Annotated in this window: 51 protein-coding genes and 1 pseudogene (2 of these 52 running past the window's edge); 27 read left to right on the top strand and 25 right to left on the bottom strand. The window is 65.1% G+C overall.

The genetic code is table 11. The annotated features are described in order from the left end of the window. The 4 genes in view from F9Z44_RS20380 to F9Z44_RS20365 are tightly spaced (at most 46 nt apart) and all read right to left on the bottom strand, a layout consistent with a single transcriptional unit that may run on beyond the window. Nucleotides 1-45, bottom strand: the start of a protein-coding gene (locus F9Z44_RS20380; RefSeq protein ID WP_159608496.1) for a 1-phosphofructokinase family hexose kinase. 912 nt of this gene lie to the left of the window's left edge; 45 of the gene's 957 nt are visible here — the first part of the coding sequence; it begins with the start codon at nt 43-45; its stop codon lies beyond the left edge, outside the window. A 29-nt stretch (nt 46-74) separates the two neighbouring features. Next, entirely contained in the window at nt 75-650 is a 576-nt protein-coding gene (locus F9Z44_RS20375) for an MOSC domain-containing protein (protein WP_159608495.1), read from the bottom strand. A 4-nt stretch (nt 651-654) separates the two neighbouring features. Then, complete coding sequence (locus tag F9Z44_RS20370) at nt 655-2,052, bottom strand: aminopeptidase P N-terminal domain-containing protein (protein ID WP_159608494.1); 1,398 nt, start codon at nt 2,050-2,052, stop codon at nt 655-657. A 46-nt stretch (nt 2,053-2,098) separates the two neighbouring features. Then, nucleotides 2,099-2,854 (bottom strand): nucleotidyltransferase family protein, encoded by a 756-nt coding sequence (locus tag F9Z44_RS20365; RefSeq protein WP_236574210.1) that lies wholly within the window; start codon nt 2,852-2,854, stop codon nt 2,099-2,101. A gap of 183 nt (nt 2,855-3,037) precedes the next feature. On the opposite strand from F9Z44_RS20365, the gene tkt reads away from it, so the two are divergent. The 4 genes from tkt (at nt 3,038) to F9Z44_RS20345 (ending at nt 7,787) form a co-directional block, all read left to right on the top strand. Continuing rightward, entirely contained in the window at nt 3,038-5,110 is a 2,073-nt protein-coding gene (tkt, locus tag F9Z44_RS20360) for a transketolase (protein WP_159608493.1), read from the top strand. 42 nt (nt 5,111-5,152) lie between these two features. Continuing rightward, the gene (gene gap / locus F9Z44_RS20355; RefSeq protein ID WP_159608492.1) at nt 5,153-6,151 is read left to right on the top strand and encodes a type I glyceraldehyde-3-phosphate dehydrogenase; all 999 of its coding nucleotides are present in this window, start codon (nt 5,153-5,155) and stop codon (nt 6,149-6,151) included. A gap of 116 nt (nt 6,152-6,267) precedes the next feature. Continuing rightward, complete coding sequence (locus F9Z44_RS20350) at nt 6,268-6,879, top strand: TetR/AcrR family transcriptional regulator (RefSeq protein ID WP_159608491.1); 612 nt, start codon at nt 6,268-6,270, stop codon at nt 6,877-6,879. Continuing rightward, the gene (locus tag F9Z44_RS20345) at nt 6,876-7,787 is read left to right on the top strand and encodes an alpha/beta hydrolase family protein (RefSeq protein ID WP_159608490.1); all 912 of its coding nucleotides are present in this window, start codon (nt 6,876-6,878) and stop codon (nt 7,785-7,787) included. The genes F9Z44_RS20350 and F9Z44_RS20345 overlap by 4 nt, the downstream gene beginning before the upstream one ends. Before the next feature lie 8 nt (nt 7,788-7,795). Here the strand turns inward: F9Z44_RS20345 and F9Z44_RS20340 are convergent, their stop codons facing one another. From F9Z44_RS20340 to F9Z44_RS20330, 3 genes are read right to left on the bottom strand one after another with little or no spacing between them, the layout of a single operon-like run. Next, nucleotides 7,796-8,557, bottom strand: coding sequence for an SPOR domain-containing protein (locus tag F9Z44_RS20340; RefSeq protein ID WP_236574209.1), 762 nt, complete (start codon nt 8,555-8,557; stop codon nt 7,796-7,798). Further along, a complete protein-coding gene (locus F9Z44_RS20335; protein ID WP_159608488.1) occupies nt 8,551-9,354 on the bottom strand; it encodes a biotin--[acetyl-CoA-carboxylase] ligase in 804 nt (267 codons plus the stop codon). The genes F9Z44_RS20340 and F9Z44_RS20335 overlap by 7 nt, the downstream gene beginning before the upstream one ends. A 7-nt stretch (nt 9,355-9,361) precedes the next feature. Further along, complete coding sequence (locus F9Z44_RS20330) at nt 9,362-9,901, bottom strand: SET domain-containing protein (protein ID WP_236574208.1); 540 nt, start codon at nt 9,899-9,901, stop codon at nt 9,362-9,364. Nucleotides 9,902-9,998: 97 nt separating this feature from the next. Here F9Z44_RS20330 and F9Z44_RS20325 point away from each other — a divergent pair, with 97 nt between their 5' ends. Together F9Z44_RS20325 and F9Z44_RS20320 are read left to right on the top strand one after the other, a co-directional pair. Continuing rightward, entirely contained in the window at nt 9,999-12,977 is a 2,979-nt protein-coding gene (locus tag F9Z44_RS20325) for a DNA topoisomerase III (protein WP_159608487.1), read from the top strand. A gap of 19 nt (nt 12,978-12,996) precedes the next feature. Next, nucleotides 12,997-13,644: a glutathione S-transferase family protein gene (locus tag F9Z44_RS20320; protein WP_159608486.1), complete on the top strand. Its 648-nt coding sequence runs from the start codon at nt 12,997-12,999 to the stop codon at nt 13,642-13,644. A gap of 21 nt (nt 13,645-13,665) precedes the next feature. Here the strand turns inward: F9Z44_RS20320 and F9Z44_RS20315 are convergent, their stop codons facing one another. The 3 genes from F9Z44_RS20315 to F9Z44_RS20305 all read right to left on the bottom strand — a co-directional run bounded on the left by F9Z44_RS20315 (nt 13,666) and on the right by F9Z44_RS20305 (nt 16,469). Beyond that, complete coding sequence (locus F9Z44_RS20315) at nt 13,666-15,054, bottom strand: sensor histidine kinase (RefSeq protein ID WP_159608827.1); 1,389 nt, start codon at nt 15,052-15,054, stop codon at nt 13,666-13,668. 112 nt (nt 15,055-15,166) lie between these two features. Then, complete coding sequence (locus tag F9Z44_RS20310) at nt 15,167-15,841, bottom strand: response regulator (protein WP_159608485.1); 675 nt, start codon at nt 15,839-15,841, stop codon at nt 15,167-15,169. Nucleotides 15,842-15,968: 127 nt separating this feature from the next. Then, entirely contained in the window at nt 15,969-16,469 is a 501-nt protein-coding gene (locus F9Z44_RS20305) for a MarR family winged helix-turn-helix transcriptional regulator (RefSeq protein WP_159608484.1), read from the bottom strand. A gap of 162 nt (nt 16,470-16,631) precedes the next feature. Here F9Z44_RS20305 and recA point away from each other — a divergent pair, with 162 nt between their 5' ends. Beyond that, a complete protein-coding gene (gene recA, locus F9Z44_RS20300) occupies nt 16,632-17,744 on the top strand; it encodes a recombinase RecA (RefSeq protein ID WP_159608483.1) in 1,113 nt (370 codons plus the stop codon). Nucleotides 17,745-17,780: 36 nt separating this feature from the next. Further along, nucleotides 17,781-18,239, top strand: coding sequence for a recombination regulator RecX (gene recX, locus F9Z44_RS20295; protein ID WP_159608482.1), 459 nt, complete (start codon nt 17,781-17,783; stop codon nt 18,237-18,239). Here the strand turns inward: recX and argC are convergent. Continuing rightward, nucleotides 18,236-19,147 carry an N-acetyl-gamma-glutamyl-phosphate reductase gene (gene argC, locus F9Z44_RS20290; RefSeq protein ID WP_159608481.1) on the bottom strand — a complete coding sequence of 304 codons (912 nt, stop codon included), beginning with the start codon at nt 19,145-19,147 and terminating at the stop codon, nt 18,236-18,238. The genes recX and argC overlap by 4 nt on opposite strands. A 190-nt stretch (nt 19,148-19,337) precedes the next feature. Between argC and sucC the strand changes: the two genes are divergently transcribed. The 10 genes from sucC (at nt 19,338) to tfpZ (ending at nt 31,802) form a co-directional block, all read left to right on the top strand. Next, on the top strand, nt 19,338-20,504 hold the full coding sequence (gene sucC / locus F9Z44_RS20285) for an ADP-forming succinate--CoA ligase subunit beta (RefSeq protein WP_159608480.1): 1,167 nt from the start codon (nt 19,338-19,340) through the stop codon (nt 20,502-20,504). 37 nt (nt 20,505-20,541) lie between these two features. Next, complete coding sequence (gene sucD / locus F9Z44_RS20280; RefSeq protein ID WP_159608479.1) at nt 20,542-21,435, top strand: succinate--CoA ligase subunit alpha; 894 nt, start codon at nt 20,542-20,544, stop codon at nt 21,433-21,435. Between the two features lie 229 nt (nt 21,436-21,664). Then, the gene (locus tag F9Z44_RS20275; protein ID WP_236574207.1) at nt 21,665-24,355 is read left to right on the top strand and encodes a CHASE2 domain-containing serine/threonine-protein kinase; all 2,691 of its coding nucleotides are present in this window, start codon (nt 21,665-21,667) and stop codon (nt 24,353-24,355) included. 37 nt (nt 24,356-24,392) lie between these two features. Beyond that, nucleotides 24,393-25,178 (top strand): Stp1/IreP family PP2C-type Ser/Thr phosphatase, encoded by a 786-nt coding sequence (locus F9Z44_RS20270; protein ID WP_159608478.1) that lies wholly within the window; start codon nt 24,393-24,395, stop codon nt 25,176-25,178. A gap of 45 nt (nt 25,179-25,223) precedes the next feature. Next, nucleotides 25,224-25,853, top strand: a complete 630-nt coding sequence (locus tag F9Z44_RS20265; RefSeq protein ID WP_159608477.1) for an FHA domain-containing protein — start codon at nt 25,224-25,226, stop codon at nt 25,851-25,853. Between the two features lie 155 nt (nt 25,854-26,008). Further along, a complete protein-coding gene (locus F9Z44_RS20260) occupies nt 26,009-27,679 on the top strand; it encodes a CHASE2 domain-containing protein (protein ID WP_238407287.1) in 1,671 nt (556 codons plus the stop codon). After that, entirely contained in the window at nt 27,676-28,479 is an 804-nt protein-coding gene (locus F9Z44_RS20255) for an MBL fold metallo-hydrolase (protein ID WP_159608475.1), read from the top strand. The genes F9Z44_RS20260 and F9Z44_RS20255 overlap by 4 nt, the downstream gene beginning before the upstream one ends. Nucleotides 28,480-28,671: 192 nt before the next feature. Then, entirely contained in the window at nt 28,672-29,169 is a 498-nt protein-coding gene (locus tag F9Z44_RS20250) for a pilin (protein WP_159608474.1), read from the top strand. A 132-nt stretch (nt 29,170-29,301) separates the two neighbouring features. Further along, nucleotides 29,302-30,969 (top strand): PglL family O-oligosaccharyltransferase, encoded by a 1,668-nt coding sequence (locus tag F9Z44_RS20245; protein WP_159608473.1) that lies wholly within the window; start codon nt 29,302-29,304, stop codon nt 30,967-30,969. 137 nt (nt 30,970-31,106) lie between these two features. Beyond that, nucleotides 31,107-31,802 carry a TfpX/TfpZ family type IV pilin accessory protein gene (gene tfpZ, locus F9Z44_RS20240; RefSeq protein WP_442907228.1) on the top strand — a complete coding sequence of 232 codons (696 nt, stop codon included), beginning with the start codon at nt 31,107-31,109 and terminating at the stop codon, nt 31,800-31,802. A gap of 71 nt (nt 31,803-31,873) precedes the next feature. Here tfpZ and moaC read toward each other — a convergent pair whose 3' ends face one another. Continuing rightward, entirely contained in the window at nt 31,874-32,374 is a 501-nt protein-coding gene (gene moaC / locus F9Z44_RS20235) for a cyclic pyranopterin monophosphate synthase MoaC (protein ID WP_159608471.1), read from the bottom strand. Nucleotides 32,375-32,618: 244 nt separating this feature from the next. Between moaC and F9Z44_RS20230 the strand changes: the two genes are divergently transcribed. Further along, a complete protein-coding gene (locus tag F9Z44_RS20230; protein WP_236574205.1) occupies nt 32,619-34,139 on the top strand; it encodes a M48 family metalloprotease in 1,521 nt (506 codons plus the stop codon). Nucleotides 34,140-34,153: 14 nt separating this feature from the next. Here the strand turns inward: F9Z44_RS20230 and F9Z44_RS20225 are convergent, their stop codons facing one another. Both F9Z44_RS20225 and F9Z44_RS20220 read right to left on the bottom strand, forming a co-directional pair. Beyond that, the gene (locus F9Z44_RS20225) at nt 34,154-34,498 is read right to left on the bottom strand and encodes a phage holin family protein (protein ID WP_159608469.1); all 345 of its coding nucleotides are present in this window, start codon (nt 34,496-34,498) and stop codon (nt 34,154-34,156) included. A 39-nt stretch (nt 34,499-34,537) separates the two neighbouring features. Continuing rightward, complete coding sequence (locus F9Z44_RS20220; protein ID WP_159608468.1) at nt 34,538-35,263, bottom strand: TerC family protein; 726 nt, start codon at nt 35,261-35,263, stop codon at nt 34,538-34,540. A 409-nt stretch (nt 35,264-35,672) separates the two neighbouring features. On the opposite strand from F9Z44_RS20220, the gene F9Z44_RS20215 reads away from it, so the two are divergent. Continuing rightward, a complete protein-coding gene (locus tag F9Z44_RS20215) occupies nt 35,673-36,074 on the top strand; it encodes a DUF3717 domain-containing protein (protein WP_159608467.1) in 402 nt (133 codons plus the stop codon). A gap of 10 nt (nt 36,075-36,084) precedes the next feature. On the opposite strand, the gene purB is transcribed toward F9Z44_RS20215, so the two are convergent. Next, the gene (gene purB, locus F9Z44_RS20210; RefSeq protein WP_159608466.1) at nt 36,085-37,521 is read right to left on the bottom strand and encodes an adenylosuccinate lyase; all 1,437 of its coding nucleotides are present in this window, start codon (nt 37,519-37,521) and stop codon (nt 36,085-36,087) included. Between the two features lie 111 nt (nt 37,522-37,632). Here purB and F9Z44_RS20205 point away from each other — a divergent pair, with 111 nt between their 5' ends. Beyond that, a complete protein-coding gene (locus F9Z44_RS20205) occupies nt 37,633-38,247 on the top strand; it encodes a glutathione S-transferase N-terminal domain-containing protein (protein WP_159608465.1) in 615 nt (204 codons plus the stop codon). 86 nt (nt 38,248-38,333) lie between these two features. On the opposite strand, the gene F9Z44_RS20200 is transcribed toward F9Z44_RS20205, so the two are convergent. From F9Z44_RS20200 to F9Z44_RS20160, 9 genes are all read right to left on the bottom strand, one after another. Continuing rightward, nucleotides 38,334-38,774, bottom strand: coding sequence for a nuclear transport factor 2 family protein (locus tag F9Z44_RS20200; protein WP_159608464.1), 441 nt, complete (start codon nt 38,772-38,774; stop codon nt 38,334-38,336). Beyond that, nucleotides 38,771-39,550, bottom strand: coding sequence for an SDR family NAD(P)-dependent oxidoreductase (locus tag F9Z44_RS20195; RefSeq protein WP_201450089.1), 780 nt, complete (start codon nt 39,548-39,550; stop codon nt 38,771-38,773). Before F9Z44_RS20195 ends, F9Z44_RS20200 begins: the two co-directional genes overlap by 4 nt. A 148-nt stretch (nt 39,551-39,698) precedes the next feature. Further along, entirely contained in the window at nt 39,699-40,238 is a 540-nt protein-coding gene (locus F9Z44_RS20190; protein ID WP_159608462.1) for a DUF3833 domain-containing protein, read from the bottom strand. Between the two features lie 9 nt (nt 40,239-40,247). Then, the gene (locus tag F9Z44_RS20185) at nt 40,248-41,543 is read right to left on the bottom strand and encodes an MFS transporter (protein ID WP_159608825.1); all 1,296 of its coding nucleotides are present in this window, start codon (nt 41,541-41,543) and stop codon (nt 40,248-40,250) included. 41 nt (nt 41,544-41,584) lie between these two features. Then, nucleotides 41,585-42,160: a chalcone isomerase family protein gene (locus F9Z44_RS20180; RefSeq protein WP_236574204.1), complete on the bottom strand. Its 576-nt coding sequence runs from the start codon at nt 42,158-42,160 to the stop codon at nt 41,585-41,587. Nucleotides 42,161-42,170: 10 nt separating this feature from the next. Next, nucleotides 42,171-43,400, bottom strand: coding sequence for an SAM-dependent methyltransferase (locus F9Z44_RS20175; RefSeq protein ID WP_159608461.1), 1,230 nt, complete (start codon nt 43,398-43,400; stop codon nt 42,171-42,173). Then, entirely contained in the window at nt 43,397-44,233 is an 837-nt protein-coding gene (locus tag F9Z44_RS20170; protein WP_159608460.1) for a DUF1365 domain-containing protein, read from the bottom strand. Before F9Z44_RS20170 ends, F9Z44_RS20175 begins: the two co-directional genes overlap by 4 nt. Continuing rightward, a complete protein-coding gene (locus F9Z44_RS20165) occupies nt 44,230-45,651 on the bottom strand; it encodes an NAD(P)/FAD-dependent oxidoreductase (protein ID WP_159608459.1) in 1,422 nt (473 codons plus the stop codon). The genes F9Z44_RS20170 and F9Z44_RS20165 overlap by 4 nt, the downstream gene beginning before the upstream one ends. Before the next feature lie 315 nt (nt 45,652-45,966). Beyond that, entirely contained in the window at nt 45,967-46,587 is a 621-nt protein-coding gene (locus tag F9Z44_RS20160) for a glutathione peroxidase (RefSeq protein WP_159608458.1), read from the bottom strand. 43 nt (nt 46,588-46,630) lie between these two features. Between F9Z44_RS20160 and F9Z44_RS20155 the strand changes: the two genes are divergently transcribed. From F9Z44_RS20155 to F9Z44_RS20135, 5 genes and pseudogenes are all read left to right on the top strand, one after another. Next, nucleotides 46,631-47,635, top strand: coding sequence for a MerR family transcriptional regulator (locus F9Z44_RS20155; RefSeq protein WP_159608457.1), 1,005 nt, complete (start codon nt 46,631-46,633; stop codon nt 47,633-47,635). Beyond that, nucleotides 47,632-47,790: a DUF2256 domain-containing protein gene (locus F9Z44_RS20150; RefSeq protein WP_159608456.1), complete on the top strand. Its 159-nt coding sequence runs from the start codon at nt 47,632-47,634 to the stop codon at nt 47,788-47,790. The genes F9Z44_RS20155 and F9Z44_RS20150 overlap by 4 nt, the downstream gene beginning before the upstream one ends. Beyond that, nucleotides 47,787-49,364 (top strand): cryptochrome/photolyase family protein, encoded by a 1,578-nt coding sequence (locus F9Z44_RS20145; RefSeq protein WP_159608455.1) that lies wholly within the window; start codon nt 47,787-47,789, stop codon nt 49,362-49,364. The genes F9Z44_RS20150 and F9Z44_RS20145 overlap by 4 nt, the downstream gene beginning before the upstream one ends. Nucleotides 49,365-49,414: 50 nt before the next feature. Further along, a complete protein-coding gene (locus F9Z44_RS20140) occupies nt 49,415-50,260 on the top strand; it encodes a ferritin-like domain-containing protein (protein WP_159608454.1) in 846 nt (281 codons plus the stop codon). Nucleotides 50,261-50,345: 85 nt separating this feature from the next. Further along, a pseudogene (locus F9Z44_RS20135) lies at nt 50,346-51,706 on the top strand (IS3 family transposase). Between the two features lie 69 nt (nt 51,707-51,775). On the opposite strand, the gene glnE reads toward F9Z44_RS20135, so the two are convergent. Further along, nucleotides 51,776-54,595, bottom strand: coding sequence for a bifunctional [glutamate--ammonia ligase]-adenylyl-L-tyrosine phosphorylase/[glutamate--ammonia-ligase] adenylyltransferase (gene glnE, locus F9Z44_RS20130; RefSeq protein ID WP_159608453.1), 2,820 nt, complete (start codon nt 54,593-54,595; stop codon nt 51,776-51,778). 92 nt (nt 54,596-54,687) lie between these two features. Here glnE and F9Z44_RS20125 point away from each other — a divergent pair, with 92 nt between their 5' ends. Continuing rightward, nucleotides 54,688-56,459, top strand: the 5' portion of a protein-coding gene (locus tag F9Z44_RS20125; RefSeq protein ID WP_236574202.1) for a YhdP family protein. It continues 2,356 nt past the right edge of the window; the window shows 1,772 of its 4,128 coding nt (coding positions 1-1,772); it begins with the start codon at nt 54,688-54,690; the stop codon falls past the right edge of the window.

Below are 56,459 nucleotides of genomic sequence, written 5' to 3'. Positions count from 1 at the left end.
AGGGTTCATGGTGAGGCACAGCACAGTGCCCGCAAGGGAGCTCATGCCTGCGTTGTACTCCATGCGCGCGGGTTTCAGCGCAGGTGTTTGCCGCGTTTGGCCGCGAAGGCTTCACTCACGCGCAGGCCGCGCGTGCCAGGCTCCAGTGTGAAGGTCTGGCCCGCCTCGATGGCGCCGGGCCGCGCCACCGCCAGATAGAAGCCCGGGCAGAGATGCTCCATCATGATGCGACCCGCATCGCGCAGGCCCATCACAGCGTTGAACTTGTAGCAGGGCTCGCGCGGAGCGGTCACGCGCAGGCTGCACCCGGGAAAATGCAGCAGGTCGCCGATCCACACCTCGGTCTCCAGCAGGCCTTCGATGGTGAGGTTCTCGCCCAGGTAACCCGGTGGCAACGGGTCGTCGAACAAATGCGCACCACTCTGGCGGCGTTGCTTGTCCCAATACGCGTAGTGCTCCAGCGGGTAGGCATAGACCGCCTTGTCCAGTCCGCCATGCACGCTGGGGTCGGCCTGCTCGTCGCCTTGCAGACCCAGCGGCATCACCGCCACCAGACCATTGATGGTCGCCTTGCCGATGCCGGAGAGCACATGGCGCGAGCCGATGCGCAGGTCGCGCACCGTGCCCGTGTTGACGCTGACGACGCGCACGGCCTCAGCCGCGCATCAGCGCTTCGATCTCGCTGGCCTCGACCGGCACGCCGCGCGAGATCAGCTCGCACCCGGTTTCGGTGACGATGGCGTCGTCCTCGATGCGGATGCCAATGTTCCAGAACTTCTCGGGCACACCGTCGGCCGGGCGCACATACAGGCCGGGCTCGATGGTGAGCACCATGCCCGGGCGCAGGATGCGGCTCGGGCGGTCCTTGATGATCTCGCCGCTCAGCGGGTCCTTGCGCTCTTGCGCGGTGCCGAGCTCGGACGGCTCCACGTAGCTGCCGCAGTCGTGCACGTCCATGCCCAGCCAGTGGCCGGTGCGGTGCATGTAAAACTGGAAATACGCGCGGTTGGCGATCACGTCCTGTGCGTTGCCCACCTTGTTCTTGTCGAGCAGGCCCACATCAAGCAAACCTTGCGCGAGCACCGCCACGGTGGCCTCGTGCGGATCGACGAAACGCGCACCCGCCCGGGTGGCCTTGACCGCCGCGATCTGGCTGGCCAGCACCAGGTCGTACAGGTCGCGCTGCGGGCCGGTGAAAGTGCCGTTGGCCGGGAAGGTGCGCGTGATGTCGCTTGCATAGCCGTCGAGCTCACAGCCGGCGTCGATCAGCACCAGCTCGCCGCTGCGAATGGGCGCTGCGTCGGCGCGGTAGTGCAGCACGCAGGCGTTGGCACCGGCGGCCACGATGCTGCCGTAGGCCGGGTACTGCGAGCCGTGCTCGCGAAAAGTGTGCAGCAGCTCGGCGTCCAGATGGTACTCGCGCACGTCTTGCCCCGCTCGCAGCATGGCCGCACTGCGCTGCATGGCACGGATGTGGGCCTTGGCGCTGATCTGCGCGGCGCGGCGCATGGTGTCCTGCTCGAACGCGTCCTTGACCAGCCGCAATTCGTCGAGCACGCCGCACAGGTCGCGCTGCGACTCGGGGCACAGCGCACCAAAGCGCACGCGGGCACGCACCGGCTGCAACCAGCCGTTGACCCGGCTCTCCAGCCCCTCGTGCGTGGCAAACGGGTACCACACGGTGTGGCGGTTCTCCAGCAGCTTGGGCAGGCGCTTGTCAAGCTCGGCAACGGAAAACGCGTCGCTCACACCCAGGTGCTCGGGCGCGGCCTCGGGGCCCAGGCGGATGCCGTCCCAGATCTCGCGCTCCACGTCCTTGGGTTGGCAGAACACCGTGGTGCTGCCCTCGGCCGTGATCACCAGCCAGGCGTTGGGCTCGGTGAAGCCGGTGAGGTAATAGAAGTAGCTGTCGTGCCGGTACAGAAAGTCGGTGTCGCGGTTGCGCGGCCGCTCCAGAGCAGTGGGCACGATTGCGATGCCGCCGGGACCGAGCGAGGCGGCCACGCGGGCGCGGCGATCGGCGTACAGGTGGGTGTGGGTGGTGACGTCCATGCGCGCCATTGTCAGCGTTTTGGCGCTTTCTGACCGCGCAGGGGAATCAGCCGGCTCCGTTCAGCTCGTCCAGTCGGGCCGGTGTGCCCACATCGACCCACTGCCCCGTGTAGATCTCCGCGCTCACCTGGCCCGCCTCCATGGCCCGGCGCAACAGCGGCGCCAGCGGCTCGGCCGTGCCTTGCGGGTTGCCGGGGACGACCTCACACCACGGCAGCTCGAAGAGTTCGCGTCGGTACAGGCCGATGGTGCTGAAGGTGTAGGCCTCCTCCGACCGGCTGATCGCCAGGCCGTCGGCGCCCAGGCCGAAATCGCCGCGCGGGTTGTGGGGCGGGTTGGGCACCAGCCAGATGTGGGCGAGCAGGCCACTGGCCTCGAACCTGTCGACGCTGGCCTGGCTGAAGGCAAAGCCGGGCACGAACACGTCGCCTGCCAGCACCCAGAAAACGTCGGCCAGCAGCGGCAGCGCCCGGGCAATGCCACCAGCCGTTTCCAGGGCGTAGCCGAAGTCGGCGCCCTCGCGCGACATGACCACGTCGCAGCCTGGCAGGTCGCGGCTCCAGGCCGCGCAGTGCTCGTCGATCTGCTCGCCAAGCCAGGCGGTGTTCACCACGAAGCGCTGGAAGCCGCCCGCCAGCAGGGCCTCCATGGGCCATTGCATCAAGGGCTTGCCCTGCACGACCAGCAGGGGTTTGGGCGTGACGTCCGTGAGTGGGCGCATCCGCATGCCGCGTCCGGCGGCGAGCACCATGGCCGAGGCTCGGGGTGGGGTGAGAGGGGGGGCGGTGGCGAGTCGGTTCATGGGGAGCGGGTGGTGCGCGTGCCGGGCGCACAAGGCCACACGCGTTGAAGAATTATGGGCCGGCGCGCCTGTCCAATGCGGTGGCACGCCGCCGCCGATGGGCTGGCCGATAAAATCCGTTGTTTTGCGCCATCGCGCAGAGTCCGCGCTCCACCCCCACCCCCAGCACTTTCCAGCACCCCCATGTCAGACACCGCCAGCACCCCCACCCCCATCGCTTCTGCCGTGTCGCCCCAGACCCAGGCCAACGCCATCCGAGCGCTGGCCATGGACGCGGTGCAGGCCGCCAACTCGGGCCACCCCGGCGCGCCCATGGGCATGGCCGACATGGCCGTGGCCCTGTGGGGCCGCCACCTGCGCCACAACCCGACGAACCCGCAGTGGGCCAACCGCGACCGCTTCGTGCTGTCCAACGGCCACGGCTCCATGCTCATCTATGCGCTGCTGCACCTCACCGGCTACAAGCTGCCGATCGGCGAGCTCAAGAACTTCCGCCAGCTGCACAGCAAGACCGCCGGCCACCCCGAAGTCGGCCACACCCCTGGCGTGGAAACCACCACCGGCCCGCTGGGCCAGGGCATCACCAACGCCGTGGGCATGGCGCTGGCCGAGAAGCTGCTGGCGTCCGAGTTCAACCGCGAAGGCCACACGGTCGTTGACCACCACACCTATGTGTTCATGGGCGACGGCTGCCTGATGGAGGGCATCAGCCACGAGGCCGTGGCCCTGGCCGGTGCCTGGAAGCTCAACAAGCTGGTCGCGCTGTACGACGACAACGGCATTTCCATCGACGGCCAGGTCACGCCCTGGTTCATCGACAACACCGCGCTGCGTTTCGCCGCCTGCGGCTGGAACGTGATCGGCCCGATCGACGGCCATGACGCCGACGCCGTGGACCGTGCGATCAGCGACGCGAAGAACAAGGCCGACGCTCCCACGATCATCATTTGCAAGACCCACATCGGCAAGGGCAGCCCGAACCGCGCCAACACCGCCAAGGCCCACGGCGAGCCGCTGGGCGCAGAAGAAATCAAGCTCACCCGCGAAGCCCTGGGCTGGACGCACGCACCCTTCGCCATCCCGAAAGACGTGTACGCCGCGTGGGACGCCAAGGACGCCGGCAAGGCCTCGGAAGCCGCGTGGAACGCCACCTTCGCCGCCTACAAGGCCGCCTTCCCCGAACTCGCCAAGGAGTTCGTGCGCCGCATGAAGGGCGAGCTGCCGAAGAACTTTGCCCAGGTGGCGGTGGACGCGGCCGTGGCCGCCCACACCAAGGCCGAAACCGTGGCCAGCCGCAAGGCCAGCCAGCTCGCGCTGGAAACCTTCACCGCCGCGCTGCCCGAGCTGCTGGGCGGCAGCGCCGACCTCACCGGCTCCAACCTCACCAACACCAAGTCCACCCCCAGCCTGCGCTTCAACCTGGCGGGTGACGTGGTGAAGAACGAGCAAGGCCAGGGCGGTCGCCACATCAACTACGGCGTGCGCGAATTCGGCATGGCCGCGATCATGAACGGCGTGGCGCTGCACGGCGGCTTCATTCCCTACGGCGGCACCTTCCTCACGTTCTCCGACTACAGCCGCAACGCGATCCGCATGGCCGCGCTGATGAAGCAGCGCGTGATCCACGTGTTCACGCACGACTCCATCGGCCTGGGCGAAGACGGCCCCACCCACCAGTCGGTGGAACACGCCGCCAGCCTGCGCCTGATCCCCAACCTGGATGTCTGGCGTCCGGGCGACACGGCAGAAACCGCCGTGGCCTGGGCCGTGGCGCTGGAAAACGCCAACCGCCCCACCGCGCTGCTGCTCAGCCGCCAGAACCTGCCCTACGCTCCCAAGAGCGACCTGGGTGACATCAGCAAGGGCGCCTATGTGCTGGCCGAGCCGAGCGAGGTGGGTCTGAAGAAAAAGGCGCAGGCGGTGATCATCGCCACCGGCTCCGAAGTGCAGCTCGCCCTCAAGGCGCAGGAGCTGCTGGCCAGGGAACACAAGATCGCGGTGCGCGTGGTTTCCATGCCCAGCACCACCACGTTTGACCGCCAGAGCGCCGCCTTCAAGGCCTCGGTGCTGCCCGCCGGCGTGCCGCGCGTGGCGGTGGAGATGGGCTCCACCGACGGCTGGTGGAAATACGGCGTGGCCGCGGTCGTGGGTCTGGACACCTACGGCGAGTCCGCCCCGGCGCCGGTGCTGTTCGAGCACTTCGGCTTCACGCCCGCCAATGTGGCCGACACGGTGCGTGCCGTGCTGGCGAAATGAGTTTGTTCATCCTTTTTTGAAACTTTCCAGGAGAGACGAGACATGACGATCAAGATTGGCATCAACGGCTTTGGCCGCATCGGCCGCAATGTGTTGCGCAGCGCCATCCAGAACTTCGCCGACATCGAAGTCGTGGCCATCAACGACCTGCTCGAACCCGACTACCTTGCCTACATGCTGCAGTACGACAGCGTGCACGGCCGCTTCAAGGGCACGGTCTCGGTGGAAGGCAACACCCTGATCGTCAACGGCAAGAAGATCCGCCTGACCCAGGAGCGCGATCCCTCGAACCTGAAATGGGCCGAGGTCGGTGCCGACGTGGTCATCGAATCCACCGGCCTGTTTCTTGACAAGGTCACGGCCCAGAAGCACCTGGACGCCGGAGCGAAGAAGGTCATCCTGTCCGCGCCTTCCAAGGACGACACCCCCATGTTTGTCTTCGGCGTCAACGACAAGACCTACAAGGGCGAGGCCATCATCTCCAACGCTTCGTGCACCACCAACTGCCTGGCGCCCATTGCCAAGGTGCTCAACGACAAGTGGGGCATCAAGCGTGGCCTGATGACCACGGTGCACGCGGCCACCGCCACGCAGAAGACCGTGGACGGCCCGAGCAACAAGGACTGGCGCGGCGGCCGCGGCATCCTGGAAAACATCATCCCCAGCAGCACGGGTGCGGCCAAGGCCGTGGGCGTGGTGATCCCCGAGCTCAACAAGAAGCTCACCGGCATGAGCTTCCGTGTGCCGACCAGCGACGTGTCGGTGGTCGACCTCACGGTTGAACTGAGCAAGGAAGCCACCTACGCCGAGATCTGCGCCGAGATGAAGGCGCAGAGCGAAGGCGCGCTCAAGGGCGTGCTGGGCTACACCACCGACAAAGTCGTGGCCACCGACTTCCGCGGTGACACCCGCACCTCGATCTTCGACGCCGACGCGGGCATCGCGCTGGACAGCACCTTCGTCAAGGTGGTGAGTTGGTACGACAACGAGTGGGGCTACTCGAACAAATGTCTGGAAATGGTTCGCGTGGTCGCCAAGTAAGCGCCCGCTTGCACCCAACAAAAAAAAGCGCCTTCGGGCGCTTTTTTGTTGCCTGGAGAACCTGCGCGACACCCCATGGCTTGACACTAGACCGACCGGTCTATAGATTGCACGCCATGACCAACACACCCACCCCCGGCACCCGCGAACGCCTGATCGCCGCCATGACCGACGCGCTGCGCCGGCGCGGCCTGCACGGCATCGGTCTGACCGAGCTGCTCGCCCAGGCTGGTGCCCCCAAGGGCGTGCTCTACCACCACTTTCCCGGTGGCAAGACCGAGCTGGCCGTGGCCGCGATCGGCGATGTGGTGGCCCGCATGCTGCGCGGGCTCGACGCGCTGCTGGCCGACACGCCAGACCCGATCGAGGCCACGCGCCGCTGGATGGCGGGCGCCACCGCGCGCCTGAGCGACACCGGCTTCGAGTCGGGCTGCCCGCTGGCCACCGTGGCGCTGGAAACCACGCCCGACGACTCGGTGCTGCGCGAAGCCCTGGCCCGCGCCTTTGCCACCTTGCGCGAGCGCATGGCCTTGGCCCTGGAGCAGCACGGCGAGTCGCGTGCGCGAGCCCAAGGCCTCGCTGCGCTGATCGTCGCCACCTACGAGGGCGGGCTGCTGCAGGCCAGGGTGGCGCAGAGCAGCGAACCGATCCACCAGGCCACGCAGACCCTGCTGATGCTGCTGGCCGCGCGCGGCTCAACGGCAGCCCGAACCGGAGAACCTTCATGAACACCTTCCCACCCACCGACGCACGCAACCAGGCCGTGCGCACCGAGCGACTCACCCTGACCGCCGCCGACGGCTACCCGCTGGTGGCGCACCGCTACCGCAGCCCCACGCCTGCACACGCCCACCTGGTAGTGGGCGGCGCCACCGCCGTGCCGCAGGGTTTTTACAAGCGTTTTGCCGAACACGCCGCGCGGCGGGGCTTCGACGTGCTCACGCTGGATTACCGCGGCATCGGGCAGTCGGCCCCCAGCACACTCAAGGGCTTCCGCATGAACTACCTCGACTGGGGACGGCTGGACCTCGCCGCGGCCGTGGAAGCCATGCGGCAGCCAGGCGTGCCGCTCTACCTGGTGGGCCATTCCTACGGCGGCCACGCGCTGGGCCTGCTGCCCGACCCGGACGCGGTGGACGGCGCCTGGACCTTTGCCACCGGCGCCGGCTGGCACGGCTGGATGCCACCCCTGGAGCGCCTGCGCGTGCTCTTTCTCTGGCGCGTGCTCGGACCCGTGTGGACGCGCATGAACGGCTACCTGCCCTGGAGCCGACTGGGCATGGGCGAAGACCTGCCCATCGACGTGTACCGCCAATGGCGTCAGTGGTGCCGCTTCCCGCGCTACTTCTTCGACGACCCCGACATGAAGTCCACCACCGAGCGTTTCGGTGAAGTGCGCTTTCCCATCGTGGCGCTCAACGCGCTGGACGACGCCTGGGCGCCGCCCGCCTCGCGCGACGCCTTCATGGCCGGTTACCGCAATGCCGAGGTGCGCAGCGTCACGCTCGACTCCCGCCGCGCGGGCTTGGGCGCCATGGGCCACATGGGCTACTTCCGGCCCAAGTCTCAGCCGCTGTGGAATGAAGCGCTGGACTGGTTCACCGGTCTCACGCAGCAGCGCGCAGCGGGGGCCTGAGCTCGCTGCTAACCGCAGCGTTGCAGGCGTTTGCCCACCATCGCGTCGCCCAGGGCGTCGATGGCGGCGCGTTGCGCGTCGGTGATCGACGGCAGACGCAGGTTGGTGCTCACCCCCTCTGCGCGCTCCTGCGCCACCTTGGCGGTGCGGATGCCGTCGCGCTCGGCCTTCTGCAGTGCCTGCTGGGCGGCAGCTTCGGTGGAGTACGTCCCGAGCGCCAGACCCGGGGCCAGCCCGGCCGCCGTGATCTCGCGGTAGGCCACGCCCAGCTCGCGCAGCTCACCCTTCTTGCGATCGAGCTGCTGCTGGTTGTCGTAGCGCCCCATGTAGACGATCCAGCGACCGCCGCTGCGCACCTCCGTGAAGGAAAAGCCGGCGGCGGGCAGACCGAGCAAGGTCAGTTCGGCGCGCAGCAGTTCGGCCTGGGCGTCGGTGAATCCGCCCGCCTGCCAGCAGGCGCGTGGGCCGTTGCTGGTCGCCGCCGGCACGACGGGCGCGACGGCGGGTAAGGGCGCCGACGCTGCTGGTGCGGGCGTCGCCTCGGGTGCCGTGACCACCGCGTCCACCACCGGTGCGGCCAGTGCAGGCGGCGCGGACTCTGCCTTGGGGCCGTTGAGCAGGCGCAGTGCTTCGGGCTTCACCTGCTGTGTCAGGCGTTGAGGCTCGCGCTGTTCGGCGGGCCTCAGACCCAGCGCGTCCAGGTAACCCTGAGACCATGCGAAGTAGCCCGCGTTGGCCAGCACCAGCAGCCAGATGACCCACCTCAGCACGGGCGCACACTCACTTCGGCGCTGGTCACGGTCTGCATGCCGCGCTCGGTGAGCACCTGCAGTGCACCGTCGTCGTTCACGCCGCATGCTGTGCCGCGTGTGCCGTCAGACAACTGCACTGCCTGGCCCTGCAAGGCGTCCAGCTGCGCAAAACGCTGGGCAAATGCCGCAAACCCCTGCGAGGCAAAGGCCTGGACGTCGCGCACCAGCGCCGGTGCCACGCGCTCCAGCACTTCGCCCGGCGTGATGCCCACCAGCACCTCGGCCAGACCGGCTGGCGCCATGGCCGTGACCGCAGAGCCATCCGGCACCAGCGCGGCCACCGCCGACACCTCGGGCCGCGCCACGTTGATGCCCACGCCGATCACCACCATGCGCTGGCCCTGACCGGCCTCACCCGTGCTGGCCGTCTCCACCAGAATGCCGCCGATCTTGCGCTGGTGCAGCCAGAGGTCGTTGGGCCATTTCAGGCGAACGTCAGCGTGCAGGCTGTGCGCCAGGCTCACGCCCACCGCCAGCGACAGGCCCGACCAGCTGGCGGGTGCCAGGGGCATCGCCAGAGAAAACGTGAGCGATTGACCGACCTTGCTGTGCCAGCCCTTGCCCAGTCTTCCGCGACCCGCAGTCTGGTCCTCGGCGGCCAGCAGCACCGGCTCCATCAGGCCGCTGCGCGCGCGGCGCATGAGCTCGCTGCTGGTGGAGTCGATGCTGGGCAGCACCTCGACCGTGAAGCCGGGCAGTGTCGGCTCAACCGCCTGCCAGACGGCTTCTGCGTGGCGGATCAAGGTGTCGGCCATGGGCCGTTCAGCCGAGTTTCGACGCTTTGCCCGCGCGCTTGGGCGCGAGCAAGGTGCCGCGGCACTTCTTCGCGCCGCACCAGCAGGGGTACTCGGCCTTGAGCTTGGGCGTGTAAGGCTCATCGATCACCAGGCCGTAGTCGTAGAACAGCTCTTCGCCAGCTTTGATGTTGCGCTGCGCCCGGATGAAAACGCGGCCTTCCTCCACCTCGGCTTCGCAGTTGGGCGCGCAGCTGTGGTTGATCCAGCGCGCCGAATTGCCGCCGTGTTTGGCGTCGATCACATGCTCTTCGTCGATGTGGAAGTAGAAGGTGTGGTTCGGGTCGGTCGGGTCGTGCGGGTGGCGGCGCAGGGCCTCGTCCCAGGTGATCACCTCGCCCACATATTCAATGAGGGTTTCGCCCTCGGCCAGATCCACCACGGCATAGACACCGCGGCCGTGCACGCCGGACTTGCGGGTCTGGATGCGCCGGCCAGCACCGTTCGGCTGGGCGGCCACGGCGGGTTTTTCGGCGGGCGCAGTCGACTTTTTGGGGCTTTTCGTCACGGCCGGAATATTTGGTAAGGTTGTTTCATGCAGGTGCGCGCGAGTGTGCGCGTGCCCATGTGCGCGTGCACACGCGCGTGGAAAGTTGATTGTAGAGATGAAAAACGAAGGTTCAGCCAAAACGCTGGTCATTGCCGAGAAGCCGTCCGTGGCCCAGGACATCGTGCGTGCGCTCACCCCGGTGGCGGGCAAGTTCGAGAAGCACGACGACCACTTCGAGAACGACCAGTACGTGGTCACTTCCGCCGTGGGCCACCTGGTGGAGATCGCCGCGCCGGAAGAATTCGACGTCAAGCGCGGCAAGTGGAGCTTTGCCCACCTGCCGGTGCTGCCGCCCTACTTTGAACTCAAGCCGATCGACAAGACCAAGTCGCGCCTGTCCGCGGTGGTGAAGCTGGCCAAGCGCAAGGACGTGGCCCGCCTCATCAACGCCTGCGACGCGGGCCGCGAGGGTGAGCTGATCTTTCGCCTGATCGAGCAGTACGCCGGTGGCTTGAAGGGTGGCAGTTACCAGACGCTGGGCAAGCCGGTGCAGCGCCTGTGGCTGCAGTCCATGACGCCCGCGGCCATCCGCGACGGCTTCGAGCACCTGCGCACCAACGAGCAGATGCAGGGCCTGGCCGACGCCGCGCGCAGCCGCTCCGAAGCCGACTGGATGGTCGGCATCAACGGCACGCGTGCCATGACGGCATTCAACTCGCGCGACGGCGGCTTTTTCCTGACCACGGTCGGTCGGGTGCAGACGCCCACGCTGTCCATCGTGGTCGAGCGCGAAGAAAAGATCCGCGCCCACCGCAGCCGCGACTATTGGGAGATTCACGCGAGCTTCCTGGCCGAGGCCGGCGAGTACCCCGGCAAGTGGTTCGACCCCGCGTTCAAGAAACCCACAGGCGACGACGCCGATCTGGAACAGCGCGCCGACCGCGTGTGGAACCAGCGCGAAGCCCTGGCCATTGCCGATGCGGTGCGCGGCAAGGCCGCCAGCGTCAAGGAAGAAAGCAAGCCCACCACGCAAGCCAGTGGCCTGCTGTACGACCTGACCAGCCTGCAACGCGAGGCCAACGGCCGCTTCGGCTTCTCGGCCAAGACCACGCTGCAGCTCGCGCAAAGCCTCTACGAGCGCCACAAGGCCCTGACCTACCCGCGTACCGATTCGCGCGCCCTGCCCGAGGACTACCTGCCCACGGTGAAGGAAACCTTCGAGATGCTGGCCGACAGCGGCATGAAGCACCTGGCGCCGCACGCGCTCACCGCGCTCAACAACGGCTACATCCGCCCGAGCAAGCGCATCTTCGACAACAGCAAGGTGTCGGACCACTTCGCCATCATCCCCACGCTGCAGGCGCCCAGCGGCCTGAGCGACGCCGAGCAGAAGCTGTACGACCTGGTGGTGCGCCGCTTCCTCGCGGTGTTCTTTCCCAGCGCCGAGTTCATGGTCACCACACGCATCACCTCGTCGGTCGGCCACCACTTCAAGACCGAAGGCAAGGTGCTGGTCAAGCCGGGCTGGATGGCCGTGTACGGCAAGGAAGCCGCGGAAGACGTGACCGATGCGAAAGAGGGCGACAAAGGCCAGAACCTGGTGCCGGTGCGCGAAGGCGAGACCGTGCGCACCGAGTCGGTGGAGACCAAGGGCCTGAAGACCAAGCCGCCCGCGCGCTACTCGGAAGCCACGCTGCTGGGCGCCATGGAAGGCGCGGGCAAGCTGGTGGACGATGACGAACTGCGCGAGGCCATGCAGGAAAAGGGCCTGGGCACACCAGCCACGCGCGCGGCCGTGATCGAAGGCTTGCTCACCGAGAAGTACATGTTCCGCGAAGGCCGCGAGATCATTCCCACGGCCAAGGCCTTCCAGCTCATGACGCTGTTGCGCGGCCTGGGTGTGGAAGAACTCTCCAAGGCCGAACTCACGGGCGAGTGGGAATACAAGCTCGCGCAGATGGAGCACGGCCAGCTCAGCCGCGCCGCGTTCATGGCCGAGATCGCCGCCATGACCGAGCGCATGGTGAAGAAGGCCAAGGAATACGACCGCGACACCATCCCCGGCAACTACGCCACGCTGGCCACGCCCTGCCCCAACTGCGGCGGCGTGGTGAAGGAAAACTACCGCCGCTACGGCTGCACCGGCGCCGACGGCAACAGCGAAGGCTGTGGCTTCTCGTTCGGCAAGTCGCCCGCGGGGCGCACCTTCGAGCCCGACGAGTCCGAACAGCTGCTGCGTGACAAGAAGATCGGCCCCCTCGACGGCTTTCGCTCCAAGGCGGGCTGGCCCTTCGTGGCCGAGATCGTGCTCAAGTACAGCGAAGACGACAAGAACTGGAAGCTGGAGTTCGACTTCGGCGACGACAAGAAGGGCGAAGAAAGCGGTGAGCTGGTGGACTTCAGCGCCAGCGAAGCGCTGGGCGTCTGCCCCAAGTGCGGTGGCGCGGTGCACGAGCACGGCGCCAACTACGTGTGCATCCGCTCGGTGCCCACCGAGCAGCAGCCCACGCCCACCTGCGACTTCAAGAGCGGCAAGATCATCCTGCAGCAGCCGGTGGCGCGTGAGCAGATGAGCAAGCTGCTGGAGACCGGCAAGACGGACCTGCTCGACAAATTCGTTTCCATGCGCACGCGCCGCGCGTTCAAGGCCTTCCTGGCCTGGGACAAGGAAGCGGGCAAGGTGAACTTCGAGTTCGCGCCGTCCAAGTTCCCGCCGCGCAAGACGGCGGCTGGCGCGCCGGCGAAAGGTGCGCCAGCGAAGAAAGCCGCTGCGAAAGTGGCTGCCAAAGCCGCGCCCGCCAAGAAGGCCGCCGCGAAGAAAACGCCCGCCGTCAAGGCGGTCAAGGCCCCGCGCAAGACCACCGCCGCCACCGGCAAACAACCCAGCGCCGCGCTGGCCGCCGTGATCGGCGAAGGCGCGGTGTCGCGCCCCGAGGTGGTGAAGAAGCTGTGGGATTACATCAAGGCCAACGGCCTGCAGGACGCGGCCGACAAACGCCGTGTGAATGCCGACGCCAAGCTCGCGCTGGTGTTCGGCAAGCCGCAGGTCACCATGTTCGAGATCGCTGGCATCGTGGGCCAGCACCTGAGTTGAATTTCAAAAGGTTTTTCACATGAGTCTGAAACTGTTCTTCGCTCCCGGCGCCTGCTCCTTCGTGCCGCACGCCATGCTCGAACTCGCCGAAGTGGCCTTCGAGCCATCGATCGTGAAATTGCACAAGGGCGAGCAACGTTCGCCCGACTACCTGGCACTCAACCCGCGCGGCCAGGTGCCGGTGCTGGTGGACGGCGACGAGGTGGTCACCCAGATCGTGGCGATCCTGTTGTACCTCGACGAAAAACTGCCCATGGTCGGCATCCTGCCGCCGGCGGGCCTGGAGCGTGCGCGTGCCTTGCAGGTGCTGGCCTGGATGAACAACACGGTGCACCCCACGTTCACCCATGTGTTCATGCCGCACAAGTTCACCGACGACGAGGCGGCGCAAAAGGCGATTCGAGACTTCGGCGCGGCGCGCTACCGCGAGCTGCTGGGCGAAATCGAAGCCATTGCCGCCCAAGCCGCGCCCTGGATGGTGGGCGCTCGTCCCGGTGCGCTGGACGCATATGCGCTCACGCTGCTGCGCTGGGGCGGTTACGCCGGCATCAACCCGACCGACTTCCCCGCCACCTGGGATCTGGTTCAGCGCTTCGCCGAACTGCCCGGCGTGGCCCGTGCAATCGAGCGCGAGAAGCTGCAACTCAACGTGTACAAGCCGGCCTGAGCCGGCCACCCGGCACCGCGACTACTCCTGCACCACCTGCGGCTTGGTCGGTGTGAAACGCACCGACACCCGCAGACCGCGTCTGCCTCGCTCGGGGTGGGCGTCCTCCATGGACACCGTGGCGCCGTGTTGCTGCGCGATTTCCAGCACGATGGCCAGGCCCAGGCCCGAGCCGTCGACGTTGGTGCCCAGCGCACGGTAGAACGGCTGCATCACGAACTCGCGCTCGTTCTCCGGAATGCCCGGACCGTCGTCTTCCACTTGCAGGATCTGCACGCCGCTGAAGCGGTCCAGCAGCACGCGCACCGTGACCACACCGCCCTGCCCGGTGTAGTGGATCGCGTTGTCCACCAGATTGCGCACCATCTCCTGCAGCAGCGTCGGGTTGCCGTCCATCAGGCAGTCGTCGGGCGTGTCCTCCGGACCTTCGAATCCGAGATCGATACCAGCCTCCAGCGCCCTCGGCACCGAGTCCTGCACCACGTCGGGCACCAGGCGGGCGAGGTCGATGCGCGCGCTGGGCAGGGTGCGGCCGGTGGTCTCGGCGCGGGCCAGGGCCAGCAGCTGGTTCACCGTGTGCGTGGCGCGCGCGCTGGAGCGGGCGATGTGCTGCAGCGAGCCGCGAATCTCCACCGGATCGGTCTCGCGCTGCGCGAGTTCGGCCTGCATCCGCAGACCCGCCAATGGCGTCTTGAGCTGGTGCGCGGCGTCGGCCAGAAAACGTTTCTGCGTGGTGAGCGAGGCCTTGAGCCGCGTCAGCAGGTCGTTGATCGACGACACCAGCGGCGCGACCTCCTGCGGGATGAACGACTCCTCGATCGGGCTGAGGTCGTCCGGCTTGCGCGCCCGGATGCGCTGCTCCAGTTCGTTGAGCGGGCGGATGGCGCGCACCAGTGCCAGCCACACCAGCAGCACCGCCAGCGGCAGGATCACGAACTGCGGGACCATCACGCCCTTGATGATCTCGGTGGCCAGCGTCGAGCGTTTGCCCTTGGTCTCGGCCACCTGCATCAGCACCAGGCGCTGCGGATCGCTGCGCGCCAGCCAGGTGTAGGCCACCCGCACCTCGTCGCCGCGCACGGTGTCGTCGCGCAGCAGCACGCGCCCGGGCTCGGGCTCGGGCGCTTCGTTGTCGCGCGGTGGTGGAAAGTCGAGTTCGCCACTGATGAGGGCGCCACGCGGATCGAGCACCTGGTAGTAAACGAGATCGCTGTCGTCGGCGCGCAGCAGATCGCGCGCTTGCGCGTTGAGCTTGAAGGTGATCTGGTCGTTTTCGAGCACCACGAACTGGGTGAGGGCTTGCAGGTTGAATTCGAGGGCGCGATCGAACGGTTTGCTGGCGATGCCCTGCGCCACGAACCAGGTGAGTGCCAGCGACAACGGCCACAGCAGCAAGAGCGGCGTGAGCATCCAGTCCAGGATCTCGCCGAACAGGCTGCGTTGTTCGCGCTGAAACAGGCCGAATCCCTTCGGCGCCAGCCGGCCGTCCGCCGGGGGCAGCGGCTCGCTGAAAGTCCGACCGTCAGCTGGCGATTTTTTCAAGGCAGTAGCCCAGCCCGCGCACCGTGGCGATGCGGATCGGGCCTTTTTCGATCTTCTTGCGCAGGCGGTGGATGTAGACCTCGATGGCGTTGTTGCTCACCTCTTCGCCCCACTCGCACAGCCGCTCGACCAGCTGGTCCTTGCTGACCAGGCGCCCGGCGCGTTGCAGCAACACCTCCAGCAGGCCGAGTTCGCGCGCCGAGAGTTCGACCATCTTGCCGTCGATGGTGGCCACGCGGCCGGCCTGGTCGTATTCGAGGGGGCCGTGGCGGATGGTGTTGGTGCTGCCGCCCATGCCACGGCGCGCCAGTGCGCGCACGCGCGCCTCAAGCTCCTGCAACGAGAACGGCTTGGCCATGTAGTCGTCGGCCCCGTAGTCCAGGCCCTTTACGCGTTCCTCGATGCTGTCGGCGGCGGTGAGCACCAGCACCGGCATCGAGGAACCGCGCGAGCGCAACCGCTTGAGCACCTCCAGGCCATGCAGTCTGGGCAAGCCGAGGTCCAGAATCAACAGGTCGAACTCGTTGTTGGTCATCAGGGCGGCGTCGGCTTCGCTGCCGCTGGACACGTGGTCCACCGCGGCGCCCGCCGCGCGCAGGCTGCGCAACAGGCCGTCGGCCAGAACCTGGTCGTCTTCTGCAATCAGGATGCGCATGGGGGGAGTCTCCTGTGCTGATCGGGCAGCGTTGTTATGGTGCCGCGTCGCGGGTGCGCGTGACAGTCAAGGCAGGTGCATTTTAGGTCGCATACCCCACGCCGTAGCCTGTCCGGGCCGAGGGCTTTCACCGGGAGGGCACGGCCGCGCGCGCCCCCGGTGCTTCCGATCCATAGGCCTCCAGGCCCAGGGCCACCACCGTAGCCACCGCGTCGCCCACCTGCGAGCGGAACTCGGCCTCGGCCTGCGCCACCGCCGTGCGAAACGCGTCCAGCCACAAAAGGCCGGTGTCGGTGAAGACAATGCGCCGCGCCCGGGCATCGCGCGGGTCGGGCTCGCGCCGCACCAGGCCCCAGGCCTCGCACTGCGTCACCAGGTCGCCCATGGCCTGTTTGCTCATGCCGGCCTGGTGCGCCAGCTCGGTCAGGCGCGAGCCGTGCAAGCCGAGGTGACGCGTGATGTGGATGTGGGCCGCGCCCACCTGCGCACGCGCCGCGAGGTGAGAGAGTGCCAGCGGCACGTTGGCGTCGTGTGCCATCAGGCTGAGCACGCGCTCGTCGAAGCGCCGCAGCGCCAGGCCCATCAGCCGGCCGAGGTGGCCGCCGCGCCAGCGGTCGTCGGGTTCCATGGGCGTTTCAGGGAGGCTTTCCGTCATGCGCAAATAGTAAGGCAAACTGACAAAAAAATGAAGAATCGTGATTCAATCAGCTTGTAAACTGCTGTTCAAGCATCCAGCCTGTACACAACCACACAGGCCTTGCCAACCCTTCCAACCAGCCCAGGAGCCCCCATGGACGCAGCCGTCAAGCCCAACCCCCTCAACAGCGAAAAAGCCAAGGCCCTGCAGGTCGCGCTGGCCCAGATCGAGAAGCAATTCGGCAAGGGCACCATCATGCGGCTGGGCGAAGGCGAGGTGATCGAAGACATTCAGGTGGTGTCCACCGGATCGCTCGGCCTGGACATCGCGCTGGGCGTTGGCGGCCTGCCTCGCGGTCGTGTGGTCGAGATCTACGGCCCGGAATCCTCGGGCAAGACCACGCTCACGCTGCAGGTGATCGCCGAGATGCAGAAGCTCGGTGGCCAGTGCGCGTTTGTCGACGCCGAACACGCGCTGGACATCCAGTACGCACAGAAACTCGGCGTGAACCTGCAGGACCTGCTGATCAGCCAGCCCGACACCGGCGAACAAGCCCTCGAAATCGTGGACAGCCTGGTGCGCTCCGGCGCGGTCGACCTGATCGTGGTGGACTCGGTGGCCGCGCTCACGCCCAAGGCCGAACTCGAAGGCGAAATGGGCGATTCGCTGCCCGGCCTGCAGGCCCGCCTGATGAGCCAGGCGCTGCGCAAGCTCACCGCGCACATCAAGAAGACCAACTGCATGGTGATCTTCATCAACCAGATCCGCATGAAGATCGGCGTCATGTTCGGCAGCCCCGAAACCACCACCGGCGGCAATGCGCTCAAGTTCTACGCATCGGTCCGCCTGGACATCCGCCGCACCGGCACCATCAAGAAGGGCGAAGAGGCGATCGGCAACGAAACCAAGGTCAAGGTGGTCAAGAACAAAGTGGCGCCACCCTTCAAGACGGCCGAGTTCGACATCCTGTTCGGTGAAGGCATCAGCCGCGAGGGTGAGATCCTCGACCTCGGCGTGGTGCACCGGGTGGTGGAGAAGTCGGGCGCCTGGTACGCCTACAACGGCGAGAAGATCGGCCAGGGCCGCGACAATTCGCGCGAATTCCTGCGCGAGAACCCCGAACTGCGCGTCGAGATCGAGAACAAGGTTCGCACCGAACTGGGCGTGCCGCTGCTGCCGGTGGAAGAAGCACCGGCACCCGCCAAAGGCGGCAAGGCAGCAAAAGCCGCCAAGGCCGAAGCCGGCACTGCGCCGCTGGCCGAGTGAGGGTCGCGTTCACGGCTTGGGCCGTGAGCGTTTCACATGGGCTTTGACCAGATTTCCCTCAAGGGCCGGGCGCTGCGCCTGCTCTCGGGGCGGGAACACTCGCGCACCGAGTTGCAGCGCAAGCTCCGCGCGCATGAAACGGAGCCGGGCGAACTGGCCCGGGCGCTGGACGAACTGGAGGCCAAGGGCTTCATCAGCGAACAGCGCGTGATCGAGTCGGTGGTGCACCGGCGCTCGGCAAAGCTGGGCGCCTCGCGGGTGCGCCAGGAGCTGCAAGCCAAGGGCCTGGACCCGCAGGCCGTGGCCGAGGCGGTGGCCGCACTGCAGGGCTCCGAGGTGGCGCGTGCGCGCGAGGTGTGGCGCAAGAAGTTCGGCCAGCCGCCCGCGGACGCCGCCGAGCGGAGCAAACAGATGCGGTTTCTGGCTTCGCGCGGCTTTGGCGGTGAAGCGATCCGGCGCGTGGTGCAGGGCGCCGATGACGACAGCGGGCTTTAAAGGCCCAGCATCAGTTTCAGGTTTTGCACCGCCGCGCCACTGGCACCTTTGCCCAGGTTGTCCAGCCGCGCCACCACCACGGCGTGCTGCGCTGGCGCATTGCCAAACACGCGGATTTCCAGCCGGTTGGTGTCGTTGAGCGCCAGCGCATCGAGCTTGCCGCTCTCGGTCGCGGGCTCGGCGCTCACCCACTCACTGCCGGCGTAGTGCTTGGCGTACACCGCATGCAGGTCGGCAAGCGTCGGTTGCCCGGGCAAGGTGTCCAGGTGCAGCGGCAATTCCACCAGCATGCCTTGAGCGAAGTTGCCCACCGCCGGAATGAAGATGGGGCGGCGCGTGAGGCCGGTGTAGGCCATGATTTCCGGAATGTGCTTGTGCTGCAGGCCCAGCGCGTAAAGCTCGTAGGCCGGTGCATCGCCCTTCTCGTAAGCTTCGATCATGGTGCGACCGCCGCCCGAGTACCCGCTCACGGCCGGCAGGCAAACCGGGTGATCGGGCGGCAACACGCCGGCGTCGATCAAGGGACGCAGCAGGGCAATGGCGCCGCTGGCGTAGCAGCCAGGGTTGGCCACGCGCTCGGCTTGGACCACCGCGTTGCGCTGGTCTGCGGCGAGTTCGGGAAAGCCGAACACCCAGCCCGGCGCAGTGCGGTGCGCCGTGGAGGCATCGATGATCTTGGGCCGGTGTCCGACCATCGCATCGATCATCGCCACCGACTCGCGTGCCGCGTCGTCGTGCAGGCACAAGATCACCAGGTCGACCTGGGCCATCAATTCGCGTTTGGCGGTCGGATCTTTGCGGCGCTCCGGGGCAATGCTCACCACTTCGATGGCGGGCATGAGTTCAAGCCGCTCGCGAATTTGAAGTCCGGTGGTGCCGGCTTCGCCGTCGATGAAAACCTTGGCCATGGCCGGTCCGCCTTGTCAGTGAGGATTCAGTAGAGCGTCCAACAATCGGCGTGCAATGCGTGTTTGCGGCGCTCGATTTTGGTGCGATGCACCATGATACAGTCCTCGGTTGCTGATTTTCAGTGCCCGCTTTTCGACCCCCCGCCGCGGTCGGTCGACGATTCCTCTACCCATTCCTGAGAGAGCCCTCATGAAGATCCACGAATACCAAGGCAAGGAAGTCTTGCGCCAGTTTGGTGTGCCGGTGCCCCGCGGCATCCCGGCTTTCACGGTGCAGGAGGCGGTCGAAGCCGCCCAGAAACTGGGCGGTCCCGTGTGGGTCGTCAAGGCCCAGATCCACGCCGGTGGACGTGGCAAGGGCGGCGGCGTGAAAGTGGCCAAGACCATTGAAGACCTCAAGCGCATCGCGGGCGAGATTCTGGGCATGCAGCTCAAGACCCACCAGACCGGCCCAGAGGGCCAGAAGGTGCGTCGCCTCTACATCGAAGACGGCGCCGACATCAAGAATGAGTTGTATGTGTCACTTGTCACCGACCGCGCGACCCAGAAGGTGGCGCTGATCGCATCGAGCGAAGGTGGCATGGACATCGAGGAAGTGGCCCACTCCACGCCCGAGAAGATCATCACCGAGATGATCGATCCGCTGACCGGCATCACCGAAGCACAATCCCGCAAGGTCGCGGCCGCCATCGGCCTGACCGGCGCTTCCGTGGACCAGGCGGTGGACATCTTCGCCAAGATCTACAAGTGCTACATGGACACCGACGCGTCCCTGGTGGAGATCAACCCGCTGAACTGCGACTCCAAGGGCAACCTGATGGCCCTGGACGCCAAGTTCAACTTCGATCCCAACGCGCTGTTCCGCCACCCCGAGATCGTGGCCTACCGCGATCTGGACGAAGAAGATCCCGCCGAGATCGAAGCCAGCAAGTTCGATCTGGCCTACATCAGCCTGGACGGCAATATCGGTTGCCTGGTCAACGGTGCCGGTCTGGCCATGGCCACCATGGACACCATCAAGCTGTTCGGCGCCGAGCCGGCGAACTTCCTGGACGTGGGCGGCGGTGCCACCCCCGAGAAGGTCACGGAAGCCTTCAAGATCATGCTCAAGAACGACAAGGTCAAAGCGATCCTGGTCAACATCTTCGGCGGCATCATGAAGTGCGACACCATCGCCACCGGCGTGATCACCGCCTGCAAGGCGACCAACCTGAACGTGCCGCTGGTCGTTCGCATGAAGGGCACCAACGAAGAGCTGGGCAAGAAGATGCTGGCCGAGTCCGGTCTGCCGATCATCAGTGCCGACACCATGGCCGATGCCGCTCAAAAAGTGGTGGCCGCTGTCAAAGCCGCCTAACCCCGCACGGCCCCGCACGCGCTTCAAAGGAATCCACATGTCGATCTACATCAACAAAGACACCAAGGTCATCACCCAGGGCATCACGGGCAAGACCGGCCAGTTCCACACCGAAAAGTGCCAGGAATACGCGAACGGCAAAAACTGCTTCGTGGCCGGCGTGAACCCGAAGAAGGCCGGCGAGTCGATCTTCAACATCCCGATCTACGCCTCCGTCAAGGAAGCCGCATCACAAACCGGCGCCACCGTCTCGGTGATCTACGTGCCGCCCGCAGGCGCTGCCGCAGCGATCTGGGAAGCTGTTGAAGCCGACCTGGACCTGGCGATCTGCATCACCGAAGGCATCCCGGTCAAGGACATGCTCGAAGTGCGCAACCGCATGAAGGCCAAGGAAGCCGCCGGTGGCAAGCGCACCCTGCTGCTGGGCCCGAACTGCCCCGGCCTGATCACGCCCGACGAGATCAAGATCGGCATCATGCCCGGTCACATCCACCGCAAGGGCCGCATCGGTGTGGTCTCGCGCTCGGGCACGCTGACCTACGAAGCCGTGGCGCAGCTGACCGAAATCGGTCTGGGCCAGTCCAGCGCCGTGGGCATCGGTGGCGACCCCATCAACGGTCTGAAGCACATCGACGTGATGAAGGCCTTCAACGACGATCCCGACACCGACGCCGTCATCATGATCGGCGAGATCGGTGGCCCGGACGAAGCCGAAGCCGCGATGTGGTGCAAGGAAAACATGAAGAAGCCGATCGTGGGCTTCATTGCTGGCGTCACCGCGCCAGCAGGCAAGCGCATGGGCCACGCTGGTGCCCTGATTTCCGGCGGCGCCGACACGGCCGATGCCAAGCTGGAAATCATGGAAGCCTGCGGCTTCACGATCACGCGCAACCCGTCGGAAATGGCCAAGCTGCTGAAGTCGCGTCTGTAATCAAGGACGCGGGTCGTGAAAAGGGCAACGCTTGCGTTGCCTTTTTTTTCGCTCATGCGGTGTGTGCGGCTTCAAACGCACAGATGTGCTTGCTCTGGGGATGACCGCTGAAACAAAATGCAACACCTTGGGTTTCATGCCAACCGCAGACACCCGATGAGTCTTGTAGGGTTGCGCTTCCGTGCGTGCTCGACAGCCTGCATTGAAACCAACCCGGTCCTTCCCACCCGTGTCCACCAGCCAACGCCAGAGCCGGCCCAAGCGCAAACGCCCCCTGTGGCGTTCGGACGCCGCCATGGGCCTGGCCGTGCTCGCGGCGGTGTTTGCCCTGCACGCCGCCACCGATTTCTTCAGCGGGCTGGAGCGCCGCTTCTTTGATGTGGCCAGCACGAAAACGGCCAGGCAGCCCAGCGACCGCATCGCCATCATCGCCATCGATGACCAGAGCATCGCCAATATTGGCCGCTGGCCGTGGCCGCGGGAAGTGCATGCCCAACTGATCGATCAGCTCAGTGCCGCCCGCGCCAAGACCGTTGCCCACACCGCCTTCTTTTTCGAACCCCAGACCGACCGCGGACTGGTGCAACTGCGGGAATTGCGCGGCTTGCTGGAGGGGTCGCAAGCGGGTAGCGCACCACTGACCGATCTGGGCAATGAAGGGCGCCAGCGTTTGCTGGGCTTCATAGGAAAGGCCGAACAACAGCTCGACTCCGATGCTCGTCTGGTGGCCAGCATGGCGCGCGCGGGCAACGTCATCGTGCCGTCGGTGTTTGAGCTGGGTGAGCTCCAAGGCCGCGCCGATCAACCCCTGCCGGCGTTTGCGCAGCGCAGCGCCATTGTCGACAACTCGACCTTTGGCGTGCCCGCCCTGCACTCACAACAGCCGCTGCCCGCCATCGGTGAAGCTGCTCGGGCCGTGGGCCACCTCAACCAGTTGCCCGATGTCGACGGTTCGGTACGGCAGGAAGGTTTGCTGGTCCAGTTCGATGGCTTTGCCGTGCCCTCCATGGGTCTGGCCATTGCCGCCAACAGCCTGAACCTCACGGCCCAAGACCTGCAGCTGGTGCCTGGCGAGGGTGTCCAGTTGGGCCGCAGCCTGATCCCGACCGATGACTCGGCCCGTTTTCTGCCGCAGTTCTATCCCGATCACGATGGCAAGCCGGCGTTCGCAGTGGACTCGTTCTACGACGTGCTCTCAGGCCGCATCCCGGCCAGCAAATACACCGACAAGATCGTGATCATCGGCGCCACGGCCGCCGGTGTGGGCACCTTGTTCACCACGCCGGTATCGGCCGCCCTCTCGCCGGCCGCCATCCTGGCCCACATCACTTCCAGCATCCTCGCCGGTCACCACATCGCGCAGCCGGTCTGGGGCGGCCTCGCGGTGCTGGGCGCTTTGCTGCTGGTCGTGGTCTATGTCGTGTGGGTGTTGCCCCGGTTGTCGGCGGCAGCCGGAGCGGCTTGCACCGGCGTGCTGTTCATGGTCTTGCTGGGGGCCGAATACGGTTTGTTGTCGGCCGCAGCCACCTGGCTCCAACTGGTGTTTCCAGCGGCGCTCTTGCTCATCGGGCACCTGGCGCTCACCACGCGGCGTTTTCTCGTCACCGAGGCAGGCAAGGCCAAGTCCGACGAAGAGTCGGCCGAGACCAACCGCATGATGGGCCTGGCCCTGCAGGGGCAAGGTCAGCTGGACATGGCCTTCGACCGCATGCGCCGTGTGCCCTTCAGCGACGCGCTGATGGACAACCTCAAGCACCTTGCGCTCGATTTCGAGCGCAAACGTCAGTTCAACAAGGCCGAGGCTGTTTACGAACACATGGCGAAGCTGGACCGTTCCGACGCCGATGTGCAGCGGCGTTTGAAGCGGGCAAAGAACCTGTCGGAGACGGTGGTGCTCGGCGGCGGCTCCTCGCACCCGGGCGGCACCTTGCTGCTGGACAACGGGGGCGTGGAGAAACCCATGCTGGGCCGCTATCAGGTGGAGAAAGAACTGGGCAAGGGCGCCATGGGCGTGGTCTACCAGGGACGCGATCCCAAGATCGGCCGCACGGTGGCGATCAAGACGCTGGCGCTGAGTGCCGAGTTCGAAGGCTCCGAACTGGTCGATGTGCGTGAACGCTTCTTCCGGGAGGCCGAGACGGCAGGCCGGCTGCAACACCCCAACATCGTCACCATCTTTGATGCAGGCGAAGAGCACGACCTCGCTTACATCGCCATGGAGTTCCTGCCCGGTCGTGATCTGGTCGAGTTCACCCGCGCGGGCAATCTGCTGCCGGTGTCCACGGTGCTGAGCATCGGCGAACAGGTTGCCACCGCGTTGGACCATGCGCACCGCCAACAGGTGGTCCACCGCGACATCAAGCCCGCCAACGTGATGTTTGATTCGGCGACCCAGTCGGTCAAGGTGACCGACTTCGGCATTGCGCGCATCACGGGTTCGAGCAAGACCAAGACCGGCATGGTGCTGGGCACGCCCAGCTTCATGTCACCTGAGCAGCTCGCCGGCCTGCACGTGGACGGCCGCTCCGACCTGTATTCGCTGGGTGTGATGCTGTTTCAGCTGCTCACCGGTACGCTGCCGCTCAAAGGCGACTCGATGGCCGCGTTGATGTACCAGATTGCCAATCAGCCCGCACCCAGTGTGCGCAGCTTTCGGCCGGAACTGCCGCAAGCGCTGGCCGACGTGCTGGAGCGGACCCTGGCCAAGTCGCCGGCGGACCGTTTCCAGACCGGTGCCGAACTGGCTGCCATGTTGCGGCGCTGCATCCATCCTGGAGAAGATGTGGCGCTTCCCCGCACGAACATCAGCGAAGCCAGCGCCGACTCGTTTGAAGTGACTCAGGCCTTGCCGCGCGATGCAGATAACGCGATGGCTGCCACGCTTGTCACGCCGCGGCCCGATTCAGCGCGTGGTTCCTGAAAAGACAACATCGTTCTGCGGGTATAACTTGAACTCTATGAATTTTGAGTATTTTTGTCTGACCGATCCGGGTCTGGTTCGTGACAACAACGAAGACTCGGTGTCGATCGATGCCGAGAGCCAGATTGCGGTGCTGGCCGACGGCATGGGAGGCTACAACGCTGGCGAAGTCGCCAGCGCCATGGCCACCGCCTTCATCAAGACCGAGCTGGGACGCTGGATGGCCGAGGGCGGCAACGAGGCCAGCGTGCGCGAGTTGCGCCGCGCCATGGAAATCTGCATCGACAACGCCAACCGCTCTATCTTCAACGCGGCCAACTCCAATCCTCAATACGCCGGCATGGGAACCACCCTGGTCATGGGCGTGTTCCTGGGCACGCGCGCCATGATCGGCCACGTGGGTGATTCGCGCTGCTACCGCCTTCGCGAAGGCAGCTTCACTCAAATCACGCGCGACCACTCCCTGCTGCAAGAGCAGATTGATGCCGGACTGATCTCGCTCGAACAGGCGCAGTACGCGACCCACAAGAACCTCGTGACACGCGCACTGGGTGTGGAAGACACGGTGTTGCTCGAAGTCAACGAATACCGGGTGGAGGATGAAGATCTCTACCTCTTTTGTTCGGACGGACTCAGCGACATGATGAGCGACGAGCGCATCGCCGCGATACTGATCACCGCAGGTACGCTGGAAGAAAAGGCCCAGGCCCTGGTCGATGCCGCCAACGACTGCGGGGGGCGGGACAACATATCGGTGATACTGGCGTATGCTCGATCCAAGCCGGTGCGCAAGGGAATACTCTCGCGCATGCTGGGCAAGTAATTCAGATTTCGACCAACAAATCTACAGGTTCCAGAGGAGTCGGCCATGCCGAAAATGATCGTTTCTATCGACGGTGTCGTCATCAAGGAAGTGCAGCTCACGAAAGACCGCACCACTCTGGGCCGCCGTCCCTACAACGACATCGTCATCGACAACCTGGCCGTCAGCGGTGAGCACGCCGTGATGCAGATGTCCGGCATGGACGTTTTCCTCGAAGACCTCAACAGCACCAACGGCACCTACGTCAACGGCAAGGCCATCAAGAAGCAGCAGCTTCAAAGCGGGGACACGGTCGAGATCGGCAAGTACAAGATCAAGTTCGTGCACGAAGGTGCGAACGAGAGCCACGAGAAGACCATGGTGATCAGTGCCGGCTCCGTCGTTGCCCCGGAGCCCACTGTGGCCATGGTCGCGGCCAATGCAGCCATCAAGGTCATGTCGGGCACGGCGGCTGGTCGCGAGGTGCCTCTGGTGAAGGTGGTGACCACCATCGGGAAACCCGGCGTGGCCGTGGCCGCCATCACCCGCCGCCCCCATGGTTTTGTCGTTGCGATGGTCGAAGGCGTGCAAAAGCCCACGATCAATGGCAGCCCCATCGGCACCGACGCGGTGAACTTGCGCCACGGTGATCTGATCGAGCTGGCTGGCACCAAGATGCAGTTCGTCCAGCAGTAATCACCACCGCTCGCCTCGGTGATCAACGTCCGAGGCGCCGTGACCGTCACGGTCACAGGCAGGGCGCTCTCATCCTCATGCTGCAGGCCCTGAAACAGCGCGGTCTGCGCTATCTGATCACGCTGTTGCCCCTGGGGCTGGCCTTGCTGCACGCATTGGGCTTCATCCCCACCCGTGCGGTACACCAGTTGGACAACATGGTGTACGACGCCCGTTTGCGTGCCACCATGCCCGGCACACTCGATCCGCGGGTTGTTATCGTGGACATCGACCGTCCTAGCCTGGCTGCCTTGGGACCCTGGCCGTGGCCACGTGATCAATTGGCGCGTTTGGTGAACACCTTGTTTGAGCAACAAGGTGCTGCGGTGCTGGGATTTGATGTCGTGTTTCCCCAGCCCGACCCCCAAGCCGGAGGCGACACGCAATTGGCCAATGCGCTCAGGGACCGTCCGGTGGTGCTCGGTTATTTCTTCAGCAACGAACCCACCGCTCGCACCACTGGTGTGTTGCCCGCCCCTGTGCTGGGTACAAACGTGCTGCAGGGTCGCCCGGTGCGTATCACCCGCTGGGACTCGGTCGAATCGAACATTTCCGAACTCGCCCAGGCAGTGCCCCGGGCGGGGGCCTTCAATGCGTTGCCCGACAAGGACGGCATGGTTCGGTCTCTGCCGCTGCTCGCCGAATACCAAGGTCGTGCGTATGAGTCGCTCGCGCTGGCGGTTGTTCGTCGTGCGCTGGGCTCCCCGCCCGTGGAGCCTGGCTTTGCCTCGGGGCTCATGTTGACGCGTCGCTTCAGTGGCCTGGAGAGCCTTCGCCTCCAACACGACGGACATACCCTCGTCATTCCGGTTGACGAGCGCGTTGCGGCCTTGGTGCCTTATCGGGGGCGCGGTGGGCCTGAGGGTGGATCGTTCCGCTATGTCCCGGCCATCGAGGTCTTGTCCGGGCGCCTGCCAGCAGGGCAGCTCCAGGGCAGGATCGTGCTGCTGGGCACGACTGCGCCAGAGCTCAAGGACTTGCGCCTCACACCCGTTGGGGCCCATTACCCCGGTGTCGAAACCCATGCCAATCTGATCACGGGCATCCTGGATGGAAACCTGCCAGTCAAACCAGACTACGCACTGGGCTACGAGCTGGTGGTTCTGTGCGCGTCAGGGCTGTTGCTTGCATTCGCTTTGCCTCGCATGCGGTTGTGGTCGGGCGGGCTGCTTGGCGCGGCTGTGTTGGTGGGGGTGATCGGACTCAACAGCTGGCTGTACCTGCGTCAAGGCTTGGTGTTGCCGCTGGCTGGCACCGCGTTGATGGTGGTGCTCACGACCGCGTTCGGCCTGGCAAGTGCCCGCTTCTTCGGCCGACCCTTTGAAAGTCCTTCAGACTGGCCCGCGGGGCTGAGTCTGGCCACCTTGCGGGCCACCTACGGTGTGGACCAGATCGCAACCGAGCAAGACCGGCAACGCCAACCCGATGTGGTGTGGCAAGAGATCGATCGCCTGCGCCTCGCGACGGGCGGCGCACCCATTGTTGTTTACACCCCGCTCGGCCCGAACAGTGAGCTGCCTGCCGGTCTGCGGGATGAACTGCGCTTGTGGCAACAGGCCTTGCGGGCCTGGCGCGCGCAAGACTGGGACGCGTGTGATGTTCACCTGCTCAATCTCCAGCGCCAAAATGCCAAAAAAGTCCTTTACCGCCTGTACGCGGAGAGGGTAGCCTCCCGCAGGCAGTTGCCGCTGAATCCCGCCTGGGACGGCGCGACGTCCATCGAATCGATTCATGCCTTGCAACCCAGGACCGGCCCGGCCGGCGACACCATGCCAAACAGCCAATGAGGGTACGCGTGCTGGGGTGCTCCGGAGCCATCGCCCATGGTTGCCGCACCACCTCGTTTCTGCTCGACCACGATGTCCTGATCGACGCCGGCACCGGCGTGGGTGACCTCACCCTGGACGAGATGGCGCAGATCGACCATGTGCTGCTCACGCACTCGCACCTGGACCATGTCGCGTCGCTGCCGCTGATGCTCGATGCCGTGGCCGCCCGCCGGCTCTCGGCAGGCGCCCAGCCTTTGCAGGTGCACGCCTTGCCCGGCACCATCGCAGCCCTCAAAGCCCACATCTTCAACAACCTGATCTGGCCCGACTTCTCGGCCATCCCCAGTGCCGAACGCCCGCTCATGCGCTTTGTGCCCATTGCCGTCGGAGAGGTGTTGCAGGTGTGTGGCAAGGCGGTCGAAGTGCTGCCAGCGGTGCACACCGTGCCCGCTGTCGGCTTTGCCGCCGCGTCGCCCTCAGGCCATTGGGTGTTCAGCGGCGACACCGGCCGCAACCCCGCCTTCTGGCAACGCATCAATCAATTGCCCGTGGCGATGCTGGTGATCGAGACAGCCTTCAGCGATCGCGAAGAGGCCCTAGCCCAGCGCAGCCTGCACTTGGCGCCCGGCTTGCTGGCCGAAGAGCTGGAGCAAATCGACAGCAGCCAGCGCTACCCCGTCTACATCACCCACACCAAGCCCGCCGAAACCGGCCTGATCATGGACGAGATCCGCCGGTTCGACGATGCGCCGCAGAGTGTGGATGGCACCCGGCACGACATCCGCTGGCTCAGTGCGGGGCAGACGTTCGAACTCTGACGGAGGGTGACAAAAACGGTTCTTGGCAACCGGAGTGACAAAAAATGTCGGCTTTTAGCTGGCAGAGATGTCACAAACCGTCACTGGGAGACTGCAAAGCGTGAAAAAGGGCGCGAAATCCAGCCAGTTCCAGTTGGCACGCAATCTGCTGATAGTCATGCGTACCAAACCCAACCCCAAGGAGTTTTTTCTATGAAGCGTTCCATGCAAAAAGGTTTCACCTTGATCGAATTGATGATCGTGGTGGCCATCATCGGTATTCTGGCTGCTGTTGCTCTGCCGGCTTATCAGGACTACACCAAGCGCGCCAAGATGTCGGAAGTGATTCTGGCAGCTTCCGCTTGCCGCACGAGCATCACGGAATCTGTGCAGACTTCTGCCAGCGCTGCCTCTTTCCCTACCGCTGGAAACTGGGGTTGTGAGTCGTCTATTGCTACTTCCACTTATGTTTCCCAGATTGCAACTAATGATGATGGTGCAATCCAGGTGACTTCGCAGAACATCGGTCCCGGCGCTAACGGTACGGTACGTCTCGTCCCGACAATCGTCAACCAGGGCGTGCAAGCATGGCTGTGCGGTCCTGGTGCATCTCCTGGCGGTGTGGACGCAAAGTTTTTGCCTGGTTCATGCCGCAGCGTGGATGCGCTTGTAACCAACGCTACTGGCTTCATTGCAACTTCTTCGCAATAAGCGATGAGAGATAGTCTAGGTTGTTCGGCTTTGAGCCAACCCTACCGACATCAGAAAGGCGCCCCGTTGGGGCGTTTTTCTTTGGTGGGTACAGCTCCGACGATAGTAGTCTCGCTTTTCTTTCTTGGGTGGATGACGACCAACCATTTCACCCCGTGGGTAAGCTGGCATGCCGAGTTGCCTTTTTTCTTTGCAATGTTGTTCGCTGCTTGGGTGGCCGTTGTGCGGTTGGTAAGACATGGTCGCACCGCAAGAGTGATGGTTCCTGCGCCCGCTTTGCCACTCCTGTTCCTTTTGGGAGTGACCCTGCTTCAGCTCTTATCAGGAAAGTTAATATTTTTGGGTGAGGCACTTACTACTTCTATTTACCTGATTCTGAGCATTATCTGCTTGGCAATAGGATTTGGATTGACCACAAGCGACTGTGGGGATGTGGTCGAACAGAGAGAGCGGCTTTCACCTATCGCAGCATTATCACTTGCTCTGCTTGCTGGCGGTATTGCCTCAACCATAGTGGCTTTGGTGCAAGTTCTTGAGGTGTGGGAAACATCATCTTGGATACTACGTATGCCCAATGTGCGCCGCCCGGGAGGTAATCTGGGGCAGCCTAATCACTTGGCTACATTGCTTCTGATGGCAATCGCCAGTCTCGTGTACCTTCACTCCTCAAGGCGCTTGGGGAATGGTGTGATGAGTCTTGTTCTGGCTCTGCTGTGTATTGGTCTGGCAATCACAGAGTCTCGAACAGGTGCTCTGGGCCTCTTGGCTCTGCTGGTTTGGTGGTGGTGGAAACAGCCGTTTATTACACCTCAGGTATCCCGATTTTGGGCGATTGGCATTGCCGCGATGTATTTGGCGATGTTTAAAGGTTGGCCCACACTGTTAACTACCATTCAAGTTCTGCCGAGCGGTACCCTCCGGGCTCGATTAGACGCCAGTGGGGGTGAGGCACGAATGGACGTGTGGCCTCAATTGGTTGATGCGATTATGCAGAAACCATGGATGGGTTGGGGTGTTCGGCAAACTGCTGAGGCGCACAATTCTGTGGCGCATACATATAATTTTAGTCTACCCTTTAGCTACAGTCACAATCTTGTCATCGACTTGGGTCTCTGGATTGGATTGCCCGTAACAGGGGTGCTATTCGTGATGACATTCATTTGGCTCTGGCGACGCGTGCGGGTTACAAAGACTCTAACGCCATGGTATGGAATGGCAATTGCCCTGCCATTGGGTGTGCATTCAATGTTTGAGTTTCCATTCGCATACGCATATTTCCTAGTACCTGCTATGTTGGGTCTGGGCGCAATGGAAGGAGCTCTTCAAAGGCCGCCAACAGTGTCCTTACGAACTTTGCCCGCTGTTGGCGTACTGCTCGTAACGTCGATGTTGACTTTATGGTCCGTAGTTGAGTATATTCAGCTTGAAGAAGATTTTCGCGTCGCACGGTTTGAATTGCTGCGCATTGGCGAAACAAATGTGGACGTTGAGCAACCGAGGAACATGATGCTCACTCAACTTGAGGCGCTCACTGATGCCACACGCGTTGTGATTAAACCAGGCTTATCCGCAGAACAACAGGATTTGCTCAAACGGGTCGCGCTCCACTATCCTTGGTCCAGCACTCAATATCGTTACGCTATGTCGCTGGCACTCAACGATCATCCCGCCGAAGCAGCACGACAATTACAAGTGATTCGTGCACAACACGGCGATAGAATCTATCGCAAATTGCGTTTACAAATTGAAGACCGGCTGATTGAGGTGAATGCCTCAGGTGCTAATTTGAGTCTTCCCTGACAATTCTCCGTTTCATTCTCTGCTCTGTGCAGATTTGTTCAAATTACACTGCTTGGGAGATCTGATTGCTCGGACAGAATAGTTGGAGGCGACGTTTCCGTTGTGCTGGGACCCACTTGCTGCTAAGTGGGGCGGTCGTGGGTGTGATTGCCCTTTGGATGTTCTTTGTCTGGTACCCTGAGCCATTCCGATCACTGTCAGGTGGTTTGCATCTGTTTGCGATCTTGGTGATGGTGGATTTGATGCTTGGGCCTTTTGCCACGTTGGTCGTTTCCAGTCCCGGCAAGTCGGCCCGGGAATGGAGAGTGGACATGGCCTTGATCGTGCTGATGCAGCTGGCGGCCCTGGGTTATGGCTGCTGGACCGTTTACCAAGCACGCCCCGTCTACATGGCTTTTGAGATCGACCGCTTCCGCACCGTTCATGCCATCGATGTTCCTGCGGAGCTGTTGTCTTTGGCTCCGGCGGAGTTTCAGTCACTTCCTGTCTTGGGCCCGGCTTTGATTGCTGTGCGTCCATTCAAAGACGAAAAAGAACGTATTGATGCCACATTGGCGGCCATGCAAGGCGTTCACTTGGGAGCTCGCCCAGATTTGTGGACTCCATATGAAACCGAAATCTCAAAAATCCTCGCAGATGCCAAATCTATCGATGAATTGCTGACGAGGAAGCCTATTCAGGCGGCATTGATCCAGTCTGCGATTCTTAGCTCAGGCGTATCTCCAAATGAGGTCGCGTATCTGCCTGTCGCAGGGCGTGAAGTTTTTTGGACAGTCCTGATCCAAAAAACCAGTGGCAAGCCTTTGGTTTACCTGCCCATAGACCCTTACTGACTAGCCTTAAGTGCTTTCGAGGAGGCAGTAGGCATGTATGTATGTGGTTTTGAGGGCTATCAGTGGTTGGATCAGGCGGACACAAACCGCCCACTCTTCCCCCCACTCTTCTCCATCAACCGCACCCCTCCAATCACCATCCCCCGATCCACCGCCTTGCACATGTCGTAAATGGTGAGCAGTGCCACCGACACCGCTGACAGGGCTTCCATTTCCACGCCGGTCTGGCCGGTGCATTCGGCGGTGGCGCGGCACAGCACGCTGTGGGTTTCGGTTTCGACCTCGAATTCGACTGCCACACGGGTCAGGGCGATCGGGTGGCACAAGGGGATGAGGTCGCTGGTTTTCTTGGCGGCTTGAATGCCTGCGATGCGGGCGATACCGAGCACATCGCCTTTTTTTGCGTTGCCGGCCTGAATCAGGGCCAGCGTCTCGGGCAGCATGGTGATGCGGCCTTCGGTCACCGCCACGCGGCGGGTGTTGGCTTTGTCGCCCACGTCGACCATGTGGGCCTGGCCCTGGGCGTCAAAGTGGGTGAGTGAGCCGGAAGTGGGCTGGTTTGTAACTGACATGGTGTGTGTTTTGCACGGGCTTGACTGAACCGGAGCGGCTTGGCGGCATCATACGGCGATGCGTTTCACTCTCTCTGCTTCGCGGCCGGCGACTCTGGTTTCTGCGCGCCGGCTTGGGCCTTGGGCCGTTGGCGTGCTCATCCTGGGATCGGCCACATTGCTGCCGACGACCTTGTCCAGTGCACAGGTCATTTCTGAGCCGCCCAATGCCTCCGCGTTGCCGGGCTTGGGTGGTGCCGAGGGCATGTCGATTTCTGCGGAGCGTCGGCTGGGAGATCGCATTGCGCGGTCGATCTACCAGGATCCGGATTATTTGGACGATCCCTTGCTGGTGGACTATTTGCAGGCGCTGTGGCAGCCGCTTTTGGGCTCGGCGCGCGCGCGCGGCGACGTACCGCCAGAGCTGGCCGAGCGCATGGCCTGGGAGCTGATGATTTCCCGGGAACGCACAGTCAATGCGTTTGCCTTGCCGGGCGGTTATCTGGGTGTGAATCTGGGTCTGCTGGCGGTCACGGAGCGGCCGGAAGAGGTGGCTTCCGTGTTGGCGCACGAGCTCAGCCACGTGTCGCAGCGGCACATCGCGCGCCTGATGTCGCGAGAGGAGCGCATGGCGCCCTGGATGATGGGCGCGATGATCCTGGGCGCATTGGCGGCCGGGTCCAACGCGCAGGTGGCGAGTGCTGCCATCGCAGGCAGCACCGCGGTGGCGGCGCAGTCGCAGCTGAACTTTTCGCGTGACATGGAGCGTGAGGCCGACCGGGTGGGTTTCGGGGTCCTCTCGGGTGCCGGCTTCGACGGTCAGGGTTTTGTGACCATGTTCGACAAGTTGCAGCAGGCCGCGCGCCTGAACGACGACGGCTCCTTTCCTTATCTGCGCAGCCACCCGCTGAGTGGCGAGCGCATCGCCGACATGCGGGCACGCCTGCCGCAAGGGCCTGTCGCGACAGCGCCGGCCGTCAGCCCTGCGACCACCTTGAATCCCCCGGGTGTCGGGACTGGTCTCAAACTGGATCTGCCTGGACTCAAGCCCGGCGGTACCAGTCAGCTGTCGGTGGCCAGCCGACCCGGACCGAGCGTGGCGGTACATGCCTTGATGTCGTCACGGGCACGGGTGCTGGCCGAAAACGGACCTGATCGCATGCGCGGTTGGCTGCAAATTGGGCAGGGTTCCAATGCAACGTCCGGCGAGCGCTACGCCGCCGCCTTGGCAGCCTTGCGTCTGGGTCAGCGAGACCGTGCTCTGGAGCTGGCGCAAAAGCTGCGCGATACAGTGGCAGCCGACGCCCGCTTTGCGGCCGACGCCTTGATGCTGGAGTTGTTGCTGTCGCCCGCCGCCTCGCCCGCCACACCGGCGCAGGCCACCTTGCTTGCCGAGTTGCGAGACCGGTCTCTGGGCAGCGCCTCGCGCGCCGGTGTCATGCTGGGCGCGCAGGCCGCGATTGCCTCGGGCGAACCGCAGCGGGCGGTGAGTCGCTTGCAAAGCTGGGTGGTACTGCAGCCGCGCGACGCGCTGGCCTGGCAGACTTTGGCGCGGGCCTACCAGGTCCAGGGACAGTCGTTGCGTGCGGTGCGTGCCGAGGCGGAAGCCCGTGCAGCCCAGCTCGACTACGCAGGCGCCGCCGACCGTTTTCGCGCGGCGCAATCTCTGCCGGTGGCCCAGCGCAATGCCGATTCAATGGAACTGGCGATCGTGGACAGCCGCAGGCGCGAGGTGGAAGCCCTGCTGCGCGAAACCGTGCGCGAGGAAGAAGCCAGCAAGCGCTGAGAGCAGCGTAGGGGTTAAAACACCGATTTGACAGCCGCGTCCACCACGAGCATGAGCGCCGAGTAGATCAGCGAACCCAGCATGGCGGCCCAGAAGCCGTTGACGCCAAAGCCGCTCATGAGGCTGGCTGCTGCCCAGAACAGCAGGGCATTGATCACGAACAGGAACAGGCCCAGGGTGATCACGGTCACGGGCAGCGTGAGGATCACGAGCAGCGGGCGCAACACCACGTTGAACAGGCCGATCACCGCCGCGGCAATGAGCGCGGCGGTGAAGCTCTGGATCTGCACGCCGGGGTACAGATAAGCCACCAGGAGCAGGGCGCAGGCTGCGAGCAGCCACTTGGCAATGAGTTTCATACGCTCAGCATAGCAGCGCCAATGACGGCGCTGCGAGGCTCAATGAGCCTCTGCGGACTGGGTCTGACGGGATGCCACAAACTTCCCGATGGCCAGCACCAGCAGTGCACCGCCGACCGAAGCACCGTACTTCACCATGTCGTTCTGCGGAAGCTTGAGCATCCACTGCCACTTGTCCGGGTTGGCCAGCACAGGGTCGGAGACCAGCATGCCGCCGGCGATCCAGCCCAGCAGCATGCCGCCAGCCGTGATGATCAATGGGAAGCGTGCCATGAGCTTGATGACCAGCTGGCTGCCCCAGACGATGATCGGGATGGAGATCAGCAGGCCCAGCACCACCAGCAGCAGCGAATGCTCGCCAGCGTTCTGGGCAGCACCGGCAATGGCGATCACGTTGTCCACGCTCATCACCAGGTCGGCCACGATGATGGTCTTGATGGCGGCCAGCAGCTTGTCGCTGGTGGCCACGTCACCATGGCCATCCTCGTCGGGGGCAATCAGCTTGATGCCGATCCACACCAGCAGCAGCGCGCCAATGAACTTGAGCCATGGCAGGGCCAGCAGTGTCATCGCGAAGAAGATCAGGATGACCCGCAGGATGATGGCGCCGGCGGTGCCCCAGATGATGCCCTTGGTGCGCTGAGCGGGCGGCAGCTTGCGGCAGGCGAGCGCGATCACGACCGCGTTGTCGCCGCCCAGCAGGATGTCGATCATGATGATCTGCCCGAGGGCGATCCAGAACGCAGGCGAAGTCAGGAAATCCATAAATTCCTCGTTGTCGTTTGTTCAAAAAAGCAAGGCGTGAAACATCTCGTGGGTGATCGGCACCTGTGTTTCTCGCCTGCGGGCGCTGCTGCGCTTGCGAAGGGGGAGGACAGTGCCTTGATCGACCCGCAGGGAGCCCATCAAAGGTCTTGCTCGACCGGGTGACTGGTCACCAGGCCCGGGTTGCCGGAAGCTGGGGGCTTCGTACTGACGACAAACCGAATGTCCAGCGGGTCGGGGCATGGGCCCTTGGACGCTGAAGCGGAGAGCTACTCCCCTTCGAAGGCCGCGATTGTACCGGCCTGTGCCTGATGGCCGCGATACGCACTTACCACAGCGCAGGATGTGCGATCAACCTGTGCTGCGCAGCCGATCTGGCTATGATCGGCCTCCCCCCAGAGACCCACCCATGGCCGGCATCCACATCACCGACATCGAAGCCGCGATCAATCACTGGCGTGAGCGCTCACCCTCGCCTGACGGCGTTGCTTTGCCGAAGCCCACGCGAGCGCTGGCGGAGGTCTATGCCTTGATGGTGTTCTTCCACGAATCCGAAGCCGACGAAGCGACCTTGCCAGCCGCAGCGCGTGAGGCCTGGATGGCTTGGTACGACACCACGCCGGACACCCCCTGCATCGCCATCTGCTCCACCAGCCAGGGTGACGAGGTGTGCAAGGGCTGTGGCCGCACCTTCGACGAGGTGCAGCGCTGGACGGAGATGTCGCCCGGCGAGAAGCGCGTCAGCTGGCGGCGCATCACCATCGAGGATGACGCCTGGCGCTTCAACCGTTATGCGGAGCGGGCCCGCTGACGAATCGCGTTCAGGCGCGTCGGGCGAGCTCCGCAGCCTTGCCGGTGTAGCTGCCCGGCGTCATCGCCAGCAGCCGTTCTTTTTCTGACTCGGGAATCTCCAGGCTGCGGATCAAGCCGTGCAGGGCCTCGGCTGTCACCGCCTTGCCGCGTGTGACTTCCTTGAGCTTTTCGTAGGCGCCTGACACACCGTAGCGGCGCATCACGGTCTGAATGGGCTCGGCCAGCACTTCCCAGGCATGGTCGAGGTCGTCGGCCAGCGCTTCTTCGTTGATCTCCAGTTTCCCCAGGCCCACGCCCATCGAGTGGTAGGCCAGCACGGCGTAACCCAAGGCCACGCCCATGTTGCGCAGCACGGTGGAGTCGGTCAGGTCGCGCTGCCAGCGGCTGATGGGCAGCTTCTCGCTGAGGTGGCGCAAGAGCGCATTGGCCAGACCCAGGTTGCCTTCGGCGTTCTCGAAGTCGATCGGGTTGACCTTGTGCGGCATGGTCGACGAGCCGATCTCGCCGGCTTTGAGGCGCTGCTTGAAATAGCCCAGGCTTACGTAGCCCCAGATGTCGCGCGAGAGGTCGATCAGGATGGTGTTGGTGCGGGCGATCGCGTCAAACAGCTCGGCCATGTAGTCGTGTGGCTCGATCTGGATGCTGTAGGGCTGGAAGGTCAGGCCCAGGCCGAGTGGCTCGGGCTGCTCGATCACGTTGCGGCTGAAGGCTTCCCAGTCGAACTCGGGCCAGGCGCTCAGGTGTGCGTTGTAGTTGCCCACCGCACCGTTCATCTTGCCCAGCAACTTGACGCTGGCGATCTTCTCGCGCGCGGCGGCCAGACGCACCACCACGTTGGCGATTTCCTTGCCCACCGTGGTGGGGCTGGCGGTCTGGCCGTGGGTGCGGCTGAGCATGGGCACGGCGGCGAAGGCGTGGGCCATTTCGCGCAGCTTGGTGATCACCGCATCCAGCGAAGGCAGTAGCACGGCGTCGCGTCCGCCCTTGAGTTGCAGCGCGTGGCTGGTGTTGTTGATGTCTTCGCTGGTGCAGGCGAAATGCACGAACTCGGCGGCCTTCTCCAGCTCGGGCCGAGCCTCGAACTTGGACTTGATCCAGTACTCCACCGCCTTAACGTCGTGGTTGGTGACCTTCTCGATGTCCTTGATGGCCTGGCCGTCGGCCTCGCTGAAGTTTTTCACCAGGCCCATGAGGTAGGTGCGCGCGCCGGGCGACAGCGGCTTGAATTCGGCCAGTCCGGCGTCGGACAGCGCGATGAACCAGGCAATTTCCACCTGCACGCGGCGGTGCATGTAGCCCAGTTCGCTCATGAACGGACGCAACTGGCCCAGGCGGCCGGCGTAGCGGCCGTCCAGCGGCGACAGGGCGGAAATGGGGGACAGGGCCGCCGAGGAGGAGGCTGCGGAGGGGGTGGAGGCGGAGGGAGAGGGGGTGGTCGGGCGCATCCGGCGATTGTAGGAGGCGAGGGCTTGCGATGGACCCTGTCAGGCGGAGCAAGGGCGGGGCTGGCTAAAATCATCTTTCCACGGGCAACCGTCTTCACCATCCAGTCCTCCATGAAACTCATCGGCGCCATCACCAGCCCTTACGTGCGCAAAGTGCGCGTCGTCATGGCCGAGAAAAAGCTGGACTACCACTTCATTCAGGAAGACGTGTGGTCGGCAGACACGCAGATCACCACCTCCAACCCATTGGGCAAGGTGCCCTGCCTGGTCATGGAGGGGGGTGAGGCGGTGTTCGACTCGCGTGTGATCGTCGAATACCTCGACACGCTTTCCCCCGTGGGCAAACTGATTCCGTCGCAGGGCCGCGAACGTGCCGAGGTGAAAACCTGGGAGGCGTTGGCCGACGGTTTGATCGATGCCGCCATCCTCGCTCGCCTGGAATCCACCTGGGCCGGACGCACCGACCAGCAGCGTTGCACCGCCTGGATTGACCGCCAGCTCGGCAAGATCGAAGCCAGCTTGAAAAGCATGAGCCAGGGCCTGGGCGAGAAGCCGTTCTGCTCGGGCATCCACTTCAGCCTGTCCGACGTGGCCGTGGGCTGCGCGCTGGGCTACCTGGACTTCCGCTTCCCCGTGATCGACTGGCGCACGCCGTACCCGAACCTGGCGCGTCTGGGCGAGAAGCTCAATCAGCGCCCGAGCTTCATCGATACGAAACCGGACTGATCACGCTGGTCCGTTCGGGCCTAGCCCGTCGAAGCCTTGTCAACCACCTGCGCGCGAACCCTTTGACAAGCGCAGGGTGAACGGGGTCATGTGTTGGCTCGTTGCTTGAGCCAACGCATCAAACGGCCCACCACGGGCAGTTTTTCGTAGAGCTCTTCCGCCGCGTCCCAGTAGTCGCGGTGGTCTTTGATCAAGCCGTCGTCCGTCAACACGAGGTGCGAACCACCGCGCACCACCTGCTCGGTGGAGGTGTCGAAGCGCTTGAAGCGGAAGCGGAACTCCCACACCAGGAAACACTGCGCGCCGTCCACGATGCGGCTGCTCACCACGAAGCGCGGCCCGTGCAGGCTCTCGAACATGTGGCCGAAGATGCGCTCGATGGCCGGGATGCCGCGCACCTCGTTGAACGGGTCCTTGAAGCGCGCATCCGCTGTGTAGAACTCACCGATGCGGTGCACCGACTGGGACGAGATCGACTCGAAGTACTCGCAGATGCGGTCCACCGCAGCGCGCGCCGAGGTGCTCACAGGCCAGTGGCCCGCCGCACGGCAGGGAAGTAGACGCGGTAGGGCAGCAGGCGCATGAACTTCATCCAGCGCGTGAAGCGCTTGGGGTAATGCACCTCAAACACGCCCCGGCCCCAGTCCTCGATCATGGCCTGCGCAGCCTGCGGCGGCGTGATCAGCGCGGGCATGGTGAAGTCGTTCTGCGCGGTCAGCGGCGTCTGCACGAAGCCGGGGTGCACCACGCTCACGCCCACGCCCAGTGGCTCCAGGTCCAGGTAAAGGTTTTCGGCCAGGTTGGTGAGTGCGGCCTTGGTCGGGCCGTAGGCCAGGCTCTTGGGCAGGCCGCGAAAGCCCGCCACGCTGCTGATGAGGCTGATGTGGCCCCGACCGCGCGCGCTCATGGCCGGCACCACCGCGTCGAGCACGCGCAGAGCGCCCAGGTAGTTGATGTCCAGATGCCGTTTCAGGTCGGCCATGTCCATCTCGGTGGCGCGCATCTCGCGGTAGTGGCCGGCGCAGTACACCACGAGATCGAGCGGCCCCTGCGCCAGGATCTCTTGCGCGGTGGACGTGACGGCGGCGGCGTCGGTCACGTCCAGTGGCCAGGCCTGAGGGCTCAGACCGTGCTGCGGCGGGTGGTTGAGCACAAAGCGCTGGAGTGCGTCATGGCTGCGCGCTGACACCAGCACCTGCGCGCCGCGCGCGTGCAAGGCCGACGCCGTGGCCTCGCCGATGCCGCTGGAGGCGCCCACCAACCACACGCGCAGGCCGCGCCAGTCGGTGATGGGTGGGTTCATGGGCTTGAACAGCGAGAAGCCGCGCGGGGCCGCGGCCACGGCGGTTGCATGGGCGGGTGATTCGACGAATGCGCGTGGCGTGCTCATTGGTCAACCTTTGTGCTGCGCACTGCGGTGCGAGCTGGCTTGGGGCGGCCCGGCGCTGAGCTCATGGTGCGCGCCTCACGAACGACAGCGTGACCTCACCCAGGCGCACGCCGAACTTGCTCATCTCGGCCTTGTTGAGCATCACGCGCGAATCCATCAGGTACATCCAGTCGTCGAACTGCACTTCATAGGTCTTTCCGTCCACCGGCAAGAGCAAGGTGTAGCCCCAGCGGAAGGCGTTGCCTTTCTGTTCGCCGCGCGCTTCACCCACCACGTCGTCGGCACGGCCACTGAACTGGCCGTTACCCATGTGCTTCATGCGCCAGACGCGTTTGCCGGTGGTGCCGTCGCTGTAGCTGAAGGTTTCGTCCAGCACGCCGTCGTCGCCGTTCCAGGTGCAGACCATCACCACGGTGAAGCGTTTGACCACAGCCCCCGAGCGGTCGGTGAAAACGCCGTAGGCATCCAGCGTGCCGTTGAAATAGGTGCGCAGGTCGAGCAGCGGCTTTTCACTGGCGTACTGGCCGACCTGTGGGCCAGCGCAGCCCGCGAGGGCAGCGGCGGAAGTGATGCCGGCGGCGAGCAACAGTCGTCTTTGCATGGGGTGGTCTCAGGAGGGAAAGGAGGTCTGGGGCACGGGGCCAGAGCGTTCGGGGCGGATCACGAGCGCGTAGAGCGCACCGCCGGCCAGCAGCTTGAGCGCGCAGGGCAGCAGGCAGTAGGCGATGGTCAAGGTCTGCAGCGCGGCCGGATCGCGCGCACCGGGCTCGTAACCGAACCAGGCCAGCAGCGGCAGGGCCAGGCCCGCGGCCAGGGCCAGGTTGAGCTTGGTGGCGAAGTTCCACCAGCCGAAGTAGGCGCCCTCGCGCTGGCCGCGTTCGCCCAGCTGGCCAATCAGGCCCGCGAGCATGGCGCCGGGCAGGGTGAGGTCGGTGCCCAGGGCCATGCCCGAGAGCGCACACACGACGAGGAAGGGCAGCACGTCGCCCGCGCCCAGCGTGGCGGCCCAGATGAACACCGCCACCGCCAGCGCCATGCCCGCCAGCCAGGTGCGCGCCAGCCCGAGGCGGCCCACCAGCCGCACCCACAGCGGGATCGACAGCGCCGCGCACAGAAAGTAGGTGGCGAGGAATGCGGGTTCCACCGAAGGCGAGGCCTGCAGCCGGTCCTGAACGAAGAAGAGCACCAGCGTGGCGGGCACGGCGCTGGCGGTGCCGTTGATGACGAACACAGCGAGCAAGCGCAGGAACGCGGGTTGGCGCAGGGGCGACGGGCCCAGGCGCAGGGCTGGCCCTGCTGCTTTCAGCGCAATGGGTGTGGCCGACCGGCTCCAGACCCACCAGCCCAGCGTGAGCAGCACGGCGAAGGTGGACACGGTGGCACCCAGGCCCAGCGTGGTCGGCAGCACGGCAGCGATCAACACGCCCAGCAACGAGAGGCCTTCGCGCCACGCCACCACGCGGCTGCGCTGCGCTTCGTTGCCGCCCAGGCGCGCGCCCCACGACTGGTGCGCCACCGCCACCACGCTGTACGCGGTGTAGGTGATGGCCATGAGCAGCCCTGCCCAGGCCAACAGCACGGTGGTGCCGGCGGCGATCACGGCGCCGGGTGGAAACAGCAGACCCCACAGGCCAAACGCGAGCACCACGGCCGCCACGGCCGAGGCGCCGAGCACGGCCGCGATGGAGCGCGCAAAGAGGCGGTCGCACCAGCGGCCGATGATCGGGTCGAGCACCGCGTCCACCAGCCGGGCGGCCAGCAGCACCAGGCCCAGCAAGGCCAGCGGCGCGCCGAATTCGCGCGCGTAGTGGTTGGGCAGGATGACGTACAGCGGCAGTGCCACGAAAGCCAGTGGCAGGCCGAGCAGGCCATAGCCCAGGCCGTGTCGCCAGGCGCCCGCGCCCATGAAGCGCGCGGCCGGTTCCTGTGCAGGGGCCGCCGCAAGGCTCATCGCGTTGTTCCGGCAATGCCCTGGATCAGCGTCTCGCGCATGCGCGGCTGCGAGGTCTTGGTTGAAAGCCAGATGCCGAAGAAGAGGCGCGAGAAGGCGTCGTCCGCTACCTCGCCGAGCAGTTTGCCGTTCAGATAAAAACGCGCACCGCTGCCGGGCACGTGCACACCGGTGATGCGGTCGCCGCGCTTCACGTCGGGGAAAAGCTTGCTCATGGCCTGCGTCCAGCGCGTGGCCTGGGCCGGCTCGATGGCGGCCAGGCCTTTCATTTCGTCGATCGAGCGTTCGGCGATGTCGGCGCCCTTGAAGTCGCGCAGGTAGGCCAGCTCCAGGCCGAAGCGCTGGCTCTCGAACTGGCGCGCGTCGAAACCCGGCAGCGCCCAGAGGCTGGCGTCGTACACGTCGAAGCCCCAGTAACGCAGGCGTGCCTTGCCCACCGGGGTCTTGTCTTGCAAGGCCGCACTCAGTGTCGGTTCGGGCGCTGTCGCCTGCGCGTTTGCCGGCAGCAGGTTCATGCAGCCGACCGCCAGCACGAGGGCAGCAGAGACGGTGTGCAAGACAGGGCGGTTCACGGCATCACCCTCAGGCGGGTTTGCGCAAGGTGTACTGGACCACGTCGGTGTTGCCCTGCTCGAACGCAGCTTCACAGTACGCCAGGTAGAACTCCCAGATGCGCAGGAAGCGCTGGTCGAAGCCGAGCTGCAACACGCGCTCCTGCTCGTGCAGGAAGCGTTCGCGCCAGAGGGCCAGTGTGCGCGCGTAGTCCAGGCCGAAGGCGAATTCGTCCACCACCTCCAGGCCTGCCTTGGCTGCCTGCGCTCGGAATTCGCTCGGACACGGCAGGCAACCGCCGGGGAACACGTATTGCTGGATGAAGTCGGTGCCCTTGATGTAGCGCTCGAAGTGCGCGTCGTCGATCACGATGCTTTGCACGCAGGCCTTGCCACCCGGCTTGAGCAGGCGCGACACCGTATGGAAGTAGGTGGGCCAGTACTCGCGCCCCACGGCCTCCACCATCTCGATCGAGCAGATCGCGTCGAACGGCGCGTCGTTGATGTCGCGGTAGTCTTGCAGGCGGAGATCGGCGCGGTCCGCGCGACCGATGCGCTGCATGCGCCCGTTCGCAAATTCGAGTTGTTCGGTGGACAGCGTGACGCCGGTGATGTGGGCGTCGAACTCGGTGGTCGCCTTCTCGGCCAGCGCGCCCCAGCCACAGCCGATTTCCAGCACGCGGTCGCCGGGCTTCACGTCGGTCATGCGCAGCGCGCGGCGCACCTTGGCGTGTTGCGCGGCTTCCATGGTCTGCTCGGGCGTCTCGAACCAGGCCGACGAGTAGTTCATCGTGTCGTCCAGCCACAGGCCGTAGAACGCGTTGCCCAGGTCGTAGTGCGCGTGGATGTTCTTGCGGCTGTTGGTCTTGCTGTTGCGATTGAGCAGGTGCTTGATGCGGTAGGCAAAGCGGCCCAGCCACGAGCCGTAGATCACGTCTTCGACCTCGCGCCGGTTGGCCACCAGCAGCGAGAGCAGCGCCGGCAGGTTGGAGGTGGTCCAGTCGCCAGCGATATAGGTCTCGGCAAAACCGATGTCACCCGACTTGAGCGAGGCCGAGCACACGGCCCAGTTGTTGAGCTTCATGCTCGCGTGGGGGCCGTCGGCCTGGCCGAAGCGCTGCACCGAGCCGTCGGGCAGTTGCAGCGTGAGGCTGCCGTGCACCAGGCGCTGCAGCAGCTGCAGCGTAGTGCGCGCAGCCGCAGGGGCGTTGCGTGGCAGCGAAAACCCGGCGGGGCTGGTGGAGGCGGTGGTGCTGTTCATGGATGGCTGTGTTCGGCGTTCACGGAAGTCGCGGGCAGGGTTGCTGCCGAGACAAATTCGCCCGGTGCGGGCGGCTGGCGGAAAAAGGGAGCGCGCTTGATCCACAGGCGCACGGCCTGCCAGTGGATGCGGGCCATGACGCCGAAGGTCATGGCGGGGTAAGTCCACAGCGCGCGGCGCAGGCTGCGCGCATTCAGCGGTTGCAGATCGCCGCTCACGCTGGTGTTGAGCAAGGGTTGGCCGCCGGCGTCGCCGCCGGCGTCGTCAAAGTAGTCGATGCGGGCCACGGTTCGGGGCCAGGCGTGGTGCGTGGTGCTCTCGGCGCGCATGAAGACAAAGCGGTAGCGCCCGCGCACCGGGCAGAACGGAGACACATGGAACACCTTGGTGGCTTCACAGGGCTGGCCGTAGCGCGGTGCATCGAGCAGGTAGCAGTGGCGCTCACCAAAGGTGTTGTTCACCTCGGCCAGCACCGCGCGCAAGCTGCCGTCGGCGCGGTGGCAATACCAGAAGCTCACCGGCTTGAAGGTGTAGCCGAGCACCCGCGGGTAGGTGTGCAGCCACACCTCGCCCTGCGCATCAAGAATGCCGTGCTGCTGCAGCAACTCGTCGAGCCATTGCAGGCTGTCCGCGCGGCCGTCGCCGTGGTCGGCGTCGTGAAAGCTGAGTGCTGCGCCACGGTTGCGCGCCAGCGCGCCGGGACCCTGGCTGCGCAGGCTGCGCATGGGCAGCATCAGGAAATAGGTGGGGTAGGCGAAGGCGTTGCGTTGTGGGCGGTGCCGGGTGTGACGCACCTGGCCAAAGCCGATCTGCGCGACCGGCGCGGTGTTCACGCAAACACCCCGGGCAACGCGGCGCGCTGAGCATCGGTACCCCGGGTCACGGGAACCAGGTGGTGCGCATCGATCAGCGCACGCGCCGCGTGTAAACCCGATTTCAAGCCGTCTTCATGGAAGCCGTAGCCGGTCCACGCGCCTGCAAAGTACGTGTTGAGCTGGCCTTGCAGGGCCGGCACGCGGGCCTGCGCGCGGATGGCGGCCAGGTCAAACACCGGGTGGTCGTAGGCGTACTCGCCCACCACGTGTTTCGCAGCGATCTCGCGCTGGGGATTGAGCGACACCACCACCGGCTGCGCTACAGGCAGCGGCTGCAGGCGGTTGAGCAGGTAGTGCAGGCAGACCTGGGCGGACTCCACGCCTTGGCTGGGCGCACGTTCGTAGTTCCAGGCGGCCCAGGCGCGCTCGCTCCGGGGAAGCACCGAGGCGTCGGTGTGCAGCACGGCGCGGTTGGGCTGGTAGCGGATGGCGCCGAGCACCTCTCGCTCGTCAGCTGAGGCTTCACCACCGAGCAGGCGCAAGGCCTGGTCGCTGTGGCAGGCCAGCACGATGGCATCAAAGCGCTCGACGCGGCCGTCGCTGACCACGCGCACACCCTGGCCGTCGCGCAGCACCCGCTGCACCGGGGTGGACAGGCGCTTGTCGGTGATGCGGGCGGTGATCTTGTCCACGTACTGGCGAGCGCCACCGTCCACCGTGTACCACTGCGGCCGGTTGGTCACCTGGATCAAGCCGTGGTTATGGCAGAAGCGGACCATCGTGGCCACCGGGAAGGCCAGCATCTGGTCGGTCGGGCAGCTCCAGATGCAGCCCATCATGGGCAGGAAATACCAGTCGCGGAACTCGTCGGAAAAACCCTGCGCCTTGAGGAAGTCGCCCAGCGGTTGCAGCAGCGGGCTGTTGTCGCGCAGGTCTTCGCCCTGCTCGGCCAGCCGGGTCGTGATGCGGTTGAAGCGCACGATGTCGGCCAGCATGCGCAGGAAGCGCGGGTTGACCAGGTTGCGGCGCTGGGCAAACACGGTGGAGAGGTTGCAGCCGCTCCATTCCAGAGGGCCGCCGCCGGGTGCTGCGCCGGGGGCCTGCACCGAAAACGACATGTCCGACTTGGCGATCGGTACCTCAAGCTGGGCAAACAGCGCCAGCAAGTTGGGGTAGGTGCGCTCGTTGAGCACCAGGAAACCGGTGTCCACCCCGAAGGTGGTGGCCACGCCCTGCGCGTTGGGCAGGGTCATGTCGACCGTGTGGGTGTGGCCGCCGAAGTAGTCGCCCGCCTCAAAAAGCGTGATGTCGGCCAGGCCGTGCAGGGTGTGGGCGGCGGCCAGCCCGGAAATTCCGGAGCCGACGATGGCCACGCGAGGCGGGTGGGTGGTGGTGGGTGTGTGGCCGGCCGGGGCGCTATGGGGGTCCGTGTACATGGTCGGACCTCAGTGCACGCCGGCGGCGGCGGGGATACAAAAGACTGCGAAGCGCCCCGAAACGAACAAGGGAGGGAGGGAGGAGGAAGAGAAGCGCCTCGGGATTACAGCCGGATCGCGGGGACCTGGCAGGCTTCGCAGTGCAAAACGGAATTCGGTGGTCAGCCCTTGAACCGACCTGAAGGCTGAGAGAAAAACGGACGCCAGAAAGTTCCACGCGGTCCCTTTGGGTGGGCTTTTCAGGTCGGAATCTGGGGCTGACATGGTGGTCGTGTTGGGCAAAATAGACTGAACGGTTTTATTGTGACTGAGCGGTCACGATTTGGTGGACAAAAATCGCTCGATATCCTTGATGAAGGCAGGGTTTTTGGGGTCGAGCGCGCTCGGGTAGCTGCGAACGGCCTGCCCGTCTCGCCCGATCAGGTACTTGTGGAAGTTCCACTGCGGGCTCTCGCCGGTCTTTTGCGCCAGCTGCTTGAACAGTGGATTGGCTTCACGCCCGATCACGCTGGTCTTGCTGAACATCGGGAATTTCACGCCGAAGGTGTTCTCGCAGAAGTCGGCAATCGCCTGGTTGTTGCCCGGCTCCTGGCGGCCGAAGTCGTTGGCCGGAAAGCCCAGCACCACCAGCCCCTGCGGCTTGTACCTGGCGTACAGCGCCTCCAGACTTTCGTATTGGCTGGTGAAGCCGCAGAAGCTCGCGGTGTTGACCACCAGCACCACCTGCCCGCTGTACTGGCACAGTGACTGCGGCTTTTCGTCCTGCAGACGATCAAAGCGGTGCTGCAGCAGCGCCGGACAGGCGGTGCTGGTGGCCGCTGGCGTCAATGCCTGCGCCTGCGCCACCGGGCTCAACAGCCAGCCACTGGCGGCCAGGCACAACGTGACCAGTTGCTGGGAGAAACGGACATTGCCGTGGACAAGCACTCTATTCATGACAAAAACTCCATAATCTGGCGAAACATTGGATCATTTGTCCATGACAACTTCAAGCTCTGAAACCCCTGCCTGGCACGCGATCGCCGATGTCGAACGCGACACGGGCCTGTCCAAGGACACGCTGCGGGTGTGGGAGCGGCGCTATGGCTTTCCCACGCCGGCGCGCGATGCCCTGGGGGAGCGTCAGTACGACAACGACCAACTGATCCGCCTGCGCCACATCCGGCGTCTCATCGATGCCGGGCATCGGCCCGGGCGGGTGGTCGCACTGTCACTTGAAGAACTCGTTGCATTGGATACGCAGCGGCGGGCCGGGCGGATTCAACCCGCGAGCGGCCCAACCGAGACCACTTCGACACCTCCAGCCTCCGGTGAGGCAGGCTTGGCCATGGACCACTGGATGCAGATGCTGCGCTGCCAGGACGCGCACGGCCTGCGCCAGGCGCTGGCCCAGATGCTGCTGGAGCGCGGCCTGGCGCGCCTGATCACCGAGTGCGTTGCGCCCATGAACGTGCAGGTCGGCCAAGCCTGGCTTGAAGGCCGGCTGGCGGTGTTTGAGGAGCACCTCTACACCGAGATTGTGCAGTCGGTGATGCGCCAGGCACTGGGCCAGCTGGCGCAGGCGCGTGCACCGGTGCCACCGCGCATCCTGCTCACCACGCTGCCTGGCGAAGTGCACGGTCTGGGCCTGCTCATGGCCGAATGCTTCATGGTGCTGGAGGGTTGCCACACGGTCCCGCTGGGCGTGCAGACGCCGCTGCCCGACATCGTGAGCGCTGCCGCCAGGAGCGGCGCCGACATCGTGGCGCTGGGCTTCACCGCTTCGCAGAACCCGCGCGACGTGCGCGCTGCGCTTGACCAGCTGCGCGAGCGCCTGCCACCCCAGGTGGAGCTCTGGGCCGGTGGCCAGTGCCCGGCGCTCTACAAGCCACAGCGTGGCCGGCCCGTGGGTGCCGCCCCGGGGTTTTTCCCCATGGAGCGCCTGCAAGACATCCAGATCGGTGTGGCCCGCTGGCGGGCACACGCCCACGCGGACGTGGCATGAGCGGTTTCAAAGGCAACAAGGCCGCGCTGCCGCAGAAGCCCTGCGCCGCCTGTGGCCGCCCCATGACCTGGCGCAAGAAGTGGGAGCGCAACTGGGAACAGGTGAAGTACTGCAGCGACCGCTGCCGCGCCCAGGCGGGGAAGAACGTTTCATGAGCGCGCCCCTGCCGCTCCCCACCCCCCTGCGCCGGCTGGTGCTGGTGCTGGGTGACCAGCTCTGGCTCGGCAATCCGGCGCTGGCCGGTTTCGATCCCGCACAGGATGCAGTGCTCATGATTGAAGCCCCCGGCGAAGCCAGCCACGTGTGGAGCCACAAGGCGCGCATTGCGCTGTTTCTGTCGGCCATGCGGCATTTCCGCCAGACGCTGCTGGTCAGGGGCCTGCCCCTGCGCTACGTGGCTTTGGACGATGCGGCCCTGGACCAGCCGGCCACAGCCACGCTGCCCGCGCGCCTGCAGCGCGTGCTGGACGAGCTCCGGCCTCAAGCCTTGTGGATGTGCGAGCCCGGCGAGTGGCGATTGCAGCAGGACATTGAAGCGACGGCAGCAACGGCGAACGTGCCGTTGCGCGCGTTCGACGACACCCATTTCTTCTGCAGCCGCCAGCGCTTCGCACGCTGGGCCAGCGGCCGCAAGGAGTGGCGCATGGAGTTCTTCTACCGCGAAATGCGCCGCGAGCACGGCGTGCTCATGGAAGGCGGCCAGCCCGTGGGCGGCCAGTGGAATTTCGACGTCGACAACCGCAAGAGCTACCCCAAACAGGGGCCGGGGCTGATCACACCGCCCGCGCAGTTCGAGCCCGATGCCACCACACGCGAGGTGCTCGACCTCGTGCGATCGCGCTTTGCCGATCACCCCGGTGAGCTCAAGAGCTTCGCCTGGCCTGTCACGCCCGAGCAGGCGCGCGAGGCGCTGCGGCATTTCGTGTCAGAGCGGCTGGAGATGTTCGGCACCTACCAGGACGCCATGTGGACCAGAACGCCGTTTGGCTGGCACTCGCTGCTCTCGGTGGCGCTCAACCTGCACCTCATTGATCCGCGCGAGGTGGTGGCGGCGGCCGAAGCCGCCCACCGGGACCGTGGCCTGCCGCTGGCCAGCGTGGAGGGATTCATCCGCCAGGTGCTGGGCTGGCGCGAATTCATCCGCGGCGTGTACTGGATGGACATGCCGGGCATGAAGACCGCCAACCACTTCGATCACCGCCGCGATCTGCCGGCTTGGTACTGGAGCGCACAGACCCACTTGGCCTGCATGAAGGATGCTGTGGGCCAGACGCTCGAACACGGCTACGCGCACCACATCCAGCGCCTCATGCTCACCGGCCAGTTCGCACTGCTGGCCGAGGTGAACCCGCAGCAGGTTGCCGACTGGTACCTCGCGGTGTACGTGGACGCGATCGAGTGGGTTGAACTGCCCAACGTGGCCGGCATGGCGCTGTTTGCCAACGGCGGGCGCTTCACGAGCAAGCCCTATGTGGCCAGCGGCCAGTACATCGACCGCATGAGCGACCATTGCAAAGGGTGCCGCTACCAGCCTGCGCAGCGCGTCGGCCCACAGGCTTGCCCCGTGACCACGCTCTACTGGAACTTTCTCGATCGCCACGAGACCGAACTCGCAGCGAATCCGCGTTCAGCTCTGATGGTGAAAAACCTGCAGCGCCTGGACGCCAGCGAGCGCCAGGCGATCCGGGACCAGGCCGCCTTGACCCTCGCCCGGCTCGGTGATTTGTAAGCACCGCAGCTCACCTGCCGCATAGAATGCGGCCGTACCGAAAGGCCACCATGCTCTATCCCGAACTCTTCAAACAACTCGAATCCGTGCGCTGGGACATGGACAAGGACATCCCCTGGGACCAGTTCGACGCCAACGCCCTGACCGACGAGCAGGCGCAGACGATCAAGATGAACGCGATCACGGAATGGGCCGCGTTGCCGGCCACCGAGATGTTCCTGCGCGACAACCGCGACGACTCCGACTTCTCCGCCTTCATGTCGATCTGGTTCTTTGAAGAACAGAAACACTCGCTGGTGCTCATGGAGTACCTGCGCCGCTTCCGGCCCGAACTAGTGCCCACCGAGCAAGAGTTGCACGACATCCGATTCGAGTTCGATCCGGCCCCGCCGCTGGAAACGCTCATGCTGCATTTCTGCGGCGAGATCCGCCTGAACCATTGGTACCGCCGAGCCAGCGAATGGCATTCGGAGCCGGTTATCAAGAAGATCTACGCCACGCTGAGCCAGGACGAGGCCCGCCACGGTGGTGCCTACCTGCGCTACATGAAGCGCGCCATCGGCAAGTTCGGCGACGAGGCGCGCGTGGCATTTGCCAAGGTGGGCGTGCTGATGGCGAGTGCCCGCCGCACCGCACAGGCCCTGCACCCGACCAACCTGCATGTGAACAAGGACCTGTTCCCCAAAGACACCATCCAGAGCCGCCTGCCCAACCCGGAGTGGCTGGAACACTGGCTGGACAAGCAGATCGATTTCGATGCCGTGTGGGAGAACCGCGTGGTCGACCGCATCCTGCACAACATGAGCCTGCTGATGGAGCAGAGCTTCAAGACAGTGCAGGAACTCAACCGCTTTCGCAAGTCGCTGACGCCGGCCGCCGTGGTGGCGCCGGTCTGAGTGCACTGCACCCCAGCAAAAAGCCCGTCTTCAATGAACTGCACCCCAAAAGTTGGACATCGATCCAACCTTTGGGGTGTTTTTCATGGCGAGACATGATGAGAGCTTCAAGCTCGAAGTGGTACAGAGATACCTTTCGGAATCTTCGGGCGCACGAGCGATAGCGTTGCGATACGGGCTGGACCACGGGACAGTGCGCCGTTGGGTGGAAGGGTATCGCCTGCATGGAATGGAAGGGCTGCGCAAGAAGTTCAGCCACTACGACGAGCAGTTCAAGTTGAACGTGCTACGCCGGATGTGGCGAGAGGAGCTGTCGTGCCGCCAGGTGACGGCGCTGTTTGACATACGCGGCGGGCAGGGCGTCGTATCGGCGTGGGAGCGTCAGTATCATGAGGGTGGTATAGATGCCCTCAAGTCCAAACGACGACGCGGCCCGAAGTTGATGACAGCGCCCAAGCCACCCGATCCCCCGCCACCGCATGCCAACGATGCGCGCACGCTGGACGCGCTGCGCCAGGAAAACGAATACCTGCGCGCGGAGGTGGCGTACCTAAAAAAATTGGATGCCTTGGTTCGAGTGAATCGGCAAGCTGCGCAGAAAAAGCGCAAGCCGTGATCGAACTGAGGCTGGACTACCCGTTGCCCGCGCTGCTCAAGGCCGCAGGGCTCTCGCGCAGCACGTTCTACTACCAGGCAAAAGTGCTTGAGGCCGGCGACAGGTACGCTGGGTTGAAAACTCGTATCCGTGCCATCTACGAGCGCCACAAGGGCCGCTACGGATATCGGCGCATCACTGCCGCCCTTTGCCATGCAGGCGAGGCCGTCAACCACAAAACCGTACAGCGTCTGATGCAGGGTCTTGGCCTGAAATCCCTGGTGCGACCCAAGAAGTACCGCTCCTACCGTGGCCAGCTCGCCGCAGCTCCCAATCTGCTCAATAGGCAATTCGCGGCTAGCGGGCCGAACCAGAAATGGGTGACGGATGTGACCGAGTTCAATGTCCAGGGCGACAAGCTCTACCTGTCCCCGGTGATGGACCTCTACAACGGGGAAATTGTGGCCTACGAGATGCTCGAGCGCCCCGTCTTCCCGTTGGTGAGCCGCATGCTGAAGAAGGCGCTGGCGCGGCTCTCGGACCGGGATAGGCCCTTGCTGCACTCCGATTAGGGCTGGCAGTACCAGATGCCAGCGTACCGACGCCAACTCATCGATCATGGACTGAAACAAAGCATGTCGCGCAAGGGCAACTGTCTGGACAATGCTGCGATGGAGAGCTTCTTCGGCACGCTGAAAAGCGAGTTCTTCTACCTCAACAAGTTCGCAAGCATCAAGCAACTCCAGCAAGGCCTGCACCGCTACATCCACTACTACAACCACCATCGCATCAAGCTCAAACTAAAAGGCCTGAGCCCAGTTCAGTACCGGATTCAGGCCTTGAGCAGCTAATCAATAACCGTCCAACTTATTGGGGTCAGTTCATTCAAGACGGGCTTTTTGCTGGACGCCTGAGATGCGTCAGGCGTTCACGGCAGGACCCAGCACGTGGTCCCACAGTGCGCGCACCGCAGCCGCGGATGCTTCCACCGATGCCGCGTCCACCTGCGTGGGCGCTTCGTCCAGCCGCGCGCGGTGCTGAATCTGGCGCAGCTCGCGGTAGGCCGTGGCCGCGGCTTCACCCATGCCGGGGGTGAGCAGACCGGTGGCCTCGGCGCGGCGCAGGAGGCTGATGTTGCCGATGTTGGCGCGCAGCTCGGGGTGGGTGCGCGAATGCAGCAACACCAGGTACTGCACGGCAAACTCCACATCCACCATGCCGCCGGGGCTGTGCTTCACATCGAAACGGGTGCCGCGCACCGGGTGCGCCTGGCGCACTTTCTCGCGCATGGACACGATCTCGCGCGCCAGCGAATCGCCATCGCGCAGCGCGGTGATCACGTCTTCACGCACTTCGTCGAAGCGGCCGGCCAGGGCCACGCTGCCGAGCACGAACCGCGCACGTGTCATGGCCTGGTGTTCCCAGGTCCAGGCGGTGTTGCTGCCGCGCTGCTGCTGGTAGTTGGTGTAGGCCTGGAAGCTGGTCACCAGCAGACCCGAATTGCCGTTGGGGCGCAGCGCGGTGTCGATCTCGAACAGGTCACCCTCGCCGGTTTTCACCGTGAGCCAGTTGATCATCTTGCGAACGAAGGCGGCGTAGATCTCGCCGGCGTTCTCGTGCTCGTCTTCGTACACGAACACGATGTCGAGGTCGCTGCCGTAGCCCAGTTCCTTGCCGCCAAGCTTGCCGTAGCCAATGATGGCGAACGCCGGCTCGTCGCGGTGGCGGTTCTTCAGGCGCGCCCAGCACCAGCGCGCGGTCAGGCGCAGCACCGAGTCGGCCAGGGCCGACAGGTCGTCGGCCACCTGCTCGACCGTGAGCACTTTCTCCAGATCGCGCGCGAGCGTGCGGAACACCTCGGCGTGGTGTGCGCGGCGCAGCAGGTTGAGCAGCGCCTCGTCGTCGTCTTCGCCGGTGGAGTGCAGCGCAGCGCGGCGCGATTCGAGTTCGGACTCGAACTGGGCCGCATCGAAGCGGTCGGTGAGCAGTTGCTGGCTGGCCAGTTCGTCGATCACGCCGGGGTGCTGCAGCAGGTAGCGCGCGGGCCACTTGGCCGCGCCCAGCAGGCGCAGCAGCCGCTCGTGCACCGAGGGTCTCTCCTGCAGCAGGGCGAGGTAACTGTCACGGCGCAGCAGCGGCTCGATCCAGTCGGCCATGCGCAGGGCAGCCTCTTCGCTCACGCGGCCTTCTTCAAGCCAGGCCCCGGTGCGCTGCACCAGGCGCACCAGCCGCAGTCGGCTGTCTTCCTTGAGGGCAAGCACGCGCGGGTGTTCGCGCCACTGCGCGACCTTGGCGGCAAATGCCACCGGCAACTGAGCCAGCACGCCCTGCAGATCGTCGGCCGAGCTGCCCGGTGCGCCGCCGTTCTTGCCGTTGCAACCCTTGCCGTTGCAGCCCCCGTTGGTGGGGCCGCCCAGCAGCGTGTCGAACTCCTGCGCCACCAGTTCGCGGTGGGCGTCGAGTGTGTGCAGGAACTCGCACACATTGGCGCAGCCCATGGTGGCGGCCAGCCACTCGAGGTCGTCGTCGCGCGTGGGCATCACATGGGTTTGCTGATCGTCCAGGTACTGGATGCGGTGCTCGACCCGGCGCAGGAAGCGGTAGGCCTCGGCCAGCGCGTCGGCCGAGGCTTGCGGCATGAGGCCGGCGCGGCTCAGGCGCGGCAGGGCATCGAGCGTGGGCCGCGTGCGCAGCTCGGGGAACTGACCGCCGCGCACCACCTGCAGCAGCTGCACGGTGAACTCCACCTCGCGGATGCCGCCGCGCGACAGCTTCACATCGTTGGCGCGGCCCGGGTTGCCCGCCGCGCGCTTGGATGCGTGGTCGCGGATCTGCCGGTGCAGCGTGCGCAGTGCCTCGAACACACCGTAGTCGAGGTAGCGGCGGAACACGAAGGGCAGCACGGCGCTGCGCAGGGCGTTGGCGCCACCGGCCGCCACGCAGGCCGCCGGTGCGATGACGCGGCTCTTGAGCCAGGCAAAACGCTCCCACTCGCGGCCCTGCACCAGGAAATATTCTTCGAGCGCGCCGAGCGACACTGCGCTCGGGCCCGAGTTGCCGTTGGGCCGCAGGGCCAGGTCGACACGAAACACGTTGCCGTGTTCGGTGGTTTCGCCCACGGTGTTGTAGATGTGCTTGACCGCCTTGCCGAAATACTCGTGGTTGCTGATGCGGTTGCGGCCCTGGGCGTTGCCGGCGGTTTCGCCATCGTGGTCGTACACATAGATCAGGTCGATGTCGCTCGACACATTGAGCTCGCGCGCGCCCAGCTTGCCCATGCCCACCACCCACATCTGGGCACGCACGGTCTGCCCCTGGGCATCGATGTGCTGGGGCGCGCCGAACAGGTCGTCGAGTTCGTGGAAGGCCAGCTCGCAGGCCACATCGAGTGCGATCTCGGCCAGTTCGGTCACGGCCCGCGTGACCGCCTGCAGGGACGCGCCGTGCTCGCAGTCCAGCACCACCAGCCGCTCCAGCACCAGCTGGCGCAACACCCGCAGGGCCGCCGGCTTGGGCAGGCCACGCTGGACCAGGGTGGCGAGGCCGGCTTGCATGGTGGCGCGCTCCGGGGCGCCCTCGGGCAGGCAGACAAGCTCGTCGGGGTAGCGCCGGCGCACCCGCTGCACGAAACGTGAATGGTCTGCCTGGCGATTGGCCAGTGTCAGCTCAGGCAGTGCGTTCACATTTGATGACAAAGCACAAACGCCTGTGTTGGAACCCGTGAGATGCCTGGCCGTCATAATTTGCGTTGGACATGAACCATCAAAACCCGGCGCCCAGTGATACCCCCGCGTCACACGCGGGAGCCTCAAGAACCCTCAAGACATTCGCCGTGGTCAGCCGCCTGTTGCTGTGGCTGCTGCTCGGTGTCTGGGGGCTCTTCGCACTGACCTGGGCCGGTTTGAATGGCGCGATTGTGCCCCGAATCGGCGAATGGCGTCCCGACCTGGAAAGGTGGGCGACTCAGGCGGTCGGGGTACCGGTTCGCATCGGTGAGATCCGCGCCGAATCGGGTAGCAGCGTCATGGGTTTCCTGCCGGCGCTGGTGCCCTCCTTCGAGTTGCGCGATGTGCAACTCATCGATGCGCAGGGTCGCGTGGCGCTGCAGCTGCCCCTGGTGCGCACGGCGGTCTCGGTGCGCTCGCTCTGGCGGGGTGGTTTCGAGCAGGTGGTGGTTGAAGCGCCGGTGCTCGATGTGCGCCGCACCGCGCAGGGCCGCATCGAGGTGGCCGGGCTGGACATGTCGGGTCCAAGCCCGGGTGACAACGCTGCCACCGACTGGTTCTTCTCGCAGAGCGAATTCGTGATCCGCCACGGCACGGTGCGCTGGACCGACGACCTGCGCCGCCAGCCCGCGCTGGCCCTGGGTGATCTCGATTTTGTGGCCCGCAACACCGCGCGCACCCACCACTGGCGCATCGACGCCACCCCGCCGCCGGAATGGGGCGAGCGCATCAGCCTGCGCGGCCAGCTGCGCGAGCGGCTGCTCAACCTGGGCCATCGCGCCGCCGGACAGCCGGTGTGGCACGACTGGAGCGGCGAGCTGTTTGCCGACTTCACCCGCGTCGACGTGGCGCGTTTGCGGACCTATGTGGACCTGTCCGACTGGGGGGTGGAAGTGCGCACCGGCCAGGGCGCGCTGCGCGCCTGGGCCCAGGTGGACCGCGGGCAGGTGGCCGGTGTGACAGCCGACCTGGCGCTGCAGAACGTGGAGGCCCAGCTCGGGCCCCGGTTGCCCACGCTGGCGCTGGAAAATGTGCAGGGCAGGCTGGCCGCCCAGTGGGACGCCGACGGCTTTGGCGTGACATCCGAGGGCCTGAACTTTCGCACCCGCGAGGGCGAAACCTGGCCGGGTGGGCGCTTGCAGCTGCAGTACGCCGCGCCCCAGGCCAAACGGGCGAGCAGCGTGACGCTGAGCGCCGAGCAGCTCGATCTGGCCGCGCTGTCGGCCATTGCCGAGCGCCTGCCCTTGCCCGAAGCCACGCGTGGCCTGCTGCAGCGCCTCAAGCCCGAGGGCCGCATGGACGGTTTCACCGCGCGCTGGCAGGGCCCGGCCACCGCCTCCAACGAGAACCTGGAAGCCACCATCGACTGGGCGCATGGCACCTACCAGGCGCGTGGCCGGGTGCAGGGCCTGGCGCTCACGGGTGAGCCCAGCGGGCTGATGTCGGCCCGAGGCAAGTACCCGCTGCCCGGCCGGCCCGGCATCACCGGGGCCACAGTCGACTTCGACCTCACCCAGGATGGCGGGCGTGCACGCCTCACCGTGGCCGACGGCTCGGTGGAGCTGCCCGATGTGTTCGAGGAGCCGCGCATTGCGCTTCAGAGCCTGGAGGCCGACGCTTCGTGGCGGGTGCAGGGTGATCGCATCGAGGCCCAGCTGGACAACCTGAAGATGGCCAACGCCGACGCCGAGGGTACGGCCCAGGTGAAGTGGCACACCAGCGACCCGGCCACCAGCCCGTCGAAGTCGCGCTTTCCCGGTGTGCTCGACCTCACGGCCAACCTCACCCGCGCCGAAGGCACCCGGGTGTACCGCTACCTGCCGCTGACCATCGACCCCGAAGCACGGCGCTATGTGCGCGAGGCGGTGCGCGCTGGCCG

This window comes from Hydrogenophaga sp. PBL-H3, from assembly GCF_010104355.1.
Lineage (GTDB): Bacteria > Pseudomonadota > Gammaproteobacteria > Burkholderiales > Burkholderiaceae_C > Hydrogenophaga.
Note: the sequence above shows the minus strand (reverse complement) of the source record. Positions and strands in the feature narration are given on the sequence as shown.

What these genes read in the sequence shown, in the direction of transcription:
- F9Z44_RS20145 (WP_159608455.1), top strand. Translation starts at nt 47,787, where the DNA reads ATGAGCGCGCCCCTGCCGCTCCCCACCCCCCTGCGCCGGCTGGTGCTG.
- F9Z44_RS20165 (WP_159608459.1), bottom strand. Translation starts at nt 45,651, where the DNA reads ATGTACACGGACCCCCATAGCGCCCCGGCCGGCCACACACCCACCACC.
- F9Z44_RS20175 (WP_159608461.1), bottom strand. Translation starts at nt 43,400, where the DNA reads ATGAACAGCACCACCGCCTCCACCAGCCCCGCCGGGTTTTCGCTGCCA.
- F9Z44_RS20335 (WP_159608488.1), bottom strand. Translation starts at nt 9,354, where the DNA reads ATGGCCGACACCTTGATCCGCCACGCAGAAGCCGTCTGGCAGGCGGTT.
- F9Z44_RS20315 (WP_159608827.1), bottom strand. Translation starts at nt 15,054, where the DNA reads ATGCTCACGCCGCTCTTGCTGCTGTGGCCGTTGTCGCTGGCACTCACC.
- F9Z44_RS20215 (WP_159608467.1), top strand. Translation starts at nt 35,673, where the DNA reads ATGGCCGGCATCCACATCACCGACATCGAAGCCGCGATCAATCACTGG.
- F9Z44_RS20190 (WP_159608462.1), bottom strand. Translation starts at nt 40,238, where the DNA reads ATGCAAAGACGACTGTTGCTCGCCGCCGGCATCACTTCCGCCGCTGCC.
- recX (WP_159608482.1), top strand. Translation starts at nt 17,781, where the DNA reads ATGGGCTTTGACCAGATTTCCCTCAAGGGCCGGGCGCTGCGCCTGCTC.
- F9Z44_RS20160 (WP_159608458.1), bottom strand. Translation starts at nt 46,587, where the DNA reads ATGAATAGAGTGCTTGTCCACGGCAATGTCCGTTTCTCCCAGCAACTG.
- F9Z44_RS20140 (WP_159608454.1), top strand. Translation starts at nt 49,415, where the DNA reads ATGCTCTATCCCGAACTCTTCAAACAACTCGAATCCGTGCGCTGGGAC.
- F9Z44_RS20365 (WP_236574210.1), bottom strand. Translation starts at nt 2,854, where the DNA reads ATGAACCGACTCGCCACCGCCCCCCCTCTCACCCCACCCCGAGCCTCG.
- moaC (WP_159608471.1), bottom strand. Translation starts at nt 32,374, where the DNA reads ATGTCAGTTACAAACCAGCCCACTTCCGGCTCACTCACCCACTTTGAC.
- F9Z44_RS20245 (WP_159608473.1), top strand. Translation starts at nt 29,302, where the DNA reads ATGACGACCAACCATTTCACCCCGTGGGTAAGCTGGCATGCCGAGTTG.
- F9Z44_RS20325 (WP_159608487.1), top strand. Translation starts at nt 9,999, where the DNA reads ATGAAAAACGAAGGTTCAGCCAAAACGCTGGTCATTGCCGAGAAGCCG.
- F9Z44_RS20155 (WP_159608457.1), top strand. Translation starts at nt 46,631, where the DNA reads ATGACAACTTCAAGCTCTGAAACCCCTGCCTGGCACGCGATCGCCGAT.
- F9Z44_RS20255 (WP_159608475.1), top strand. Translation starts at nt 27,676, where the DNA reads ATGAGGGTACGCGTGCTGGGGTGCTCCGGAGCCATCGCCCATGGTTGC.
- F9Z44_RS20320 (WP_159608486.1), top strand. Translation starts at nt 12,997, where the DNA reads ATGAGTCTGAAACTGTTCTTCGCTCCCGGCGCCTGCTCCTTCGTGCCG.
- F9Z44_RS20150 (WP_159608456.1), top strand. Translation starts at nt 47,632, where the DNA reads ATGAGCGGTTTCAAAGGCAACAAGGCCGCGCTGCCGCAGAAGCCCTGC.
- gap (WP_159608492.1), top strand. Translation starts at nt 5,153, where the DNA reads ATGACGATCAAGATTGGCATCAACGGCTTTGGCCGCATCGGCCGCAAT.
- glnE (WP_159608453.1), bottom strand. Translation starts at nt 54,595, where the DNA reads ATGACGGCCAGGCATCTCACGGGTTCCAACACAGGCGTTTGTGCTTTG.
- F9Z44_RS20250 (WP_159608474.1), top strand. Translation starts at nt 28,672, where the DNA reads ATGAAGCGTTCCATGCAAAAAGGTTTCACCTTGATCGAATTGATGATC.
- sucD (WP_159608479.1), top strand. Translation starts at nt 20,542, where the DNA reads ATGTCGATCTACATCAACAAAGACACCAAGGTCATCACCCAGGGCATC.
- F9Z44_RS20225 (WP_159608469.1), bottom strand. Translation starts at nt 34,498, where the DNA reads ATGAAACTCATTGCCAAGTGGCTGCTCGCAGCCTGCGCCCTGCTCCTG.
- F9Z44_RS20345 (WP_159608490.1), top strand. Translation starts at nt 6,876, where the DNA reads ATGAACACCTTCCCACCCACCGACGCACGCAACCAGGCCGTGCGCACC.
- F9Z44_RS20185 (WP_159608825.1), bottom strand. Translation starts at nt 41,543, where the DNA reads ATGGGCGCGGGCGCCTGGCGACACGGCCTGGGCTATGGCCTGCTCGGC.
- F9Z44_RS20195 (WP_201450089.1), bottom strand. Translation starts at nt 39,550, where the DNA reads ATGAACCCACCCATCACCGACTGGCGCGGCCTGCGCGTGTGGTTGGTG.
- F9Z44_RS20305 (WP_159608484.1), bottom strand. Translation starts at nt 16,469, where the DNA reads ATGGAACCCGACGACCGCTGGCGCGGCGGCCACCTCGGCCGGCTGATG.
- F9Z44_RS20230 (WP_236574205.1), top strand. Translation starts at nt 32,619, where the DNA reads ATGTCGATTTCTGCGGAGCGTCGGCTGGGAGATCGCATTGCGCGGTCG.
- recA (WP_159608483.1), top strand. Translation starts at nt 16,632, where the DNA reads ATGGACGCAGCCGTCAAGCCCAACCCCCTCAACAGCGAAAAAGCCAAG.
- tkt (WP_159608493.1), top strand. Translation starts at nt 3,038, where the DNA reads ATGTCAGACACCGCCAGCACCCCCACCCCCATCGCTTCTGCCGTGTCG.
- sucC (WP_159608480.1), top strand. Translation starts at nt 19,338, where the DNA reads ATGAAGATCCACGAATACCAAGGCAAGGAAGTCTTGCGCCAGTTTGGT.
- purB (WP_159608466.1), bottom strand. Translation starts at nt 37,521, where the DNA reads ATGCGCCCGACCACCCCCTCTCCCTCCGCCTCCACCCCCTCCGCAGCC.
- F9Z44_RS20265 (WP_159608477.1), top strand. Translation starts at nt 25,224, where the DNA reads ATGCCGAAAATGATCGTTTCTATCGACGGTGTCGTCATCAAGGAAGTG.
- F9Z44_RS20350 (WP_159608491.1), top strand. Translation starts at nt 6,268, where the DNA reads ATGACCAACACACCCACCCCCGGCACCCGCGAACGCCTGATCGCCGCC.
- F9Z44_RS20310 (WP_159608485.1), bottom strand. Translation starts at nt 15,841, where the DNA reads ATGCGCATCCTGATTGCAGAAGACGACCAGGTTCTGGCCGACGGCCTG.
- F9Z44_RS20270 (WP_159608478.1), top strand. Translation starts at nt 24,393, where the DNA reads ATGAATTTTGAGTATTTTTGTCTGACCGATCCGGGTCTGGTTCGTGAC.
- F9Z44_RS20220 (WP_159608468.1), bottom strand. Translation starts at nt 35,263, where the DNA reads ATGGATTTCCTGACTTCGCCTGCGTTCTGGATCGCCCTCGGGCAGATC.
- argC (WP_159608481.1), bottom strand. Translation starts at nt 19,147, where the DNA reads ATGGCCAAGGTTTTCATCGACGGCGAAGCCGGCACCACCGGACTTCAA.
- F9Z44_RS20370 (WP_159608494.1), bottom strand. Translation starts at nt 2,052, where the DNA reads ATGGACGTCACCACCCACACCCACCTGTACGCCGATCGCCGCGCCCGC.
- F9Z44_RS20205 (WP_159608465.1), top strand. Translation starts at nt 37,633, where the DNA reads ATGAAACTCATCGGCGCCATCACCAGCCCTTACGTGCGCAAAGTGCGC.